The 54,365-nt window shown below is 75.4% G+C and carries 32 protein-coding genes and 2 pseudogenes; 15 read left to right on the top strand and 19 right to left on the bottom strand.

Features of this window, described 5'->3' with window-relative positions:
- Positions 1–5,939 (top strand): SDR family NAD(P)-dependent oxidoreductase (locus ACFXPX_RS23505; protein ID WP_380643058.1); only part of this gene is annotated, 5,939 nt, incomplete at its 5' end.
- Between the two features lie 48 nt (positions 5,940–5,987).
- Here ACFXPX_RS23505 and ACFXPX_RS23510 read toward each other — a convergent pair.
- Positions 5,988–6,974 (bottom strand): GlxA family transcriptional regulator, encoded by a 987-nt coding sequence (locus ACFXPX_RS23510; RefSeq protein ID WP_380643060.1) that lies wholly within the window; start codon positions 6,972–6,974, stop codon positions 5,988–5,990.
- 71 nt (positions 6,975–7,045) lie between these two features.
- Here ACFXPX_RS23510 and ACFXPX_RS23515 point away from each other — a divergent pair, with 71 nt between their 5' ends.
- Together ACFXPX_RS23515 and ACFXPX_RS23520 are read left to right on the top strand one after the other, a co-directional pair.
- Positions 7,046–7,720 carry an HD domain-containing protein gene (locus tag ACFXPX_RS23515; protein WP_380528032.1) on the top strand — a complete coding sequence of 225 codons (675 nt, stop codon included), beginning with the start codon at positions 7,046–7,048 and terminating at the stop codon, positions 7,718–7,720.
- Between the two features lie 48 nt (positions 7,721–7,768).
- Entirely contained in the window at positions 7,769–8,191 is a 423-nt protein-coding gene (locus tag ACFXPX_RS23520; RefSeq protein WP_380643062.1) for a Rid family hydrolase, read from the top strand.
- Positions 8,192–8,247: 56 nt separating this feature from the next.
- On the opposite strand, the gene ACFXPX_RS23525 is transcribed toward ACFXPX_RS23520, so the two are convergent.
- The 5 genes from ACFXPX_RS23525 to ACFXPX_RS23545 all read right to left on the bottom strand — a co-directional run bounded on the left by ACFXPX_RS23525 (position 8,248) and on the right by ACFXPX_RS23545 (position 12,924).
- Positions 8,248–9,033, bottom strand: a complete 786-nt coding sequence (locus ACFXPX_RS23525; protein WP_380643064.1) for a hypothetical protein — start codon at positions 9,031–9,033, stop codon at positions 8,248–8,250.
- A gap of 163 nt (positions 9,034–9,196) precedes the next feature.
- A complete protein-coding gene (locus ACFXPX_RS23530; RefSeq protein WP_380528045.1) occupies positions 9,197–10,009 on the bottom strand; it encodes a thioesterase II family protein in 813 nt (270 codons plus the stop codon).
- Positions 10,006–10,845 carry a BTAD domain-containing putative transcriptional regulator gene (locus tag ACFXPX_RS23535; RefSeq protein WP_380643066.1) on the bottom strand — a complete coding sequence of 280 codons (840 nt, stop codon included), beginning with the start codon at positions 10,843–10,845 and terminating at the stop codon, positions 10,006–10,008. The genes ACFXPX_RS23530 and ACFXPX_RS23535 overlap by 4 nt, the downstream gene beginning before the upstream one ends.
- A 127-nt stretch (positions 10,846–10,972) precedes the next feature.
- The gene (locus ACFXPX_RS23540) at positions 10,973–12,061 is read right to left on the bottom strand and encodes an alpha/beta hydrolase (RefSeq protein WP_380643068.1); all 1,089 of its coding nucleotides are present in this window, start codon (positions 12,059–12,061) and stop codon (positions 10,973–10,975) included.
- Positions 12,058–12,924: a 2-oxo acid dehydrogenase subunit E2 gene (locus ACFXPX_RS23545; protein WP_380528054.1), complete on the bottom strand. Its 867-nt coding sequence runs from the start codon at positions 12,922–12,924 to the stop codon at positions 12,058–12,060. The genes ACFXPX_RS23540 and ACFXPX_RS23545 overlap by 4 nt, the downstream gene beginning before the upstream one ends.
- A gap of 326 nt (positions 12,925–13,250) precedes the next feature.
- On the opposite strand from ACFXPX_RS23545, the gene ACFXPX_RS23550 reads away from it, so the two are divergent.
- The 3 genes from ACFXPX_RS23550 to ACFXPX_RS23560 all read left to right on the top strand — a co-directional run bounded on the left by ACFXPX_RS23550 (position 13,251) and on the right by ACFXPX_RS23560 (position 17,022).
- Positions 13,251–14,957: an AAA family ATPase gene (locus ACFXPX_RS23550; protein ID WP_380643070.1), complete on the top strand. Its 1,707-nt coding sequence runs from the start codon at positions 13,251–13,253 to the stop codon at positions 14,955–14,957.
- 155 nt (positions 14,958–15,112) lie between these two features.
- Positions 15,113–15,895: a BTAD domain-containing putative transcriptional regulator gene (locus ACFXPX_RS23555; RefSeq protein ID WP_380528064.1), complete on the top strand. Its 783-nt coding sequence runs from the start codon at positions 15,113–15,115 to the stop codon at positions 15,893–15,895.
- A 134-nt stretch (positions 15,896–16,029) separates the two neighbouring features.
- Positions 16,030–17,022: an aldo/keto reductase gene (locus ACFXPX_RS23560; RefSeq protein WP_380643072.1), complete on the top strand. Its 993-nt coding sequence runs from the start codon at positions 16,030–16,032 to the stop codon at positions 17,020–17,022.
- A 103-nt stretch (positions 17,023–17,125) separates the two neighbouring features.
- Here the strand turns inward: ACFXPX_RS23560 and ACFXPX_RS23565 are convergent, their stop codons facing one another.
- From ACFXPX_RS23565 to ACFXPX_RS23575, 3 genes are all read right to left on the bottom strand, one after another.
- On the bottom strand, positions 17,126–18,580 hold the full coding sequence (locus tag ACFXPX_RS23565) for a DHA2 family efflux MFS transporter permease subunit (protein ID WP_380593556.1): 1,455 nt from the start codon (positions 18,578–18,580) through the stop codon (positions 17,126–17,128).
- 425 nt (positions 18,581–19,005) lie between these two features.
- Positions 19,006–19,230, bottom strand: a complete 225-nt coding sequence (locus tag ACFXPX_RS23570) for a ferredoxin (protein ID WP_380643074.1) — start codon at positions 19,228–19,230, stop codon at positions 19,006–19,008.
- On the bottom strand, positions 19,227–20,426 hold the full coding sequence (locus ACFXPX_RS23575; protein WP_380643076.1) for a cytochrome P450: 1,200 nt from the start codon (positions 20,424–20,426) through the stop codon (positions 19,227–19,229). The genes ACFXPX_RS23570 and ACFXPX_RS23575 overlap by 4 nt, the downstream gene beginning before the upstream one ends.
- Before the next feature lie 276 nt (positions 20,427–20,702).
- Here ACFXPX_RS23575 and ACFXPX_RS23580 point away from each other — a divergent pair, with 276 nt between their 5' ends.
- From ACFXPX_RS23580 to ACFXPX_RS23600, 5 genes and pseudogenes are all read left to right on the top strand, one after another.
- Positions 20,703–21,239: a hypothetical protein gene (locus ACFXPX_RS23580; RefSeq protein WP_380643078.1), complete on the top strand. Its 537-nt coding sequence runs from the start codon at positions 20,703–20,705 to the stop codon at positions 21,237–21,239.
- Between the two features lie 88 nt (positions 21,240–21,327).
- Positions 21,328–22,359 carry a 3-oxoacyl-ACP synthase III family protein gene (locus tag ACFXPX_RS23585; RefSeq protein ID WP_380643079.1) on the top strand — a complete coding sequence of 344 codons (1,032 nt, stop codon included), beginning with the start codon at positions 21,328–21,330 and terminating at the stop codon, positions 22,357–22,359.
- Positions 22,360–22,463: 104 nt separating this feature from the next.
- Positions 22,464–32,945: pseudogene (locus tag ACFXPX_RS23590) on the top strand (SDR family NAD(P)-dependent oxidoreductase); the annotation flags it as partial.
- Positions 32,946–33,012: 67 nt separating this feature from the next.
- Positions 33,013–36,156 (top strand): annotated as a pseudogene (locus ACFXPX_RS23595) (type I polyketide synthase); the annotation flags it as partial.
- A 71-nt stretch (positions 36,157–36,227) separates the two neighbouring features.
- Positions 36,228–37,271 carry an LLM class flavin-dependent oxidoreductase gene (locus ACFXPX_RS23600; protein ID WP_380643081.1) on the top strand — a complete coding sequence of 348 codons (1,044 nt, stop codon included), beginning with the start codon at positions 36,228–36,230 and terminating at the stop codon, positions 37,269–37,271.
- Between the two features lie 98 nt (positions 37,272–37,369).
- Here ACFXPX_RS23600 and ACFXPX_RS23605 read toward each other — a convergent pair whose 3' ends face one another.
- The 7 genes from ACFXPX_RS23605 to ACFXPX_RS23635 form a co-directional block, all read right to left on the bottom strand.
- The gene (locus ACFXPX_RS23605) at positions 37,370–38,392 is read right to left on the bottom strand and encodes an LLM class flavin-dependent oxidoreductase (protein ID WP_380525724.1); all 1,023 of its coding nucleotides are present in this window, start codon (positions 38,390–38,392) and stop codon (positions 37,370–37,372) included.
- A 67-nt stretch (positions 38,393–38,459) separates the two neighbouring features.
- Positions 38,460–39,623: an NtaA/DmoA family FMN-dependent monooxygenase gene (locus ACFXPX_RS23610; protein ID WP_380643083.1), complete on the bottom strand. Its 1,164-nt coding sequence runs from the start codon at positions 39,621–39,623 to the stop codon at positions 38,460–38,462.
- Positions 39,620–41,305, bottom strand: coding sequence for a dipeptide ABC transporter ATP-binding protein (locus ACFXPX_RS23615; RefSeq protein ID WP_380643085.1), 1,686 nt, complete (start codon positions 41,303–41,305; stop codon positions 39,620–39,622). The genes ACFXPX_RS23610 and ACFXPX_RS23615 overlap by 4 nt, the downstream gene beginning before the upstream one ends.
- The gene (locus ACFXPX_RS23620; protein ID WP_380643087.1) at positions 41,302–42,120 is read right to left on the bottom strand and encodes an ABC transporter permease; all 819 of its coding nucleotides are present in this window, start codon (positions 42,118–42,120) and stop codon (positions 41,302–41,304) included. The genes ACFXPX_RS23615 and ACFXPX_RS23620 overlap by 4 nt, the downstream gene beginning before the upstream one ends.
- A gap of 12 nt (positions 42,121–42,132) precedes the next feature.
- Positions 42,133–43,110 carry an ABC transporter permease gene (locus ACFXPX_RS23625; RefSeq protein WP_380643089.1) on the bottom strand — a complete coding sequence of 326 codons (978 nt, stop codon included), beginning with the start codon at positions 43,108–43,110 and terminating at the stop codon, positions 42,133–42,135.
- On the bottom strand, positions 43,107–44,834 hold the full coding sequence (locus ACFXPX_RS23630) for an ABC transporter substrate-binding protein (RefSeq protein ID WP_380643091.1): 1,728 nt from the start codon (positions 44,832–44,834) through the stop codon (positions 43,107–43,109). The genes ACFXPX_RS23625 and ACFXPX_RS23630 overlap by 4 nt, the downstream gene beginning before the upstream one ends.
- A gap of 85 nt (positions 44,835–44,919) precedes the next feature.
- Positions 44,920–45,054: a hypothetical protein gene (locus ACFXPX_RS23635; protein WP_375893150.1), complete on the bottom strand. Its 135-nt coding sequence runs from the start codon at positions 45,052–45,054 to the stop codon at positions 44,920–44,922.
- A gap of 263 nt (positions 45,055–45,317) precedes the next feature.
- Between ACFXPX_RS23635 and ACFXPX_RS23640 the strand changes: the two genes are divergently transcribed.
- The 4 genes from ACFXPX_RS23640 (at position 45,318) to ACFXPX_RS23655 (ending at position 50,667) form a co-directional block, all read left to right on the top strand.
- Positions 45,318–45,980 (top strand): TetR/AcrR family transcriptional regulator C-terminal domain-containing protein, encoded by a 663-nt coding sequence (locus ACFXPX_RS23640; protein ID WP_375893149.1) that lies wholly within the window; start codon positions 45,318–45,320, stop codon positions 45,978–45,980.
- A gap of 135 nt (positions 45,981–46,115) precedes the next feature.
- Positions 46,116–46,790 carry a cutinase family protein gene (locus ACFXPX_RS23645; protein ID WP_380525737.1) on the top strand — a complete coding sequence of 225 codons (675 nt, stop codon included), beginning with the start codon at positions 46,116–46,118 and terminating at the stop codon, positions 46,788–46,790.
- A 270-nt stretch (positions 46,791–47,060) separates the two neighbouring features.
- Positions 47,061–49,490, top strand: a complete 2,430-nt coding sequence (locus tag ACFXPX_RS23650) for a penicillin acylase family protein (RefSeq protein ID WP_380525739.1) — start codon at positions 47,061–47,063, stop codon at positions 49,488–49,490.
- A gap of 52 nt (positions 49,491–49,542) precedes the next feature.
- Positions 49,543–50,667 carry an alpha/beta hydrolase gene (locus ACFXPX_RS23655; protein ID WP_380643093.1) on the top strand — a complete coding sequence of 375 codons (1,125 nt, stop codon included), beginning with the start codon at positions 49,543–49,545 and terminating at the stop codon, positions 50,665–50,667.
- A 106-nt stretch (positions 50,668–50,773) separates the two neighbouring features.
- Here ACFXPX_RS23655 and ACFXPX_RS23660 read toward each other — a convergent pair whose 3' ends face one another.
- From ACFXPX_RS23660 to ACFXPX_RS23670, 3 genes are all read right to left on the bottom strand, one after another.
- Positions 50,774–51,841: a BTAD domain-containing putative transcriptional regulator gene (locus ACFXPX_RS23660; RefSeq protein ID WP_380643095.1), complete on the bottom strand. Its 1,068-nt coding sequence runs from the start codon at positions 51,839–51,841 to the stop codon at positions 50,774–50,776.
- A 130-nt stretch (positions 51,842–51,971) separates the two neighbouring features.
- Positions 51,972–53,333, bottom strand: a complete 1,362-nt coding sequence (locus ACFXPX_RS23665; protein ID WP_380643097.1) for a serine/threonine-protein kinase — start codon at positions 53,331–53,333, stop codon at positions 51,972–51,974.
- A 14-nt stretch (positions 53,334–53,347) separates the two neighbouring features.
- A complete protein-coding gene (locus tag ACFXPX_RS23670) occupies positions 53,348–54,127 on the bottom strand; it encodes a serine/threonine protein kinase (RefSeq protein ID WP_380594776.1) in 780 nt (259 codons plus the stop codon).
- Positions 54,128–54,365: the final 238 nt, after the last annotated feature.

Raw genomic sequence — 54,365 nt, forward strand, 5'->3', positions numbered from 1 at the left:
GCCTGGCCCGCCCGGACCGCCCGGCCCCGCGCCGCGCGGCGCCCGCCCCGGCGGCAGCCGGGCCGGGCGCGACCCCGCTCGCGGACCGCCTCGCGGCCCTGCCGGAGTCCGAACGCGCCCTGCTGCTGGTCGAGTTGGTCCGCACCGCCACTGCCGCGGTGCTCGGGCACGGCGGACCGCAGGCCGTCGAGCAGGACCGCTCCTTCACCGAGCAGGGCTTCGACTCGCTGGCCGCCGTCGACCTGCGCAACCGGCTGAACGCGACCACCGGCCTGGCACTCTCCAGCACCCTGGTCTTCGACCACCCGAGCCCGGCGGCGCTGGCCGCCCACCTGGGCGACGCGCTGCTGCCGTCGGTCCCCGGCGTCGGGGAGGACCGGCCGGAGGACCAGGCGGCGAACCGGTCAGCGAACCGGTCGGCGGAGCCGCCGGTCGAGGCCGCCGACGACCCGATCGCCATCGTCGGCATCGGCTGCCGCTACCCCGGCGGGGTGCGCTCCGCCGAGGAGCTGTGGCAGCTGGTCGCCGACCGGGTCGACGCGGTCGGCCCGTTCCCCGAGGACCGGGGCTGGCGCCTGGACCGGCTCTTCCACCCGGACCAGGAGCGGCCCGGCACGTCCGCCGCCCGCGAGGGCGGGTTCCTCTACGACGCCGCCGACTTCGACCCCGCCTTCTTCGGCATGAGCCCGCGCGAGGCGCTGGCCACCGACCCGCAGCAGCGGATCCTGCTGGAAACCGCCTGGGAGGCCGTCGAACGGGCCGGCATCGACCCGGGCGCGCTGCGCGGCAGCCGGACCGGTGTCTTCGTCGGCGTGATGTACGACGACTACGGCTCCCGGCTCAGCCAGGCGCCCGAGGCGCCGGAGGGCTACGAGGGCTACCTGGTCAGCGGCAGCGCCGGCAGCGTCGCCTCCGGCCGGGTCTCCTACGCGCTCGGACTGGAGGGCCCGGCCGTCACGGTGGACACCGCCTGCTCCTCCTCGCTGGTCGCGCTGCACCTGGCCGCCCAGGCGCTGCGCAGCGGCGAGGCCACCCTCGCCCTGGCCGGCGGCGTCACCGTGATGGCCACCCCCGCCACCTTCGTCGAGTTCAGCCGCCAGCGCGGGCTGGCCCCGGACGGGCGCTGCAAGCCCTTCGCGGCCGGAGCCGACGGCACCGGCTGGGCCGAGGGCGCGGGCGTGCTCGTCCTGGAACGCCTCTCCGACGCCCGCCGCAACGGGCATCCGGTGCTGGCCCTGGTGCGGGGCACGGCCGTCAACCAGGACGGCGCGTCGAACGGCCTGACGGCGCCGAACGGCCCCGCCCAGCAGCGGGTGATCCGGGCCGCGCTGGCCGCCGCCCGGCTGACGGCGGACGGCGTGGACGCGGTCGAGGCGCACGGGACGGGCACCCGCCTCGGCGACCCGATCGAGGCCCAGGCCCTGCTGGCGACGTACGGGCAGGGGCGCCCGGCCGGGCACCCGCTGTGGCTGGGCTCGATCAAGTCGAACATCGGCCACAGCCAGGCGGCGGCGGGCGTAGCGGGCGTGATCAAGATGGTCGAGGCCATCCGGCACGGCCGGCTGCCCGCGACCCTGCACCTGGACGCGCCCTCGCCGCACGTGGACTGGACGGCCGGCGCGGTGGAACTGCTCGCCGAGGCACGGGAGTGGCCGGAGCTCGACCGGCCGCGCCGGGCGGGCGTGTCCTCCTTCGGGATCAGCGGCACCAACGCGCACGTGATCCTGGAGCAGGCGCCGGACACCACCGTGCCGGCTGGGACCACTGCTACCGCTGCGACCGAGCCCGCCGCGCCGGTGGCCTGGCCGGTGTCGGCGCGCACCGAACCGGCGCTGCGCGACCAGGCGCAGCGGCTGCTGGCCTTCGCCGCCGACCTGCCCGAGGAGCAACTCGCCGCTGCGGGCGCCGCCTTGGCCGCCACCCGGACGGCCTTCGAGCAGCGCGCGGCGGTGGTCGGCGGCTCCCGCGCCGAACTGCTCGACGGGCTGCGGTCGCTGGCCGCCGGGACGGACTCCCCGGGCCTGCTGCGCGCCGCCGCCCGGGACGGCCGGACGGCCTTCGTCTTCACCGGCCAGGGCAGCCAACGCGTCGGCATGGCCGCGGAGTTGTACGCGACCCACGCGGAGTTCGCGGCCGCCCTCGACGAGGTGTGCGCGGCCTTCACCCCGCACCTGGAACGGCCGCTGCGGGAGGTCCTGTTCGAGGACACCGGCCTGCTGGACCGCACCGCCTACACCCAACCCGCTCTGTTCGCGGTGGAGTTCGCCCTGGTGCGGCTGCTCGCCCACTGGGGGGTGCGGCCGGACGCCGTGCTCGGGCACTCGATCGGCGCCGTCGCCGCGGCCCACACCGCGGGGGTGCTCACCCTGGCGGACGCCGTCGCCCTGGTCGCCGCGCGCAGCCGGCTGATGGACGCGCTGCCCGCCGAGGGCGCCATGCTCTCCTTCCGGGCCTCCGAGCCGGAGGTCCTCGCCGCGCTGGAGGGGTACACCGACCGGGTCTCGGTGGCCGCCGTCAACGGTCCGCGGGCCACCGTCGTCTCCGGCGAGGAGGACGCCGTGCTCGCGGTCGCCGCCCGGCTCGCCGCGACGGGGGCCAAGGCTCGCCGGCTGACCGTCAGCCACGCCTTCCACTCCCCGCTGATGGACCCGATGCTGGACGACTTCCGGGCCGCCCTCGGCGGTCTCGCCTTCGGCCTTCCGACCGTCCCGTTCGTCTCCGACCTGACCGGCCGCCCGGCCGGTCCGGAGGAGACCGCCTCGCCCGACTACTGGGCCCGTCACGTGCGCGGGACCGTCCGGTTCGCCGACGGCGTCCGGGCGCTGCGCGGGCTCGGCACCGTGCGCTACCTGGAGATCGGGCCGGACACCCTGCTGACCGCCCTGGTCGAGGACGTGCTGGCCGAAGGGCCGCAGGACCCGGAGAGCCCTCGGGATCCGCAGCACCGGCAGGACCCGCAGGACCCGCCCGCCGTCACGGCGGCGGTGCTGCGGCGCGGGCGCGGCGAGGCGGCCACCCTGCTGCGGGCCGTCGCCGCCGTGCACACCGCGGGCGGCAGCGTCGACTGGCCCGCCGTGCTGGGCGCGGCCGGGGCCCCGCACCCCGGCCTGCCGACCTACCCCTTCCAGCGCACCCGGCACTGGCTCGACGCCCCGGCCCCCGCGGGCGACGTGCGGGCCGCCGGGCTCAGCACCGCCGGCCACCCCTTCCTCGGCGCCGCCGTCGACCTCGCCGACGGCACCGGGACGGTCCTCACCGGCCGCCTGGACCGGCGCGAGCACCCCTGGCTCGCCGGGCACACCGTGGCCGGCGCGACCGTGCTGCCCGCGACCGCCCTGCTCGACCTCGCCCTGCACGCGGGCCGCACCGCCGGGCTGCCCGTGGTCGCCGCCCTCGACCTGGAGGCCCCGCTGCTGCTCCCGGCCGACGGAGCGCTGCGGCTCCAGGTCGCGCTGGACCGGGCGGACGACGCCGGCGAGCGGGCCGTGCGCATCCACGCCCGGCCCGACGGCGCCGCCGAGGAGCCCTGGACCAGGTACGCCACCGGCGTGCTCGCGCCCGCTCCGACGGCGCCCGCCCCGACGGCGCCGGTTCCGCCCGCGGGCAGCTGGCCGCCGCCCGGCGCCCGGCCGGTCGGCGCCGAGGAGCTGTACGCCGCCCTCGACGCCCACGGCCTCGGCTACGGCGGCGCCTTCCGCACCGTCACCGCCGCCTGGCAGCAGCCCGACGGCACCCTGTGGGCCGCACTCGCGGGCCCCGCCGAAGGCGCCAGGGACGGCGACCGGCGCTTCGCCGTGCCGCCCGCCGCCCTGGACGCCGCCCTCCACCCCTGGGCCCACGCCGGACTGCCGTCCGACGGCCGCACCACCCTGCGACTGCCCGCCGCCTGGCGCGAGGTCCGTGCGTACCGGGCCGTCCCCGCCGGAGCGCTGCGGGCCCGGATTGCGCCGGACGGGGAGCACCGCGCCGCCGTGACCCTCTACGACGCCGACGGCGCCCCGCTGCTGCACGCGGCCGCCCTCGAACTCGCCGAGGTCCCGGCCGGGCGGTTCGGTGCCGCCCGCCCCGCCGACCCGCTGCTCGTCCCCGGCACCCGCCCGCTCGCCCTCCCGGCGGCCCCGCGCCCGGCGGCCCTGGTGGAGAGCCCGGCCGACCTGACCGGCCCGGTGCCGCCGGTCGTCCTGCTGCCCCTGCCACCGCTCCCGGCGGACCGTCCCGTGCCCGAGCAGGTGGCCCACGCCACCGGCTGGGCCCTGACCGCCCTGCGGACCTGGCTGACCGGGCGCCGGTACGAGGCCTCGCGCCTCGTCGTCGTCCTGCCCGCCGCGGTCGAGGACGGCCCGGCGGCGCTCGCCGCGGCGGCGGCCGGCGGGCTGGTCCGCTCCGCCGCGGCCGAACACCCCGGCCGCGTCCTGCTGGTGGACACCGACCTCCCGGCCGACCGCCTCGCGGACCTCCCCGCCGTGGCCTGGCCCGAGGACGAACCGCACCTCCTGCTGCGGGCCGGGCGGATCCTGGCCCCGCGCCTGACAGCGGCGGCTGCTGGAGCCGCACAGGCCGGCGCGACCGGCGCGACCCGGGCGACCGGGGCGTTCGGTCCCGGGAGCGTCCTGGTCACCGGCGCGTCCGGCGCGCTGGCGGCGGTCCTGGTGCGGCACCTGGTGGCGGCGCACGGGGTGCGCGGGCTGGTGCTGATGAGCCGGAGCGGGCGGGTGGCGCCCGGGCTGGCGGAGGAACTGGCGGCCCTGGGGGCCGTGGCGGTCCCGGTCGCGGGCGACGTGGCCGATCCGCAGGCCGTACGGGCCGCGCTGGCGCAGGCGCCGGACGGCCTTCCGGTCACCGGGCTGGTGCACGCCGCCGGCGTCCTGGACGACGGGCTGGTCGAGGGCCTGACGGCGGAGCGGGTCGCCGCCGTGCTGCGGCCGAAGGTCGACGGCGCCTGGGCGCTGCACGAGGCGACCGGGGAACTGCCGCTGCACGCCTTCGTGCTGTTCTCCTCGGTCGCCGGAGTGCTCGGGACGGCCGGGCAGGGCTCGTACGCCGCCGCGAACTCCTTCCTCGACGCCCTCGCCGGGCACCGCCACGAACTCGGCCTGCCCGCGCTGTCCCTCCCGTGGGGCCTGTGGGAGGGCGAAGGCATGGGGGAGGCCCTGAGCGCGGCCGACCGGGCCCGGATCGTCCGGACCGGGATCGCCCCGCTGCCCGCCGCGAGCGCCCTCGGGCTGCTGGACGAGGCCCTGGCGGCCGGCCGTCCGGTGGCGGTCGCGGCCCGGCTGGCGGCACCCGGGGCCGGCGGGCCCGGCACCGGACCGGCGGCCGCCCTGCGCGAGCTGCTCGGCTCCCGGCCGACGGGCGCCGCCCCGGCGGCGGCCCCCGCCCTTCTGGCCCCCGCCCTTCCGGCCCCCGCCCTTCCGGAAGGCCGGGACGCGCTCGCCGGGCTCCCCCCGCAGGAACGCGGCCGGGCCGTCCTGGACCTGGTGCGCCGTTCGGTCGGCGAGGTCCTGGGCCACGCCGACCCGGCCGCCGTACCGGTGGAGCGGGGGCTGCTGGACCTGGGCCTGGACTCGCTGACCGCGGTGGAACTGCGCGGCCGCCTGGGCACCCTGCTCGGGCTGCGACTGCCCAGCACGCTGCTGTTCGACCACCCCACCGCCGCCGCCCTGGCCCGCCACCTCACCGCTCTGGTGGCCCCGGCGGAGGACCGCACCGGGCCGGCCGGTCTCGACCAGGTCGAGGCGACCCTGGCCGAACTGACGGCCGGGGCGGCGGGAGCAGCCGGAGCGGGCGAACTGGACCAGCTGGCGGCCCGGCTCCAAGCAGCCCTCGACCAGGTCCGCGCCGCACGCGCGGCGAAGCCGGACGCCGACTTCACCGACCGACTGGAGGAGGCCGACGGCGACGCCCTGTTCGACCTGATTGACCGTCAACTCGGTTTGTAGTCAAGGGGGAAGGGCCTGACTCCGGCCGGCGCCGGGCCCTTCCCGCTCTCATCCCGCAGTCGCGCACGGGGCCGCCGGTGAACCGGCCGGACCGTGCGGGGTCGAGCGGGTGAAGGTGCGGCGGTAGGCGGTGGGGGTGGTGTCCAGGGTGCGTCGGAAGTGCAGCCGCAGGTTGGCCGCCGTGCCCAGCCCGCAGTCCCGCGCCACCTGGTCCACCGAGCGCTCCGTGGTCTCCAGCATTTCCCGTGCCCGGCCGATCCGGGCGTTGAGCAGCCACTGCAACGGGGTCGTGCCCGTCTCCTCGGTGAACCGGCGCATGAAGGTGCGCTGCGAGAGGCCCGCGTGCCGGGAGAGCACGCGCAGCGTGAGCGGCTCGCCGAGCCGGTGCAGGGCCCAGCCCCGGGTGCCGGAGAGCGAGGCCTCACCGGCCACCGCGACGGGAGCCGGCACGTACTGGGCCTGCCCGCCGTCCCGGTGGGGGGCGGCGACCAGAGCGCGGGCGATCCGGTTGGCCGCCTCCGCCCCCAGGTCGCGGCGCACGATGTGCAGGCACAGGTCGATGCCGCAGCACACCCCGGCCGAGGTGAGCACGTCGCCCTCGTCGACGTAGAGCACGTCGCGGTCGACCGTGACGGCCGGGAAGCCCCGCTCGAACTCGTCGATGTGCTTCCAGTGGGTGGTGGCGTGCAGCCCGTCCAGGACGCCCGCCGCGGCCAGTGCGAAGGCGCCCGTGCAGATCGACACCACGCGCCTGCCCCGGCCGCGGGCTTCGGCCAGGACGTCGAGCACGGCGTCCGGCAACGGGAGGAGCGGTTCGAATCCCGGCACGACCACGGTGTCGGCGGCCCGCACCTGCTCCAGACCCCCGTCGGCGACCAGGGCGAAGCCCGCACTGGTGGCCACCCGCGCGGTGGGCGCGCACAGGGTCATCTCGTAGGGGGTCTCCGGTCGGCTGGAGAAGATCTGCGCCGGGATCGCCAGGTCGAGCGGGGTGACCCCGTCCAGCGCCAGGACCGCGACTCGATGCACCGTCATGGCAGGATCCTAGCGAAGTATGGAAATTTTGCCTCTCACCAGGTCAGGGGCGTCGCGGCCAGGCTGAGTCCATGACCGGACCCACCCACGAGGCGACCGCCGACCTGATCACGCTGCCCGGCACACCGCTCGCCGATGCCGTCGTGAACCTCATCCGGCCGGTGGAAACGCCGTCCGTCTTCAACCACAGCATCCGCAGCTACCTGTTCGCCCGGCTGGTGGCCGACCGCCTCGGCCTGGCCGCCGGCCACGACTACCAGGACGACCTGTTGTTCGCCGCGTGCGCGATGCACGACCTCGGCGTGGCGGCGGACGGCCCGCACAGCCAGCGGTTCGAGGTCGAAGGCGCCGACCGGGCCGCCGCCTTCCTGACCGACCGCGGGGTCCCCGCCGCCGAAGCCGACCAGGTCTGGCAGGCCATCGCCCTGCACACCTCCCCGGGCATCGCGGAACGCCGCGGCACGCTGTGCCTGCTCGTCCGCGAGGGCGTCGCCCTCGACTTCGGCCGCTCACCGGGCACCGACCGCCTCGACGCCGTCACCGACGAGCAGGCCGACGCCGTGCACGCCGCCTACCCGCGGCTGGACATGATCCGCGCCCTCACCGACGCGATCGTCGCGCAGGCCGCGAAGGACCCCGGGAACGCACCCCGGTACACGATCCCCGGCGAACTCCTGCGCGAACGCGAGACCTTCGGCCGGACCCGGCTGGAGCACACCGGCCGTTCGTCCCGCTGGCGCGACTGAGTCCACCGAACCCACCACTCCCGTCACCGAGGAAGGGCAAGCACCGCCATGACCGTCCACACCGTCGAGGTCCCCGAGGACAACGCAGTCTTCGGGCAGACCACCAGCGCCTTCGCGAGCTTCGGCTACTCCGCCGCGGTCCGCGCCCACGGCCTCCTGTTCATCGCCGGAACGATCGGCCGCAGCGCCGACGGAACCATTCCGGACGGGATCGAGGAGCAGACCGGGATCGCCCTCCGGAAGATCGAGGAGATCCTCCGGCTGGAGGGCCTCGACATGTCCGCCCTCGTCGACGTCACCAGCTACCACGTCGACATCCACCAGCACCTGCCCGGCTTCGTCGAGGCCAAGCGGCGCCTCGTCGAAGCCCCCTACCCGACCTGGACGATCATCGGGGTCAGCGGCCTCGCCAGCCCGGGACTCCTCGTCGAGATCCGCGCGACCGCCGCGTACCCCGCCGCACCCCGGTAGCCCCGCACTCCTGGGCCCGCTCCCGGGCCCAGGAGCCCGCCACCGGCGGAGAGCCCCTATTCCTGGCGTGCTGCCTCCCCGGCCCCGCCCGCGGTCCGAGCGCGTCGTCGACGGTCGGGCCAGGGGTAGCCGAGCTGGTCGGCGAACGCCTTCGAACCTCCGCAAACCTCGGCGGCCTCGCGGGGATCCTCGGCCGTGAGGCGCGCCTCAAGGCGTTCGGCCTGGTCGGCCGGGTCGTCTCCGGAGATCGCAACGGTCATCCTGAACTGGAGCCAGGGGCGGCCCTCCCTGATCGCGGACCGGCCGGGATGGAACAGGAAGACGGTGATCCGGTCGGGTTCCCAGGGCCAGGCGGAGACGCCGTCCAGCTCGCAGTCCCACGCCGCCGGCCAGTCGGTGTGCTCCCGGAGCCGCTCTTCCAGCAGTCGGGCGACCGTTCGGGCCGGCCACTCCCAGCTGCGGTCCGTCGTGGCCCGGTGGATCTCCGCCTCGTACTGATCGGCGTCGAAGCGGAACTCCGGGAGATCGACCTCCTCGGTGACCGGGTTGCGCCAGCCGCTCCAGACCACGTGCTGCCCTTCGCGCCTGATCGTCACGTAGACCGCACCGCAGCACCCTTCGGTGCACCCGGCCTCGGCCAGCCGAACCTCACGAGGGACGTCGGTCGCATGCAGCGGCGCGCTCGGGCCCACCAGGTAGCGAGGATCCTCTGCGGGCCCCTCGTCGAACACGTCGGTCAGGACGTCCCGCCCGTCGACGACCGGTCGGCATTCGGCGCCGGCCCTGGTTCCGAGTGGTGGCACGACGATGCGGAGGGACAGCCGATGCGGTTCTGTGGTCATCGCCTGATGGTCGCGGAGTCATCAGCGGTTGTCAGCCGGGTTTCTGCTCGGGGAGAAGCCTCCGGCTCCCGGCTCCCGGCTCCCGGCTCTGGCGGGAACGGCGGAAGCCGGAGTGGGAAGTCGGCGGGGTCGACTTCCCACTCCGGCGGGGCGCGGTGGGCGGTCAGCGGCGGGCCGTGGTGAGGCGGTCGTCGAGGAGGGCGAGGAGTTCCTGCCGGCGTCCGTCGAGGTAGAAGTGGCCGCCGGGGTGGATCCCGAGCTCGAAGGCGGCCGTGGTGTGGCGCTGCCAGGCGGCGGCCTCGGTGGGGGTGACCCAGGGGTCGGCGTCGCCGATCAGGGCGAGGACCGGGGTTGCGACGGTGACCTCCGGGCCGGCGAAGTAGCCGCCCACGGCGGCGAGATCGGCGCGGACGGCCGGCAGGATCATCTGGAGGGCCTCCTCGTCCGCGAGCAGTCGCGGGTCGGTTCCGCTGAGGTCCCGCAGGTGGGCGGCGAGGGAGCGGTCGTCGGTGAGGTGGGCGTACTCGCCGTCGCGCCGGGTGGAGGGGGCACGGCGGCCGGAGACGGTGAGCAACTCCGGGGCGCGGCCGTCGCGTTCCAGTCGGCGGGTGAGTTCGAAGGCCAGCAGGGCGCCCATGCTGTGGCCGAACAGGGCGTAGCGGCCGTCGCCCACGGCGGCCCGGACGGCGGGCGCGGCCAGGTCGGCGAGCCGGGTGAGGTCCGCGACGGCGGGCTCCCGGTAGCGGTCCTGACGGCCCGGGTACTGCAGGGCCAGCACCTCGACGTCCGGCCCGGCCGCGGCGGCCCAGGGTCGGAAGACCGAGGCCGAGCCGCCGGCGTGCGGCAGGCAGAGCAGGCGCAACGGCGGGTCGGCCGAGCCGGCCGGGTCGGCCGGGTCGGGGATGCGAGGGGTGCCGGGGGCACTGAACCGGCGTACCCACAGGGAACTGTCGACGGAAGCGGCCGCGGCGCTCACGCCGCCGCCCGCCGTTCGGTCCGGTCGGCCTGGTCGCCCGACTCGGCGGGCCCGGAGCGCTCGCCCCACTGCGGGCGGAGCAGGTCGAGCCGCCGGTCGGACAGCAGGATCGCCCGCTGCACCTCGCGCAGCGCCCGTCCGGGCTCGATGCCGAGTTCGGCGGTGATGGTGCGGTGGGCCGCGCGGTACACCCGCAGGGCGTCCGCCTGCCGCTCGGAGCGGTAGAGGGCGATCATCAGCTGCCGGTGGAAGGCCTCGTGCAGCGGGTGCTCGGCGACCAAGGAGTAGAGCCGGCCGATGAGTTCGCGGTGGCGCCCGGTGGCCAGGCCGGTCTCGACGTGCATGCCGACGCACTCCAGCCGGGCCTCCTCGGCCCAGGTGGTGAAGCCCTCCAGGACCGGCCCGGAGCGCAGGTCGCCGAGCGCGGGGCCGCGCCACAGGGCGAGGGCCTCCTCGAAGGCGGCGGCGGCCTGCTCGGTGCGGCCGTCCCGGGCGGCGGCCCGTCCGGTCTGCATCAGGTGCTGGAAGTCGTCGGAGTCCAGCCGGTCCTCCGGGCCGAGGCGCAGCACGTACCCGGGGGACTGGGTGACGATGGCGCTCTCCGGGCGGCCGTCGGCGAGCAGCTTGCGCAGCCGCGAGATGTAGACGTGGATCGCCGCCAGGTGGCGTCGGGGCGGGGCGTCCCCCCAGATCTCGAAGCCGAGTTGCGGGACGGGCACCACCTCGTTGGCGCGGACCAGCAGGGTCGCGAGCAGCACCTCCATGTTCCGGGCCTTGACGGCCGAGGTGCCGTGCTCCGTGGTGACGTGCAGGCTTCCGAGCAACTGGTATCTCACCGTGGGCCTCCTGAGGGCGTGTCGTCCGGCTCAGGGTGTCCCACGGGGGCCGTCCGCGCATCAGCGGAACTACGTACGTACGTGCGGACGGCCCCGGTGCCGCTCCTCCGTTCCCTGCCGCCCGTCGCTAGCGCCGGTCCAGCGCGCGCAGTTCGGCGCCGAGGGCGAGCCGGCGGTCCAGCGGGCCGCCGCTCATCCGCAGCACCGTGAGCAGCGTCCACAGCCGGGTCTGCGGGAAGAACCGGGGCGAGCCGTGCACGTCGTCGTGCACCCGCAGGCGCAGGCTGCGCAGCGAGCGCCGCAGCCGGTCGGTGTCGGAGGGCGGGATGATCTCGTCCCGGGCGCTGGCGACCAGGGCGACCGGGACGTCGACGGCGCTCAGCCGGTCCGGGTCCAGGGCGAGCGGGGCGAGGGCGTCGAACACCGAGCCGGCGTCGGTGCGGGCGAGGTGGGCGAGGGTGTCCACGGTGACCCGGGGAACGGTGGCGTGCCACGCCCGGTCGGTGAAGAAGTCGTGCACCGGCAGGCCGGCGCCGACCACGCCGCGGATGCGCGGGTCGCCGAGCGCGGCGTGCAGCGCCAGGTTGCCGCTGAAACTGAGCGCCAGCGCGTACGTCCGCGCGGTGTCGGCGCGGTCGGCGACGGCGTCCAGGACGGCGGGCAGCAGGGCGGGCGCCGTCAGGTCGTACGGCAGCGGGTTCTCGCCGACGCCCGGCATCTCGGTGACCACCCCGGCCAGGCCGAACTCGGCCAGCTGGAGCAGGACCGGCGCCCACTGCTCCTTGAGGCTGATGATCCCGCCGGACATCAGCAGCAGCGGTCGCGGCTGCTCCGCCGACAGCCCGCCCGCCCAGGCGGCGACCGGGCCGGCCGGGGTGGGCACCTCGATCCGTTCGATGCCGGGGAAGTCGGCGGCCCAGCGGGCGAACACGTCCCGGGCGCGCTCCTCGGCCTCCCGGCGGGCCGAGCCGGACGGGTAGGGGAAGCGGGCCATCGTGTAGTAGCGGCCGGCCTCCAGCAGCCTGCCCTCGCGTTCCAGCCGGTCGCCCGCCTCGGTCCAGCGGCGCACCCAGGAGCCGGGGCCGCCGTCGCCGTCGTCCACGACACCGTCCAGCACGACCCCGTACCGGTCGGGGGTGATGCCCTGGGAGGTCGCCTGGGCCACCACGAACTGCTTGAGTTCGGCGAGGTCGTTCGCCGGGGGGCGGCCGGTCATGCCGTCGCCTCCGAAGGGACGGGCGTGCCGGCCTGACCGGTTGTCGCCTCGCCCGTCGCCCCGCCCGGCGCTCCGTCGTCCCCGGGAGCGGGCCACTCCTCCAGTGCGGCCCGGATCTCGGTCAGGACGTCCGCCGCCTCCGCGCCGTCGATGACCCGGTGGTCGAAGGCCAGGCTGAGCCGGAACACCGGCGCGGCGACGATCGCGCCGTCCCGGACCACGGGGCGCTCGACGATCCGGCCGACGCCCAGGGTGACGGTGGTGCCGCCCACCGAGTGGAAGCCGTCGACCGGCCGGTGGCCGAGCGAGGTGACCGCGAAGGTGCCGGTGATCAGCGGGCGCAGCCGCAGGTCGCGGGCCGCGCGGGCGAACCGCAGGCGGCCGCGCAGCCAGGACAGCCGGTGCAGGGCGCGGATGCCGGCGAACTCGGGGAGCTCGGCCGGATCGCCGTCCAGCACCCGGTCCAGCCGGCGCTGCACCTCGGCGAGGCCGGCGGTGTGCGGCTCGGGGACGACGGTGGACAGCACCACCCGGGTGCCGCCCAGGGTGCGGTCCAGGGTGACCTTGCCGGACACCGTCGGGAACGCGGCCACCCGGGGGCGCGGGCCGCCCCGGTAGGCGGAGTTGGCCGCCGGGTGGCGGGCCAGCACCCCGCCGGCGGCCACCAGCAGGTAGCCGACCACCGAGCGGCGCTGTCCGGCCGCGCGGGCCGCGGCCCGGTCGGCGAGCAGCCGGGTGGCGTCCACCTCGGTGTCCAGGAAGACCGGGGAGAAGTCCCGGATCGCCTCCAGGAAGTACAGGGTGTGCCGCCGTTCGCGCGGCGGCGGTGCGAGCCGCGGATCGGCTCCGGTCGGACTGGTCATGACGGGCCCCTCGGGTCGGATCGGTCCGGTCGGTCGGTGGTCACGGGCCGGACCGGTGGAGGGGCCGAGCCTGGCGCACGGCGCCAAACAGGTTCTGAAACGCGAGCTCCGCAGCGGTCGCCGGAGCGGTCGCGGGAATCGTGAAATCCTTGTTTCGTCCGGCCAGTTGATCGGTGTTCGAAGCTACGATCGACCGAGGTTGGGGGGATCCGCCAGTTCCGCCCGCCACGGGGGAGGGGGAAGGGGCAGCAACCGTGATCGCAGTCCAGCAGACCCGAGACATCCGCGAAGCCCGAGACGATCGAGAGGCCCGAGAGACCCGCGTCGTGACCCGTGACCGTGCCCGCACGGACACCGTCAGACGCGCCGAACTGAACCAACTCCAGTCCGTCCTCGACGAAGTGGCCAACGGCCGGCAGCAGGTGGTGGAGCTCGCCGGAGACCCGGGCAGCGGCAAGTCCCGCCTGCTCACCGCGCTCGCCGAGGAGGCCGCCGCCCGCGGCTTCACCGTGCTGCGCGCCCTGGCCGACCCGGCCGAACAGGGCATGGCCGGCAGCCTGTTCGTGCAGGTCCTGCGCGCCTGGATCGGCCTCGCCGACCGGGCCGGGCTGCGCGACGAACTGCTCGCGGTGATGCGCCGGATCGCCGGGTCGGTGGACCCGGCGGGCGGCTGCCCGGTCCCGGAGCGCCTCTGCGCGCTGCTCGAACAGCACACCTGCCGGGGCCTGTTGATCGTGCTGGACGACGTCCACGCGGCCGACCCCGGCTCGCTCGCGCTGCTCGACCGGCTGATCCGCTGGCCGGTGCGCGCCCCGCTCGCGCTGGTGGTCGCCCACCGGCCCCGGCAGGCCCCGCAGGGGCTGCTCGCGGGCCTGGCCCGCGGCAGCCAGCTCGGCACCACCCGCCGGATCGAGCTCGGCCGGCTCGACCTGGCCCGGGCCGCCGAACTGCTCGACCTGCCCGCCACCGACCCCCGGACGCGCGCCCTGCACCGGGACGCCCACGGGAACCCGCTCTACCTGCTGGCCCTCGCCAGGGTCTGCCCGGGCCGGCTCTCCGGCCGCCCCGAGGGCTCGCTCGCGGACCTGCGGGGCCTGCCGCCGGACGCCGCCCTGCCCGACCGGCTGGCCCGCCACCTGGTGACCGAACTCGCCGTCCTCGGCCCGCGCCAGCGGCTCGTCCTCGCGGCCGCCGCGGTGCTCGGCACCGAGCTGGACCCGCACGGGGTCGCCGCGGTCGCCGGCACCACTCAGGACGAGGCCTGCCGGATCCTCGACGAACTGCGCCGGCTCGACCTGCTGCGACCGCTCGCCGGCAGCCCGCACAGCGGGTTCCGGCACCCGCTGGTGCGCTGGCTGGTCTACGACGGCGCCGACAGCTGCTGGCGCGCCGACGCCCACCGCCGGGCCATCGAGCTCCTCACGGCCCGCGGCGCCCCCGCCGACCGGCTCGCCCCGCACATCGAACGGGCCACCCCCGGGCTGGACCCGCGGGACGCGGCCGTGCTCACCGCGGCCACCCGTACGGCGCTGCGCACCGGGGACACCGAACTGGCCGGGCACTGGCTCGGCGCGGCCCTCACCGCGCTCGGCCGCGGGGGCCCGGCCGACGACCGGGTGGCCGGCCAACTGCTGGCCGCGGCGGACGAGATGGCGGCCCGCACCGGATCGCGCGCCCTGCTCACCGAGGCCACCGTGCGGCTGGGCGGCGAGGACCGCCCCGACGGGGCCGACCGGGCCGGGTCCGGCCGTCCGCCGGGCGGCGCCCCGCCGCCCGCGACCGGCGGGCCGACCGGCGGGCCGACCGGGGCCGGTCCGTACGGCAGCCCGACCCTGGACCTGCTCACCGGGCGGGAACGGGAGATCGCCGAACTCGCCGGCACCGGGCTGCGCAGCCGCGAGATCGCCGACCGGCTCGGGCTGAGCGCCCGTACCGTCGAGGTGCACATCGCCCGTACCTACCGGAAGTTGGGCATCGGCTCCCGCGCGGCGCTGGTCCGCCTGGTGGTCGAGGAGCACCGCCGGGCGTCGTGACCGGGCCGGTCCGGGCCCGCCCGGGCCCGGACCGGCCTCCGGGAATAGCCGTCCACCAGGGGCTGTTGAGGCGCTGGACGGCCGCCGGCCACGGTCGCGCCGGTGCGCACGGCGCGGAGGGCGGTGGGCAGGGTGAGCGCGGAGGAGGAGCACCGGTGAGGTACGAGGTACTCGGCCCGCTCAGGGTCGGCGACACGGACGGCCAGGTCGTCATCACGTCCCGCAAGACCGAGACGGTGCTGGCCGTCCTGCTCGCCCGGATGGGCCAGGTGGTCTCGGTGGACGACCTGGTGCGCGAGCTGTGGCCCGCCGATCCGCCGCAGCGCGCCCGGGACGCCGTCTACGTGTACGTCTCGCAGCTGCGCAAGCTGCTGACCCGCCCCGGCGAGCCCGATCCGGTCATCACCCGGGCGCCCGGCTACGTCCTGTGGACGCCGCCGCGGGCCGTCGACTTCCAGGCCCTCCAGGAGCAGCTGCCGACCGCCAGGGCGATGATGCGCGAGCGGCGGTACGAGGAGGCCTGCGAGCTGCTGGAGCGGATCGTCGCCCTGTGGCGCGGCCCGGTGCTGGCCGGGCTGCAGGCCGGTCCGGTGGTCAACACCTTCGCGGCCTGGCTCCAGGAGCTCCAACTGGAGTGCAGCGAACTGCTGGTGGAGTCCAAGCTGATGCTCTCCCGGGACCGCGAGGTGGTCTCCCAGCTGCGCTGCCTGATCCGCGAGCACCCGTTGCAGGAGAGCTTCTACGCCCAGCTGATGCTGGCCCTGTGGCGCTCGGGCCGGCAGGCCGAGGCCCTGGGCGTCTACCACTCCGCCCGCGACACGCTCAACCGGGAGCTCGGCCTGGAGCCGGGCTGCTGGCTGCGCAACCTCCAGCGCACCATCCTGGAGGTGCGCGGCGAGGGCCCGGCCCGGCGGACGCCCGCGGCCGTACGGGCCTGACACCGCTCCGCCATCAGCACCGGCACCGCTCCGCCACCGGTACCGCCCCGCCGCCGTTTGGGTGCGGTTTAGCCCCCTTCGGCACGCTTGGGGGAGGCAGTACCGGAACCCCGAGCGATGACGGAGCGATTCGAGTGAACGATGTTCCCACCCGCCGCCTGGGCGGTCTGGAAGTCGGTGCCCAGGGGCTCGGCGCCCTCGGCCTGAGCGAGTTCTACGGCCCGACCGACCCCGAGCAGGCCGTCGCCACCATTCGTCGGGCGCTCGACCTGGGGGTCACCCTGATCGACACCGCCGACGTCTACGGGCACGGCCTGAGCGAGGAGTTGGTCGGCCGGGCGGTGGCCGGCCGGCGCGACGAGGCGGTGGTGGCCACCAAGTTCGGGGTGCTGCGCACCGGTGACGGGATCGGGCAGGCGGTGCGCGGCGACGCCGCCTACGTGCGGCAGGCCGCCGACGCCTCGCTGGAGCGGCTCGGGCTGGACCACATCGACCTCTTCTACCCGGCCCGGATCGACCCCTCGGTGCCGATCGAGGAGACGGTCGGCGCGCTGGCCGAGCTCGTCCGGGTCGGGAAGGTGCGGTACATCGGGCTCTCCGAGGCGGCCCCGGAGACCATCCGCCGCGCCCACGCCGTGCACCCGCTGGCCGCGGTGCAGACCGAGTGGTCGCTGTTCTCCCGCGAGCTGGAGACCGAAGTCGTGCCGCTGGCGCGTGAGTTGGGCATCGGCATCGTGCCGAACGCGCCGCTCGGCCGGGGCCTGCTCACCGGGCGCTACCGGGCCGCCGAGGTGTTCGGACCGACCGACTTCCGGACGGTCGCCCAGCCGAGGTTCACCCCGGAGAACTTCCCGGGCAACCTCGCGCTGGTCGACCGGCTGGAGCCGCTCTCCATCGAACTCGGCGTCTCCGTCGGTCAGTTGGCGCTGGCCTGGGTGCACCACCGGGGCGAGGACGTGGTCCCGATCCCGGGCACCCGACGGATCGACCACCTGGAGGAGAACCTCGCCGCCGCGACGCTCGCCCTCGGCGCGGAGGAACTGGCGGCGATCGAGGCCGCGGTGCCCGCCGGGCAGGTCGCCGGTGACCGGCTCACCGAGTTCAGCCGGCAGTTCGTCGACCGCTGACCGGCGGCCGACCGCACCTACGGCACCCACCGTACCCACCGCATGAACCCGCGCGCACCGGACGGACCCTCGGGCCCGTCCGGTGCGCGCCGCTGTCCGCCGGTCAGGAGGCCACCGGCTCGCCGCTGTCCTGCGGGCTGACCTCCTCCAGCACCGGGGCGGCCGCGAAGGCCTTGGGCCGGCCGGGCAGGAGCAGGCCGACGGCCACGATGACCGCGGTCATCGCCAGCTCCCACCAGAAGGCGGTGGAGTACGCGTCCCGGACCGAGTCGCCGTTCGCGACCCCGCGCTGGACCAGCAGCGCCACCAGGGCCACGCCGAAGGAGCCGCCGACCTGGTTCAGCGACAGCATGGTGCTGGTCGCCCCCGAGGTCTTCTCCAGCGGCACGGTCCGGTAGAGCGAGGCGAGCGTGGGCGCGCCGACGCAGCCCAGGCCGAGGCCCGAGACCAACGCGTAGACTCCGAGCACCAGTTGGCCGGTGGTCCCGGAGGACAACGCGTTGCCCAGGGTGCCGAGCACCACCAGCGCGGCGCCGACCGGCACCAGCAGGTTGGCGCCGACCTTGTCGCTGAGCCGCCCGGCCAGCGGCATCCCGAGGAAGGTGCCGACCCCGAAGGGTGCCAGCAGCAGCCCGCTGGCCATCAGGCTCTGCCCGTGCACCTGCTGCTGGTAGAGCGGCAGCAGGACGTACAGCGAGAACACCGCCGCTCCGGTGAGCGCCATCGCCACGACCGCGGCCGTGAAGCCCTTGTTGGCGAGCAGGCGCACGTCGATCAGCGGGGTGCGGCGGGTGGTGAGCGCGTGCACCACGAAGCCGGCCACCAGCGCCACCCCGACCAGCAGCGACACCAGCACGGTGGGGGAGCCGAAGCCCTCGTGGGCGGTCTGCGACAGCCCGTACACCAGGACGGCGAAGCCGGGGCTCAGCAGCACGGTGCCGAGCACGTCGAAGGTCGCGCGCTCGCCCTCGGCGGGGACGTCGGCGGGAACCACCTTGAACGAGAACACCAGCGCCGCCAGCACGATCGGCACGTTCACCAGGAACAGCCAACTCCAGTGCAGGTTGTCCGCGATGACCCCGCCGAGGATCGGGCCGATCACCGGGCCGAGGGTCATCGGCAGCGCCAGCAGGCCCATCACCTTGCCCAGCCGGGCCGGGCCGGCCGCGCGGGCGGTGAGCGTCATCATGACCGGCTCGATGATGCCGGCCGCCACGCCCTGGAGGATGCGGAAGGTCACCAGCGCGCCGATGTTCCAGGACAGCGCCGAGGCGACGGCCGTCACGGTGTAGAGCACCAGGCCGAACACCCAGACCTTCTTGCCACCGAAGTGGTCCACCGCCCAGCCGGTCACCGGGATGGTCGCGGCCACCGCCAGCAGGTAGCCGGTGATGACCCATTCGGCCGTGGTGAGCGTGGTGTGGAAGTTGTCGGCCAGCGGGCTCAGTCCGACGCCGACGATGGTCGCGTTCAGCGTCGCGGTGACCGATGCGAGCGCCATGACGACGATCAGCTTGACCAGCGGACCGTCCAACCGATTCTCGGCCGATTGCGTCATTTCAGTCCTTAGCGATAGCAGGGGAGGAGAAAACGGAGGCGGGGGCGGTCGCGATTTCGCGTGGCGCCCCGTGGCCGCGGAATGCGGCGGGTGGAATTCCGGCGGAGCGGCGAGTGGCCCCCGGCCCGGGAGGCCGTCACATGGGATGGGTCGGCGTACCGGAAGGGCCGGCGTTCTGAGCACCGGCGTCCCGGAACCGGCTTCCTGAGAACGGGCGTTCAGAGAACCGGCGTGCTGAAAGAGCGTATAAACAAGTCAGGGTCGGCGGCCATCACCCCTTAGACACCGTTAAGGCCGTCGGCCCGGAATGCGGGCCGACGGCCTTCGGCGGGGCGCCCGGCCGCCGGTCGGGCATCGGTGACCTGCGGAGACGCCCCGCCGGCCGGGAGTCGGGAGGGTTCCCGGCGGCTTTAGGTCCTGCCCGCTCAGGACGGTTCCGGTCGGGCGGCCTCCACGGTCAGGGCCCGGGCCGGGCAGAGCTGGTGGGCGAGCCGGACGTCCTGCTCCCGCTCGGCCGCGGGCTCGGGCTCCAGCAGGGTCACCAGCCCGTCGTCGTCGTGCTCGAAGACGTCCGGCGCGGTCAGCACGCACAGGCCCGCGCCGATGCAGCGGTCCCGGTCGGTGGAGATCCGCACCCCGGCCCCGCTCACCAGGCCACCGGCAGGCGCTCGACGCTCTGCATGGTGCCGGTGCGGCGCATCACCAGCTCCTCGGCCGGCACCGCCAGCCGCAGCCCGGGCAGCCGGCGGACCAGCGTCTCGAAGGCGATCTCCAGTTGCAGCCGGGCCAGGTTCTGCCCCAGGCACTGGTGGATGCCGTAGCCGAAGGTCAGGTGCTGGCGGCTGGCCCGGGCCAGGTCGACCTCGTACGGCTCGGCGTGCACCCGGTCGTCCCGGTTGGTCATGGTGGAGGAGACCACCAGGCCGTCCCCGGCCTTCAGCACCAGTCCGTCGATCTCGATGTCGTCGGTGATCCAGCGCACCCCGGCGAAGTCCGTCACCGCGGTGATCCGCAGCAGTTCCTCGATCGCGATGGCGGCCGGCACCACGCCGTCGCGCAGCGCCGCCAGTTGCTCCGGGTGCTCCAGCAGGGCCAGCACGCTGATCGGGATCATCGAGGAGGTGGTCTCCAGGCCCGCGATCAGCAGCACCATGGCCAGCTGCACCACCTCGTCGTGGGTCAGCTCGCCGCTCTCCACGTGGGCCACCAGCCGGCCGACCAGGTTCTCGTCCGGCTTGCGCTCCTGGGCCGTCACCAACCGGTCCAGGTAGCGGACGAGTTCGGCGGCGGAGGCCTCGGTGTGCTCCGGGTCCCGGCCCTGCATGACGCCGGCGGTGGCGGTCTGGAAGAAGGCGTGGTCCTCGTACGGGATGCCCAGCAGCGCCGACATGACGAGCGAGGGGATGGGCGCCGCGAAGTGCTCCACCAGGTCGGCGGGGGAGCCGAGTTCCTCGATCCGGTCGATCAGTCCGTTGACGATCCGCTCGATGTCGGGGCGCAGCGCCCGGGCGTGCTTGAGGCTGAACTCCGGGTTGAGCAGCCGTCGGTGGTGGTGGTGGACCGGCGGGTCCTCGCCCACCAGCACCAGTTTGCGGGCGGCCGGCGCGCCCAGGTGCGGGGCCATGGTGGGGTAGGCGTCGTAACTGCGGTCGGAGGACAGCCGCTCGTCGGCGAGCAGCCGGCGGGCCTCCGCGTAACCGGTGATCAGCCAGACGCGGCGGTCGTCCCACAGGGTGACCTGGTTGATCGGGCCCCGCGTGCTGATCTCCCGGTAGACGTCCGGTGGCTGGTAGGGGCAGGAGCGGCGCACCGGGAACGACGGTGCTTCGACGGAACTGGCGGACAACGCGGCCTCCCGGTCGGATTTCCCGGAACGGTTTTCCGGGGGAATTCTGGTTGCTCCGGCGCATGCTAGTTCCGCACCTCGGGCGCGGGCCACGGCAGTTCCGACCGGAATCAACGGCAATTCAATGGGCGTTTGTCGCCGGTTAAGCGGCGCATTCGCCGGGCGGCGGAGATCGGTTCAGCGGCCGCGCCGGGCCGGTTTAGCGCCGTTGCCTAGCGTGATCGGTGCGCCGTTCCGCCGGCGCCGTCCCGTCCCTGTGCTGAACGGAGTTGTGGCATGGCATCGATCTCCCTCCCCGGCCCGCTGGCCCCCGTCGCGGCGGCCCTGCGGGGCCGGCTGCTGGCCTGGCTGGCGGTGCCGCCGCTCGGCCCGACCGGGCCGAACCCGCCGGTCGGCGACCCCGCCAACCTGCTCCACCTCACCGACCTCGCCGAGACCCTGATCAGCTACGAGTCCACCAACTCCGACTTCAGCGGGGCCACCCCGACGCTGGACGACCTCGCCCACGTCCGCTACGAGCTGCGCGACCAGCAGGGCGCACTGGTCGGGACGACCAAGGGCATCGGGCGGATGCTGCGCAAGGGCCCGGAGGGCAACTTCCTGGGCTACTTCTCGGAGGAGATCCGGCTGATCGACGGCAACGTCATCCGCACCGGCGGCATCGTCGACGACGCCCGGCTGACCCTCGGCGAGCAGCAGACCATCAAGGCCGTCGCGGTGGCCGGCCCGCTGCGCGGGGCGACCGGGTTCCGCCAGTTCCGGCCGGTCGAGACCCACAAGGCGTACGCCTCGGCGATCGTCCTCTACCGCTGAGCACCTGCTGAGCACCTGCTGAACACCTCTGCGCCGGACCGCCGTTCGGCCCGACGCGCACTCCGACCCGGCTGGGAGCAGACCGCAGATGGACCCCGCAGAGATCCGCCTCCTGGCGGCCGGCACCGCGTTGCCGGGCCCGCCCATCGACAACGCCGCCCTGGGCCGCCGGTTCGGCATGGACGCGCTCTGGGAGCAGTGGGTGGACGCTTTCATCGGCACCCGCACCCGGTACCTCGCCCTCGACCTGGAGACCGGCGAGCAGCGCGACACCCTGGCCGACCTGGGCACCACCGCCGGCGGGCGCGCGCTCGCCGCGGCGGGCACCGACCCCGCCGACGTGGACCTCGTGGTGCTCGGCACCGCCACCCCGGACACCCTGATGCCCGCCACCGTCAACGTGATCGCCGACCGGCTCGGCATCGACGGCGTGGCCACCTACCAGCTGCAGTCCGGCTGCTCCGGCGCCGTCCAGGCGATCGACGTCGCCCGCCAACTGCTCTCCACCGGCCGGCACCGCACCGCCCTGGTGCTGGGCGGCGACGTCATCGCCAAGCACTACGACCTGACGGCCGACCTGCGCGCCGTCCCTCCGGCCGAACTGGTCAACTACGTGCTGTTCGGCGACGCCGCCGGGGCCGCCGTGCTGAGTGCCGACCCGGCCGCCGGGCCGACCGCCGTCCGGGCCTCCTTCGTCGAACTGGCCGGCCGGGGACGGGAACCGGGCCAGGTGCTGGAGTGGTTCGGCCCGGTCGACCGGCACAGCGGTCGGCCGACGGCCCGGGAGGACTACAAGGCTATCGAGGAGACCGTCCCGCTGTTCGCCGAGCAGATCCTGCACCGGCTGCTCGCCGAGGCCGGCTGGCAGGAGGGCGAGGTGACGCACCTGCTGCCGCCGCAGCTGTCCACCCGGATGACCAGCCGGATCGTCGAGCGCCTCGGGCTGAGCGGCGCCGAGGAGGTCAGCTGCGTCGGCGAGACCGCCAATACCGGGAACGCGCTGGTCTTCTTCCAGCTCGAACAGGTCCTGCCGAAGCTCTCCCCGGGTGACCGGGCCGCCGCGATCGCGGTCGAGTCCAGCAAGTGGATCAAGTCCGGGTTCGCCCTGGAACACGTCTGACCCCTCCCGGCCCCGCCCCGCCGCCGGGCCCGCCGTCACTCCGTCCGGCCCCGCCACACCTCGAACCATCGAAGGGCAGAGCACGCATGTCGAACGACGAGAAGCTCCGCGACTACCTCAAGCGGGTCAGCGCCAGCCTCCAGGACACCCGCCTGCGACTGGAAGAGGCCGAGGCCAGGTCCACGGAGCCGATCGCCGTCGTCGGGATGGCGTGCCGCTACCCGGGCGGGGTGGGCTCGCCGGAGGAGCTGTGGCGGCTGGTCGCCGAGGGCCGGGACGCGATCTCGGAGTTCCCGGCCGACCGGGGCTGGGACCTGGACGCGCTGTACGACCCGGACCCGGAGCGCACCGGCACCTCCTACACCCGGCACGGCGGCTTCCTGGCCGCGGCAGCCGGCTTCGACGGCGAGTTCTTCGGCATCAGCCCCCGCGAGAGCAGCACCATCGACCCCCAGCAGCGGCTGCTGCTGGAGACCACCTGGGAGGCGTTGGAGAGCGCTGGCCTGGACCCGGCCGCGCTGCGCGGGACCCCGGTCGGCGTCTTCACCGGGATCATGTACAACGACTACGGCTCGCGGCTCAACCCGCTGCCGGCCGCCGTCGAGGGACAGGTCGGCATCGGCAGTGCGCCGAGCGTGGCCTCGGGGCGGATCGCGTACACCTACGGCTTCGAGGGTCCGGCGGTGACGGTGGACACCGCGTGCTCCTCCTCCCTGGTCGCCCTGCACCTGGCCGCGCAGGCGCTGCGCTCGGGCGAGTGCACGCTGGCGCTCGCGGGCGGGGCCACCGTGATGGCCACCCCCAACACCTTCGTCGAGTTCAGCCGCCAGCGCGGGCTGTCGCCGGACGGCCGCTGCAAGGCGTTCTCGGCGGGCGCGGACGGCACCGGCTGGGGCGAGGGGGTGGCCCTGCTGCTCCTGGAACGGCTCTCCGACGCCCGGGCGAACGGCCACCCGGTGCTGGCGGTGGTGCGCGGCTCGGCCGTCAACCAGGACGGCACCAGCAGCCAGCTCTCCGCCCCGCACGGGCCTTCGCAGGAGCGGGTGATCCGGGCGGCGCTGGCGGCGGCCGGGCTGGGCGCCGCGGATGTGGACGCGGTGGAGGCGCACGGCACGGGGACGCGGCTCGGGGATCCGATCGAGGCGCAGGCGCTGCTGGCCACCTACGGTCAGGGTCGTGACGCCGAGCGGCCGTTGTGGCTGGGTTCGGTGAAGTCCAACATCGGGCACGCCCAGGCGGCGGCCGGGGTGGCGGGCGTGATCAAGATGGTGCAGGCGCTGCGGCACGGCGTGCTGCCCGCCACCCTGCACGTCGACGAGCCGACCGGGGAGGTGGACTGGTCCGTCGGCGGGGTGGAGCTGCTGCGCTCGCCGGTGGACTGGGCGCCGGGCGAGCGGCCGCGCCGGGCGGGGGTCTCCGCCTTCGGGATCAGCGGCACCAACGCGCACGTGATCCTGGAGGAGGCCCCGGCCGCCACCGGGCCTCAGGCGGAGCCGGTTCCTACGGTCGCCCCGGTGCTGCTCTCGGCGCGCTCGGAGACGGCGTTGGGCGCGGCGGCCGAGCGGCTCGCGGACTGGCTGGAGCACGGCGAGGGCGCGCAGGCCGGGCTCGCGGAGGTCGCGGCCTGGACGCTCACCCGCAGTGCCCGGCACCGCTTCGGGGCCGCCGTGGCCTCGCCGGACCGGGCTGAACTGATCGGCGGACTGCGGGCGTTGGCCGGGCGGTCGGCACACCCGGCGGTGGTGTCGGGTCGGGTGGCGTCCTCGCCGGGTCGGGTGGCGCTGGTGTTCCCAGGTCAGGGTTCGCAGTGGGTGGGGATGGGGGTGGCGCTGGCCGCGTCGTCTCCGGTGTTCGCCGCGTTGCTGGCCGACGCCGGCCGGGCGCTGGAGCCTTATGTGGATTGGGAGTTGGCGGAGGCGTTGCGGGATCCGGTCCTGTTGGAGCGGGTGGACGTGGTGCAGCCGGTGCTGTGGGCGGTGATGGTCTCGCTGGCGGGGCTGTGGCGCTCGTACGGGTTGCCGGTGGACGCGGTGGTGGGGCACTCGCAGGGCGAGATCGCGGCGGCGGCGGTGTCGGGGGCGTTGAGCCTGGAGGATGCTGCGGCCGTGGTGGCCCTGCGCAGCAAGGCGATTCGGGCGGTGGCGGGTGACGGTGGGATGGCATCGGTGCCGCTGCCGGTGGCGGAGGTGGAGTCCCTGATCGCCCGCTGGGAGGGTGCGTTGGAGGTCGCGGCGGTCAACGGGCCGTCCTCGACGGTGGTTTCCGGGACCGCGACGGCGATCGGCGAACTCGTGACCTGGGGTGAACAGCAGGAGGTACGGGTACGGCGCGTCCCGGTGGACTACGCCTCGCACTCCGCCCAGGTCGAACCCCTTGAGGCCGAACTCCTCGACCTGCTGGCACACATCAACCCCCAGCCCGCCGACATCCCGTTCTACTCCACCGTCACGGGAACCCTGTTGGACACCAGCGCCCTTGACGCCGGGTACTGGTTCCGCAACCTGCGCAGCCGGGTCCGCTTCGAGGACACCGTCCGCGCCCTGGCCGAGGACGGCTTCACCACCTTCGTGGAGGCCAGCGCCCACCCGGTGCTGACCGTCGGCATCCAGGAAACCCTGGCCGAACACCCGGACGCCCCGGACACCCTGGTCACCGGCAGCCTGCGCCGCAACCGCGAGGACGACCAACCGCTGCTCCAGGCCCTGGCCGCCGTCGAACTCCACGGCCACCGCCTCGACTGGCCCCTCACCACCCCCACCACCCCACCCGGCCTCCCCACCTACCCCTTCCAGCACCGTCGCCACTGGCTCGACGCCCCCACTCACGCGGGCGGCCCGGACGCGTCCGCCCACCCCCTGCTCGGCGCGAGTGTCGAACGCGCCGACGACGGCGGGCTGGTCCTCACCGGCCGCCTCTCCCCGCGCAGCCACCCCTGGTCGGCCGAGCACACCGTCGCCGGGACGGTCCTGTTCCCGGGGACGGGCTTCGCCGAACTCGCCCTGGCCGCCGCCGAGTCGGCAGGCTCCTCCGGGGTGGACGAACTCGTCCTGCTGGCGCCGCTGACCCTCGGCGGGGCGGTGCTCGACCTCCAGGTCCTCGTCCCGGCCGCCGACCGGGACGGCCGTCGGACCTTCGACGTCTACTCCCGCCCCGAGCACGGCGGCGCGGGCGACTGGACCCACCACGCGACCGGCACCCTGGCCGCCGAGCCGGCCGAACCGGCCACCCCCATCGAGGACTTCCCCACCGAGGACTTCCCCGCCGACTGGCCCCCGGCCGAGGCCGTCCCCCTCGAACTCGCCACCGCCGCAGCGCGGTTCGCCGCCGCCGAGGTCGGCTACGGCCCGACCTACCAGGGCCTGCGCGCCGCCTGGCAGCACGGCGACGTGCTCTACGCGACCGTCGAACTCCCCGAGCCCGCGCACCCCGACGCCGCCCGCTACGGCATCCACCCCGCCCTGCTGGACGCCGCCCTCCAGGCCGAGGCGGCGGCCGACGGCCCGGACCGCCCCGCCGAACTGCGGCTGCCGTTCGCCTGGAACGGCCTCGGCCTGCACGCGGTCGGCGCCACCGCGCTGCGGGTGCGGCTGGACCGCCTGGACCAGGACACCCTCCGCCTCCGGGCCGTCGACCCCGAGGGCGCCCCCGTCCTCACCGTCGACACCCTGGTGCTGCGCCCGGTCGCCGTCGACCGGCTGACCGCCCCCGCCCCCCGGGGCCCGGCCCGGCCCACCCGCACCCCGGCCCGCCGGGCCGCCGGGCGTACGGCGGGGGAGGGCGGTGCCGTCGAGCGCCTCCGCCGACTGTCCGGCGCCGAGCTGGAGCGGCAGCTGCGCGAGCTGGTGCGCGGAGAGGTCGCCGCCGTCCTCGGCTACGCCACCCCCGCCGAACTCGACCCCGACCGGGCCTTCCGCGACCTCGGCTTCGAGTCCCTCACGGCCGTCCAACTGCGTGACCGGATCGCCGCCGCCACCGGACTCAAGCTGCCGCCGACCCTGGTGTTCAACCACCCCAGCCCGCGCGCCCTCGCCGAGCACCTCGGCGACCTGCTGCGCCGCAGCGGCAGCGCACCGGTCACCGCGCCCGCCCGTACCCGGGCCGCCGCCGACGAACCGCTCGCGATCATCGGGATGGCGTGCCGCTACCCGGGCGGGGTGGGCTCGCCGGAGGAGCTGTGGCGGCTGGTCGCCGAGGGCCGGGAGACGGTCTCGGAGTTCCCGGCCGACCGGGGCTGGGACCTGGACGGGCTGTACGACCCGGACCCGGAGCGCACCGGCACCTCCTACACCCGGCACGGCGGCTTCCTGACCGGCGCGGCCGACTTCGACCCGGCGTTCTTCGGCATCAACCCGCGCGAGGCCGTCGCGATGGACCCGCAACAGCGCCTGCTGCTGGAGACCTCCTGGGAGGCGCTGGAGAGCGCCGGCCTGGACCCGGCGGCGCTGCGCGGGACCCCGGTCGGCGTCTTCACCGGCCTGATCTACACCGAGTACGGCGGCCGGGTGCGCGGCTCCGCCCCCGAGGCGGAGGGCTACCTCGGCACCGGCAGCGCGGGCAGCGTGGCCTCGGGGCGGATCGCGTACACCTACGGCTTCGAGGGTCCGGCGGTGACGGTGGACACCGCGTGCTCCTCCTCCCTGGTCGCCCTGCACCTCGCGGGCCAGGCGCTGCGCTCCGGCGAGTGCAGCCTCGCCCTGGTCGGCGGCGCCACCGTGATGTCCACCCCGGACACCCTGATCGAGTTCAGCCGCCAGCGCGGCCTGTCGCCGGACGGCCGCTGCCGGGCCTTCGCGGCCGCTGCCGACGGCACCGGCTTCTCCGAGGGCGTCGGGCTGCTGCTGGTCGAACGGCTCTCCGACGCCCGGGCGAACGGCCACCCGGTGCTGGCGGTGGTGCGCGGCACCGCCGTCAACCAGGACGGTGCCTCGAACGGCCTGACCGCCCCGCACGGGCCCTCGCAGGAGCGGGTGATCCGGGCGGCGCTGGCGGCGGCCGGGCTGGGCGCGGCGGATGTGGACGCGGTGGAGGCGCACGGCACGGGGACCCGGCTCGGGGATCCGATCGAGGCGCAGGCGCTGCTGGCCACCTACGGTCAGGACCGGCCCGCCGAGCGGCCCTTGTGGCTGGGGTCGGTGAAGTCCAACATCGGGCACGCCCAGGCGGCGGCCGGGGTGGCGGGCGTGATCAAGATGGTGCAGGCACTGCGGCACGGGGTGCTGCCGAGCACCTTGCACATCGACGAGCCGACCGGCGCCGTCGAATGGGGGAGCGGTGCGGTCGAGCTGCTGCGCTCGCCGGTGGACTGGGCGCCGGGCGAGCGGCCGCGCCGTGCGGGGGTCTCGGCCTTCGGGATGAGCGGCACCAATGCGCACGTGATCCTGGAGGAGGCCCCGGCCGCCACCGGGCCTCAGGTGGAGCCGGTTCCTACGGTCGCCCCGGTGCTGCTCTCGGCGCGCTCGGAGGCGGCGTTGGGTGCGGCGGCCGAGCGGCTGGCGGACTGGCTGGAGGGCCCGGGTGCCCGGGTCGGCCTGTCCGAGGTCGCGGCCTGGACGCTGACCCGCGGCGCCCGGCACGGGTACGGCGCCGCCGTCGCCTCGGGCGAGCGCGCCGAGGTGGTGGCCGCACTCCGTGCGCTGACCGACCATCCGGCGGTGGTGTCGGGTCGGGTGGCGTCCTCGCCGGGTCGAGTGGTGCTGGTGTTCCCGGGGCAGGGTTCGCAGTGGGTGGGAATGGGGGTGGCGCTGGCCGAGTCGTCTCCGGTGTTCGCCGCATTGCTGGCCGACGCCGGTCGGGCCCTGGAGCCCTATGTGGAGTGGGAGTTGGGGCAGGCGCTGCGGGATCCGGTCCTGTTGGAGCGGGTGGACGTGGTGCAGCCGGTGCTGTGGGCGGTGATGGTGTCGCTGGCGGGGCTGTGGCGTTCGTACGGGTTGCCGGTGGACGCGGTGGTGGGTCATTCGCAGGGCGAGATCGCGGCGGCGGCGGTGTCGGGGGCGTTGAGCCTGGAGGACGCTGCGGCCGTGGTGGCCTTGCGCAGCAAGGCGATTCGGGTGGTGGCGGGTGACGGCGGGATGGCGTCGGTGCCGCTGCCGGTGGCGGAGGTGGAGGCGCTGATCGCCCGCTGGGACGGTGCGTTGGAGGTCGCGGCGGTCAACGGGCCTTCCTCGACGGTGGTTTCCGGGACCGCGACGGCGATCGGCGAGCTGGTGACCTGGGGCGAGGAGCAGGACGTACGGGTGCGGCGGGTCCCGGTGGACTACGCCTCGCACTCCTCCCAGGTCGATCCCCTGCGCACCGAACTCTTCGACCTGCTGGCACACATCAACCCCCAGCCGTCGGAGATCCCGTTCTACTCGACCGTCACGGCCGGGCCGCTGGACACTGCGGAGCTGGACGCCGGGTACTGGTTCCGCAACCTGCGCAGCCGGGTCCGCTTCGAGGACACCGTCCGCACCCTGGCCGCCGAGGGCTTCACGACCTTCGTGGAGGCCAGCGCCCACCCCGTGCTGACCGTCGGCATCCAGGAGACCCTGACGGAACACCCGGACGCCCTGGAGACTCTGGTCACCGGCACCCTGCGCCGCAACCGCGAGGACGATCAGCCGCTGCTCCAGGCCCTGGCCGCCGTCGAACTCCACGGCCACCGCCTCAGCTGGCCCCTCACCACCCCCACCACCCCGCCCGGCCTCCCCACCTACCCCTTCCAGCACGAGCACTACTGGCTCGACCCCGCCCCGGACATCAGCGACCCGGGCCACCTCGGCCTCCAGAGCGCCGACCACCCACTGCTGGGCGCCACCACCGACCTGCCGGACGGCACCGCGCTCTACACCAGCCGGATCTCCACCGGCACCCACGCCTGGCTGCTCGACCACGCCGTCACCGGCACCCCGCTGCTGCCCGCGACCGCGCTGGTCGAACTCGCCCTGCACGCCGGCCACCGGGCCGCCGTCCCGGCCCTGGCCGAACTGACCCTGGAGGCACCGCTGTTGCTCGACGACGGCGCCGTGCACCTGCAGACCACCGTCCAACCGCCGGACACCGACGGCGCCCGTGCGCTCGCCGTCCACTCCCGCCCGGCGGCCGCCGGCCCGCAGGAGCCGTGGACCAGGCACGCCACCGCCCTGCTCCTCCCGGACCACCCGTCCGCCGCCGCCCCCGCGGACCGGCCCGAGGACCGGCCCGCGGCCTGGCCCCCGCCCGGCGCCACCCCCGTGAACCCGGCCGACCTCTACCCCGGCCTCGCCGACCGCGGCTACGACTACGGCCCGGCCTTCCAGGGCGTCCGCGCCCTGTGGCGCGCCGGTGATGCCGTCTACGCGGAGGTCCGACTCCCCGAGCCCGCGCACCCGGACGCCGCCCGCTACGGCATCCACCCCGCCCTGCTGGACGCCGCCCTGCACCCGCTCGCCGCCGGCCTCACCGCCCCCGCGAACGGCACTCGCGAGGAGAGCGACCCCGAGGACGCCGACCGGGGAACGGCACTCCCCTTCGCCTGGACCGGCGTCACCCTCGCCGCCACGGCCGCCACCACCCTGCGGGTCCGGCTGACCCGGCACGGCGCCGACTCGGTCGCGCTGACCGCCACCGACCCGCTCGGCGGGCCGGTGCTCACCGCCGAGCGGATCGCCCTGCGCCCGCTCGCCCCGGGCGCCCTCGCCGCCGCCCGGCCGGTCGGGCGGGCCGACGGCCTGTACCACCTGGACTGGACGCCCGTGCCCCCGTCGGCGGCCGTCCCCGCCGACCGGGCGGTGGTCGAACTGCCCGAGCACCACCTCTCCGCCGACCCCACCGACCCCACCGACCCGGCAGAACTCCCCGACCCCGCAAGCCTGTTCGCCACCGACCCGCCCGCCCTCGCCGTCCTCCCGCTCACCCTCCCCGAGCCGACGGCCCCGAACCCGAACCAGGACCAGGACCCCGCCGCCGCCACCGCCGCCCTGCTCGGCTTCGTCCAGCGCTGGCTCGCCCAGGACCACCTGGCCGACACCCGGCTCGCCGTGCTGACCCGCGACGCCCAGCACACCGGCCCCGCCGACCGCCCGGTCCGGCCGGTCGCGGCCGCCCTCTGGGGCCTGCTGCGCAGCGCCCAGACCGAGCACCCCGGCCGGTTCCGCCTGCTGGACACCGACGGGCACCCCGACTCCCGGGCGGCGCTGGGCACCGCCCTCGCCCGGGACGAGCCCCAACTCGCCCTGCGCCGGGGCGCGCTGCTCGCCCCGGCGGTCGTCCCGCTGCCCGCCCGGCCCGAGCTCACCGCCCCCGGGGACGGCCCCTGGCGGCTCGCCCCCACCGGGGACACCCTGGACGCGCTGGCCCTGCTCCCCGCCCCGGACGCCGCCCGCCCGCTCGCCCCCGGCGAGGTGCGGATCGCCGTACGGGCCGCCGGACTGAACTTCCGTGACGTGCTGATCACCCTCGGCGTCTACCCGGACCGCGCCCTGCTCGGCACCGAGGCGGCCGGCGTGGTCACCGAGGTCGGCCCGGGCGTGACCGGCCTGGCGCCCGGCGACCGGGTCACCGGCCTGGTGTCCGGGGGCATCGGCCCGGTCGCGGTCACCGACCACCGGCTGCTGGCCCGCGTCCCGGCCGGCTGGAGTTTCGCCCAGGCCGCCGCCGTCCCCGCCGCCTACCTGACCGCCCACTACGCCCTGGTCGACCTGGCCGGGCTCCGCGCGGGCGAGCGGCTGCTGGTGCACTCGGCGGCCGGCGGCGTCGGCATCGCCGCCGTCCAGCTCGCCGCCCACCTGGGCGCCGAGGTGTACGGGACAGCCGGGCCCGGCAAGTGGGACACCCTGGCGGCGCTGGGCGTCGACCCGGCCCGCACCGCCTCCTCCCGCACCCTCGACTTCGAGGGGCTCTTCCTCGCCGGGACGGACGGCGCCGGGGTGGACGTGGTGCTGAACTCCTTCACCGGGGACTTCGTCGACGCCTCGCTGCGGCTGCTGCCGCGCGGCGGCCGCTTCGTCGAGATGGGCAAGGCCGACCTGCGCGACGCCGACCGGATCGCCGAGCAGTACCCGGGCGTGCGCTACCGCTCCTTCGACCTGCTGGAGGCCGGTCCGCAGCGGATCGGCGAGCTGCTGACCGAGCTGCTGGCGCTGTTCGAGCGCGGGGTGCTGACCCTGCCGCCGATCACCGCCTGGCCGGTCGCCCGGGCCGGGGAGGCGCTGCGCCACCTCGGCCAGGCCCGGCACACCGGCAAGGTCGTGGTGACCGTCCCCGCGCCGCTCGACCCGGCCGGCACCGTGCTGGTCACCGGCGGCACCGGCACCCTCGGCGCGCTGACGGCCCGGCACCTGGTGACCGAGCACGGCGCCCGGCACCTGCTGCTGGCGGGCCGGCGCGGCCCCGAGGCGGCGGGCGCCGCTGAACTGGCCGCCGAACTCGGTGGCCTCGGCGCCGAGGTGACCGTCGCCGCGGTGGACGTCGCCGACCGGGCGGCGCTGGCCGCGCTGCTCGACTCCGTCCCCGCCGAGCACCCGCTGACGCTGGTGGTGCACGCCGCCGGCGCCCTCGCGGACGGCGTTCTGGAGGCCCTCGACCCGGCCGCGCTGGAGGCCGTGTTGGCCCCCAAGGCCCGGGCCGCCCGCCACCTGGACGAGCTGACCCGGCACGCCGACCTCGCCGACCTGGTGCTGTTCTCCTCCGTCTCCGGGGTGCTCGGGGGCGGCGGACAGGCCAACTACGCGGCGGCCAACGCCTACCTGGACGGCCTCGCGCACCGCCGCGCCGCCGAGGGCCTGCCCGCGACCTCGCTCGCCTGGGGCCTGTGGCAGCGGGCCAGCGGACTGACCGGCCGGCTCACCGACGGCGACCGGGCCCGACTGGCCCGGGGCGGCCTGGTGCCGCTCACCGACCGGGAGGGCCTCGCCCTGCTGGACGCGGCCCGCGCCACCGGCCGGGCGGCCGTCGTCACCACCCGCTTCGACCTGCGGGCGGGCCGGGCCGCCGGGACCGTACCCGCGCTGCTGCGCTCGCTGGCGGGCGCCCCCGCCCGGCGCAGCGCCGCCGGCGCGCCCGCCGCCGGAGGCCCGGCCCCGCTGTCGGACCGGCTCGCCGGCCTGGACCCGGCCGGGCGGGCCGAGGCCCTGCTCGACCTGGTGCTCGGCCAGGCCGCCGCCGTCCTGGGCCACGGCGGGGCCGGAACTGTCGCTGCCGGAACCGTCGCCGCCGACCAGGCCTTCAAGGAGATCGGCTTCGACTCGCTCACCGCCGTCGAACTGCGCAACCGCCTGGGGGCGGCCACCGGCCTGCGGCTGGCCCCGACCACGGTGTTCGACCATCCGACCCCGTCGGCGCTGGCCGCCCACCTGCACCGGGCCCTGGCCCCCGAGGACGAGGCCGCGCCGGACCCGTTCCTGCGCGAGCTCGACCGGCTGGAGTCCCTGCTGCCCGCGCTGGCCGCCGCGGACGGCGTCCGGGGAGCGGTCGGCCGGAGGCTGCGCGAGCTGCTCTGGCGCCTGGACGACACCCCGGCCGAAGGCGACGGCGAGGGCGAGCGCGCCGAGGACCTCGCGACGGCCAGCGACGAGGAACTGTTCGCCGCGCTCGACGACGAACTCAACCATCCCGGAACGGAGGTCTGAGATGCCCGGGACGACCGAACCCGCCGCCACCTCCGGCGGCGCCCCCACCGCCACCCCCGGCGGCACCGAGGAACGGCTGCGCGACTACCTGCGCCGCGCGACCGCCGACCTGCGCCAGGCCAGGCGCCGGATCGAGGCCCTGGAGGAGCGCGCGCACGAGCCGGTCGCGATCGTCGGCATGGCCTGCCGGCTGCCCGGCGGCGTGCGCACCCCCGAGGACCTGTGGCGGCTGCTCGCCGAACGCCGGGACGCCATCGGCGACTTCCCCGCCGACCGCGGCTGGGACCTCGACGCGCTGTTCGACGAGGACCCGGCCACCCCCGGCACCTCCTACGCCCGCCAGGGCGGCTTCCTGGACGGCGCCGGCGAGTTCGACGCCGCCTTCTTCGGCCTCGGCCCGCGCGAGGCGCTCGCCATGGACCCCCAGCAGCGGCTGCTGCTGGAGACCGCCTGGCGGACCTTCGAGTCCGCCGCCCTCGACCCGGCCGCCCTGCGCGGCAGCCGGACCGGCGTGTACGTCGGCATGATCGGCCAGGACTACGCCCCGCGCCCGCACGAGGTGGCCGGCGAACTCGACGGCCACTTCATGACCGGCAACGCCGGGTCCGTCGCCTCCGGCCGGCTCGCCTACCACTTCGGCCTGCACGGACCGGCCCTGACCGTCGACACCGCCTGCTCCTCCTCGCTGGTGGCGCTGCACCTGGCGGCCCGCTCGCTGCGCTCGCGCGAGAGCGACCTCGCCCTGGCCGGCGGGGCCTGCGTGCTGGCCCACCCGAGGGTGTTCCTGGAGTTCAGCCGCCAGCGCGGGCTGGCCCCGGACGGGCGGTGCAAGGCCTTCGCGGCGGGCGCCGACGGCACCGGGCTCGCCGAGGGCGTCGGCCTGCTGCTCCTGGAGCGCCTGTCCGACGCCCGCGCCAACGGCCACCGGGTGCTGGCCGTGCTGCGCGGTTCGGCCGTCAACCAGGACGGCCCGAGCAACGGGCTCACCGCTCCCAGCGGGCCGGCCCAGGAGGCCGTCGTCCGGGAGGCGCTGGCCGACGCCCGGCTCACCCCCGACCAGGTCGACGCGGTCGAGGCGCACGGCACCGGCACCACGCTCGGCGACCCGATCGAGGCCCGCGCCCTGCTCGCGGTGTACGGCCGCGCCGAGCGCGAACGCCCGCTGCGGCTCGGCTCGTTGAAGTCCAACATCGGTCACACCCAGGCCGCCGCCGGAGCCGCCGGGGTGATCAAGCTGATCCTCTCCCTGCGGCACGACACCCTGCCCGCCAGCCTCCACCTGGACACGCCCACCCCGCACGTCGACTGGTCGGAAGGCGCCGTCGAACTGCTCGCCGAGGCCGCGCCCTGGCCGCGCGGGGAGCGCCCGCGCCGGGCCGCCGTGTCCTCCTTCGGGATCAGCGGCACCAACGCCCACCTGATCCTGGAGGAGGCCCCCGAGCCGCCGCCCGCCGAACCCGGTCCCGAACCCGGCGCCGGCCCCGCCGACCGGCCCTGGCTGCTCACCGCCCGCACCCCCGAGGCGCTGCGCGACCACGCGCTGGCGCTGGCCGCGCACGCCGAGGCCGGCGCCGTGGACGGTATCGGGAACGGCGCCGCGGACCGTGCCCGGGACACCGCCCACTGGCTCGGCCACGGCCGGGCGCGGTTCCCGCACCGGGCCGCCGTGCTGACCGACCGCCCGGCGGAGATCGCCCCGGCCCTGCGCGCCCTGGCGGCCGGCGGCACCCACCCCGCCCTGGTGCGCGGCACCGCCGTCGCCGCCCCCAGGGCCGCCTGGACCTTCACCGGCCAGGGCTCCCAGCAGCCCGGCATGGGGCGTGAACTCCACGCCGAGCACCAGGAGTTCGCCAAGGCGCTGGACGAGGTGTGCGACGCCCTCGACCCCCACCTGGACCGCCCGCTGCGGGACGTGATGTTCGCCGAACCGGGCTCCGCCGCCTCCGCACTGCTGGACCGCACCCGGTACACCCAGCCGGCCCTGTTCGCCCACCAGACCGCGCTGGCCCGACTGCTGGGCACCCGGCTGCCCCCACCGGTCGCGGTGCTCGGCCACTCGATCGGCGAACTGTCCGCCGCCCACCTGGCCGGGGTGTTCGACCTGGAGTCGGCGGCCGCGCTGGTCGCCGCCCGGGCCCGGCTGATGGACGAACTGCCCGCCGGCGCGGGCGCGATGCTCTCCGTCCAGGCCCCCGAGGAGCGGCTCACCGCACTGCTCGCACCGTACGGGCAGGCGCTCGGCCTGGCCGCCGTCAACGGACCGGCCTCCACGGTGGTCTCCGGCGACGCCGACGCGATCGCCCGGCTCGACCGCGAGCTCACCGGCCTCGGCCTGCGCACCCGCCGGCTGCGGGTCTCGCACGCCTTCCACTCCGCCCAGCTGGACCCGGTGCTGGAACGCTTCCACGCCGAGGCGCGGCGGATCGGCTACCGCGCCCCGAGCCTGCCGGTGATCAGCAACCTCACCGGCGAGACCGCCGACCCCGAGCGGATCGCGAGCCCCCGCTACTGGACCGAGCAGATCCGCGCCACCGTCCGCTTCGAGCAGGGCGTGCGCACCCTGCGCGAGCGGTACGGCGTCACCGCCTACCTGGAACTCGGCCCGCACAGCACGCTCGCCGCGCTGACCGCCGCGATCCACCCGGAGGCCGTCCAACTGCCCGTGCAGCTGCGCGAACGGCCCCCGTCGAGGGCGCTCGCCGCCGCGCTGGCCGGGGCCGAGGTGCACGGGCTGCCGGTCGGCGGGCCGAGCGGGCCGGCGCCCGCCGCCGACCCTGACACCGTGCCCGGCCACCCCTTCGCCCCGACGGTCCACTGGCTGGCCACCCCCGGCCCCTCCGGCGCCGGCCGCGAACCCGCGCCGCTGCCCGGGGCCACCACCGCGGAACGGGAGCCCGCCGAGGACCCGGCCGCCCTGCTGCGGCGCTGGGCGGACGCCGGGCCCGGGCACCGCACCGCCCTGCTGCTCGCCCTGGTCAGGGAACAGGTCGCCGAGGCCCTCGGCTACGCCGACCCGGCCCGGATCGGCGAGCGGGAGCGCTTCCAGGACCTCGGCTTCTCCTCCTTCACCGTCCTGGACCTGCGCAACCGGCTCGTCGCCGCGACCGGGCTCGCGCTCCCCCCGGTGGTCGCCTTCGACCACCCCACGCCGGTCGAACTGACCGCCCACCTCGACCACCTGCTGGCCGAGTCCGTCCTGCCCGCCGCCTGAGGCACCGAGCCCGTCCACCCCCCACCGAACGACCAAGCCCGCCGAACCTTCCAGAGGAGCGAACCCCGGTCATGCGCGTCGGAATCACCTACCTCAGCATCTCCCCGTCGGTCGACCGGTCGTCCGCCCGGCAGAAGTACCTGGACTTCGCCCGGCAGGTCGAATGGGCCAACGACCGGGGCTTCTCCGGCATCTGGATCACCGAGCACCACTTCTCCGGCTACAGCCTCAGCTCCTCCCCGCTGCTGCTGCTCGGCCAGGCCGCCGCGCTCGCCCCCGACCTGCGGATCGGCACCGGCATCCTGGTGCTGCCGCTGTGGGACCCGGTCCGCCTGGTCGCCGACGTCAACACCCTGGACCAGCTGTCCGGCGGCCGCCTGGACCTCGGCATCGGCCGCGGCTACCAGCCGCACGAGTTCCTCGGCTTCGGCCGCGACCTCGACCGGAGCCGGGCCGCCTTCGAGGAGTCCGCCGACCTGGTGCTGCGGCTGCTCACCGAGACCGAGGTCACCCACAAGGGCGAGTTCCACCGCATCGACGCCCCGGTGACCGTCCTGCCGCCCTCCCACCAGGCCCCGCACCCGCCGGTGTGGGCCGCCGCGGTGTCGCCCGAGTCCACCCGCTTCGCCGTCCGGCGCGGCTTCCACCTGCTCGGCCTCGCCCTGTCGACCCCGGCCGAACTCGCGGCCCAGTGGCGGACGGTGGCCACCCTGGCGGCCGAGGAGGGGGTCGCGGCGGAGGGCCTGGAGTACGCCGTCAACCGCTTCGTCCACGTCGGCACCGACCCGGCCGGGCGCCGGGCCGCGGCCCGCGAGGTCGCCCGGCAGATCCAGACCTCCCGCGCCCTGGCCGAGGGCGCCTACCCGACCGGGGGCCGGCCACCGGTCCCGGCCGCCGTCGACCCGGCCGACGAGGAACTCGCCTACCAGCGGCTGTTGGCCGGCTCGCCCGAGCAGATCGTCGAGCAGATCGCCGAACTCGCCGCCGCCGGCGTCACCCGGGTCAACGCCGCCTTCGAGTACGGCACCCTGCCCGCAGAGACGGCCTTCGCCGCGCTGCGCACCTTCGCCGCCGAGGTGCTCCCGGCCCTGCGGGAGCTGCCCGTACGGCTCTGAACCCCCGCCCCGCAGCCCCACCCCCCAGCCCCCACACGCCGCAGGGGTGGGACACCGGCCGGTGTCCCACCCCTGCGGCACGTCCGGCGGTCAGGAGCTCAGGAGGCCAGGCCCGCGAGCTCGGCCAGCCGGGTGTAGGACTCCCGGCGGTCCGCCGGGTCGTAGGTGTTCGCCACCACCATCACCTCGTCCGCGCCCGACTCGGCCACGAAGGCCTTCAACTTCGCCGCCACCGTGTCCGGCCCGCCGACCACCTCCGAGCGCAGGTCGTTCAGCGGCGGGGTGCGCTGCGCGGCCTGCTCGGCCGGGGACGGCCGGTGGCCCAGGGCCTCCTCGACGGACAGCAGCGGCGCGGAGCGGCCCACCGCGTGCTGGGCCAGCGCGAGCCGCCACGGGGTGGCCAGCTCCTCGGCGTGCCGGTCGTCCCGGCCCACCACCACGGTCAGGGTCAGGACGGCCCACGGCCGCGCGCCCTCGCGGGCCGGCCGGAACTGCTCCCGGTAGCGGCGCAGCGCCGTGAAGGCGTTGGCGGGGTCCTGGTAGGCCGCCAGGTACGCGTAGCCCAGGCCCAGCCGGGCCGCGGTGCCCGCCGAGGCGGGGCTGCCGCCGAGCAGGAACACCTCGGGCAGCGGCGCGTCGGTCGGCACGGCCCGGACGGCGGCGAGCTCGTGCCCGTCCGGCAGGGCGGTGTGCCCGCCGAAGGCCAGCAGCTGCGCCAGCTGGCCGTTGAAGACGTCCGGGGCGAGCGAGGAGCGCTGCAGCAGGGCGGCGGTCGGCCCGTGCCCGGTGCCGGTGGAGCGGCCGATGCCGAGGTCGATCCGGCCCGGGTGCAGCGCCTCCAGGGTGCGGAACTGCTCGGCGACGTGCAGCGGCGAGTGGTTGGGCAGCAGCATCCCGCCGGCGCCGATCCGCAGCCGGGTGGTGCGGGCGGCCAGGTGGGCGATGACGATCTCGGGCGCCGAGATGCCCACCGCCGCCTCGGCGTGGTGCTCGGCGACCCAGTACCGGCTGAATCCCAACGCCTCGACGTGCCGGGCGAGTCGGACGGCCTCGTCGAGCAGCTCGGAGGTGCCGGTGCCGGCCCGTCGGGGGCCCTGGTCGAGGACGGAGAACGCGGTCATGCCTGTTTCCTCAGGAGTCGGCCCCCGGTGCGCCGGGGGCGGGTGGACCGGGTCCGGGCGGCGGTGGTCACACGCCGGCCGGGGCGGGGGTCGGGTACGGGTGCGGCAGTCCGTAGTGCTCGCGCAGCGTGCTGCCCCGGTAGGAGGAGCGGTAGACGCCGCGCTTCTGCAGGATCGGCACCACCAGGTCGACGAAGGCCGGCAGTCCGTCGGCGAAGACGTCCGGCATCAGGGTGAAGCCGTCCGCGGCGCCCGAGACGAACCACTCCTCGGCGACGTCGGCGACCTGCTCGGGCGTGCCGATCGCCTCGATGTGCGCCCCGCGCCAGGGGGCGTGGCCGGCCAGCTCGTCGAGCCGGCGCAGCCGGGCCAGCGCCTCGCGCCGGCTGTCGGCGACGGTGGTCATCAGCCCGGGCAGGATCTTGACCGACCGGGGGTCGCGGCCGTGCCGTTCGGCCCGGGCCCGGACGTCGGCGGCGTAGGCGTGCGCGACGTCCGGGGTCTTGGCCCCGGAGAACACCACGTCGGCCGTCCGCCCGGCCAGTTCGCGCCCCGGCTCGGAGGCGCCCGCCTGCACCACCAGCGGGTGGCCCTGGGCGGAGGGCGGCAGCGGCAGCGGCCCGCGGACGCTGAAGTGCTCGCCCTGGTGGGAGATCGGCCGCAGCCGCCCCGGGTCGGTGAACCGCCCGGTGCGCACGTCCGCGACCAGCGCCTCCGGCTCCCAGCTGCGCCACAGCGCCTTGACGATGTCCACGAACTCCTCGGCGCGCGCGTACCGGTCGGTGCGCGGGGCCAGGCCGCTGCCGCCGAAGTTGGCCGCCACCTGGGGGATGTAGGTGGTGACGGCGTTCCAGCCGGCCCGCCCGCCGCTGAGCACGTCCAGCGACTTGAACCGGCGGGCGATATTGTAGGGCTCGTTGGAGGTGGTGGAGGCGGTGGCGATCAGTCCGATCCGGGAGGTGGCGGCGGCGATCGCGGTGAGGATCAGCGTCGGCTCGTGGTAGTACGCGCCGTGCGGGCTGGTCTGGATGTCGGAGAAGACCCCGGGGGTGTCGGAGAGGAAGACCGCGTCCATCAGCCCGCGTTCGGCGGTCCGGGCGGCGTCCACCCAGGTCTCCACCCGGGCGAAGCCGTACGGGTCGGAGCCGGGTTCGCGCCAGGCGGCGGGGTGCACGCCCATGGCGCCGCCGACCATGTGCAGGTTGAGGTGGAGCTCGCGTTCGGTGCTCATCGGGCCTTCCCGGGGTTCGGGCCGTCCAGGTGGGGGACGGCGTCCAGCAGTTGGCGGGTGTAGGGGTGGCGCGGCGCGGTCAGGACCTCGGCGACGTCCCCGGACTCGACGACCTCGCCGTCCTTCATCACCAGCACTTCGTCGGCGACGTGGCGCACCACGCCGAGGTCGTGCGAGACGAACACGTAGGCCACGCCGAGTTCGGCCCGCAGCTCGGCCAGCAGGTCGAGGACCTGGGCCTGGACGGAGACGTCCAGCGCCGCCACCGGCTCGTCGAGCACGACGATCCGCGGGCGCGGTGCCAGCGCCCGGGCGATCGCGACCCGTTGGCGCTGTCCGCCGGACAGTTCGCGCGGACGGCGGTGCAGCAGTTCCGGGCCCAGCCCGACCTGGGCCATCAGCTCGGCGACCCGGCCGGCCCGGGCCCGCCGGGGCACCCCGGTGGCGGCCAGCGGCTCGGCGATGATCCGGGCGACGGGGTAGCGCGGGTCGAAGCTGCTGAGCGGGTCCTGGTGGACGACCTGGATCCGCCGGTGCAGGGCGCGCCGCCGGGCGCCGCGCAGGCCCTGCCAGGACTGCCCGTCCACCTCGACGCTCCCGGTGTCCGGCGCGGCCAGGCCCAGCAGCAGGCGCCCGGTGGTGCTCTTGCCGGAGCCGGACTCGCCGACGATGCCGAGCGTGTGGCCCTCCCGCAGGGTCAGCGAGACGTCCCGGACGGCGGCCACCGGGGCGTGCCCCGGGACGGCGAAGGACTTGCCGAGGCCCTCGGCGCGCAGCACCACCCGCTTCCCGGTGCGCGGCCGGGGCAGTTCGGCGCCCGCCCGCGGCCCGGACAGCCGGGTGCCGCGCGCCCCCGGCCGGGGCACGGCCGCGAGCAGCTGCCGGGTGTACGGGTGCCGGGGCTCGGCCAGCACCTCGGCGGTGGGGCCCTGTTCGACCACCTCGCCGTCCTTCATCACCAGCACCCGGTCGGCGACCCGCGCCACCACCGCCAGGTCGTGGCTGATCAGCAGCAGCGCCCGGCCGGCCCGGCGCCGCTCGGCGAGCAGTTCGAGGATCTGCGCCTGGACGGTGACGTCCAGGGCGGTGGTGGGCTCGTCGGCGATCAGCAGCGCCGGGTCGGCGGCGAGCGCGGAGGCGATCAGGGCGCGCTGGCGCAGCCCGCCGGACAGCTGGTGCGGGAACTGCCGGGCCCGCAGCCGCGGTTCGGGCACCCCCGCCTCGGCGAGCAGGGCCAGGACCCGCGCGGGCACCTCGGCGCGCGGCACGGTGCGGTGGGCGCGCAGCGCCTCGGCGATCTCGTCGCCGACCCGGCGCAGCGGGTCGAGCGAGACCAGCGCGTCCTGGAGCACGAAGCCGATCCGGCGTCCGCGCAGCGGCCGCCACTGCCGGTCGGTCAGCGCGCCCGCGTCGCGCCCGTCGATCCGGAACAGCTCGGCGGTGGTGCGCGCCCCCGGCCCGGTCAGCCCGACCAGGGCGCGCGCGGTGACGCTCTTGCCGGAGCCGGACTCGCCGACCAGGGCGACGCTCTCGCCGGCGCCGACGGTCAGCGACAGGCCGCGTACGGCGGTGACCGGGCCGCGCCGGCCGGGGAAGGCGACCTGGAGGCCGCGCACCTCGACCACCGGCGGCGCGGGCTCGGTCCGCGGGTGCGCGGGCTCGGACCGGGTCTCGGTGCTCATCGCGCCACCCGCCCCTCGGCCCGGTCCTGGAGCCACTGCCCGACGGCCGAGACGGCCAGCACCGTGAGGGTGATCGCCGCCCCGGGGAAGACCGCCGTCCACCAGGCGACCTGGACGTAGTCGCCGCTGCCCGCGAGCATCGCGCCCCACTCGGCGGTGGGCGGCTGCGGGCCCAGCCCGAGGAAGCTGAGCGCCGAGCCGGTGACGATCATGCCGCCGACGCCGACGGTGGCCAGCGCCAGCAGCGGCCCGACGGCGTTCGGCACGACGTGCCGCAGGACCACCTGGAGCCGCGACCAGCCGAGCACGGTGGCCGCCTCGACGTAGCCGGTGCCGCGCACCCGCAGCACCTCGGCGCGCACCAGCCGGGCGTACCCGGGCAGGGTGACCAGGGCGAGCCCGGCCACCAGGTTCCCGGTGCCGGTGCCCAGCACCGCGACGACCAGCAGCACCAGCAGCACGCCCGGGACGGACAGCAGCACGTCCAGCAGCAGGCCGGCGATCCGGTCGACGGCCCGTCCGCCCTGGGCGGCCAGCACGCCCACCAGGGTGCCGGCCGCCAGCGCCAGGGCGGAGGCGGCCAGGCCGATCAGCAGCGAGGGCCGGGCGCCGTGCACGACGCGGGAGTAGACGTCGCGTCCGTTCTCGTCGGTGCCCATCCAGTGCGCGGACCCGGGCGGCAGCAGGGTGTCGGCGGGGTTGGCGGCGTCCGGCCCGGCGCCGCCGAACAGGCCCGGCGCGAGCGCGGCCAGCAGCAGGAGGACGCAGACCGCGAGCCCCAGCGCGACGCCGGGGCGGATGCGGGGGATGACCACGGGGTTTCCTCCTCAGCTCTCGCTGGTGCGCAGCCGCGGGTCGACCAGCCGGTAGGACAGGTCGACGGCGGTGTTGACGACGGTGTAGACCAGCCCCGCGACCAGCACGATGCCGATGACCAGCGGCAGGTCCTTGTTGCGGACGGCGGTGACGGCGAGCGTGCCCAGCCCCTGCCGGGAGAAGACCGACTCGACCACCACCGCGCCGCCGATCAGCGAGCCGGTCAGCCAGCCGACCAGGGTGGTGACCGGCAGCAGGCCGTGCCGCAGCGCGTGCCGCAGCCGGACGGCGGCCTCGCCGAGGCCCCGGGCCCGGGCGGTGGTGACGAAGGGTTCGTCCAGGGTCCGTTCCAGGCCGCGGCGCAGCACCCGGGTGATCACGGCGGCGGGTCCGGCGGCCAGTGCCAGGGCGGGCAGCACGAGCCCGTCCAGCCCCGGCGCGCCCAGCGCGGGGAACCAGCGCAGCCGGAAGGAGAACAGGGCGAGCAGCAGGGTGCCGAGCCAGAACGCGGGCACGGCCACGCCCAGGCCCTCCAGCAGGGCGACGGGGGTGCGCACCCAGCGCGGCCGGCCGGCCGTCAGCAGGGCCGCCGGGACGGCCAGCGCGATGGTCACCAGCACGGTGGCGCCGAGCAGTTGGAGGGTCGGGCCGAGTTGCTGGCCGATCGCGGTGCGCACCGGCAGGTGGAGTACGTAGGAGTCGCCGAGGTCGCCGCGCAGCACATGGCCGAGGAAGGTCAGGTACTGCACCGGCAGCGGCCGGTCGAGCCCGTACTCCCGGGTGATCTCCTCGCGCAGCCCGTCGCCGGTGCCGCGCAGGCCGGTGAGCAGGTCGACCGGGTCGCCGGAGGTGAGGTGCAGGGCGAGGAAGGCGAGCGTCACCGCGCCCCAGAGCACCAGGACGGCGCTGCCGAGTCGGCGCAGGGCTGCGCCGCCGAGGCGGTTCAGCGCGGCGCCGCCGGGGCGGCGGTCCGCCACGGCGCCGGTCACCGGGCGAGCCAGGCGTCGGCGAAGTTCGGGAAGCTCTGCTGCTCGAAGACGACGCCCCGCACCCGGGCGGAGGTGCCCAGCACGTAGGCGTTGCTGAACACCGGCAGGATCGCCGCGTCCTGGCTCACCTTCTGCTGGACGGCGGCGTAGAGGGTCTTCTGCCGCTGCACGTCGGTGGTCGCGAGCGCGTCGGCGAGCTGGGCGTCGACCTGGTCGTCGTGGTAGCGGGCGGCGTTGTTGTCGATCTTGGCGGTGGGGATGTGGGCGCTGCCGAAGACCAGCCGCAGCGCGTCCGGGGAGGAGTTGTTGGCGCTGCTGTTGAGCAGGTCGTAGTCCCCGGCCAGGACGCGCTTGACGTAGGTGCCGGTGTCCAGGTTCTGGTTGCGGATCTCGATCCCGAGGTCCTTCGCGGCGGCCTGGATCTGGGTGGCCAGGGCGGTGTACTGGCCGAAGTACTCGCCGATGTACAGGAAGTCCAGGCTCAGCCGCTTCCCGTCCCTGGTGCGGTAGCCCTCGCCGTCGCGCGCCGTCCAGCCGGCCTCGTCCAGCAGCTTCCCGGCGGCCGCCGCGTCGTACCGGTACTGGTCGGCGACGCCCGCCGCGTACTGGGGGGTGGACGGGGAGAGCGGTCCGGTGGCGGCCGGGAAGACGCCGAAGTAGAGCTTCTGGACGATCAGGTGCCAGTCGATGCCGTTGCGCAGCGCCCGGCGCAGCCGGACGTCGGCGAGCGGGCCCTTCTCGGTGTTGGGGTTCAGGCTCCACGGCACGCCGGGGGAGACGGCGCTCTGCACGGTGAACTTCGGGTCGGCCTTGAGCCTGGCGACGTTGACAGGGGCGATCGCGGCGGCGGCGTCGGCCTGACCGCTGGTCAGCGCGCCCTGGCGGGAGGAGCTGTCGGGGACGATCCGTACGGTGAGCCGGTCCAGGTGGGCGGCGCCCCGGTTGGCGGCGCCCTCGGGGGCCCAGGCGTAGTCGGCGCGGCGCTGGTAGGTGATGCCCTGCTGCGGGGTGAACCCCTCGGCGCTGGTGAAGGGGCCGGTGCCGACGATCTTCGAGCAGAGCGCCTTGGGGTCGCCGGCCAGGGTGGCGGGCGACTCGATGCCGAGGCTCGGGGAGGCCAGGCCGGTGAGGAACGAGGAGGCGGGCGCGGCGAGGGTGACCTCCACGGTCTGCGGGTCGACCACCCTGGCCGAGCGGTAGTTCTCGATCAGCTGGGCGGCGCCGGCGGACTTGGTGGCGGGGGCGACCACGTGGTCCAGGTTGGCCTTCACGGCGGCGGCGTCGAAGGCGGTGCCGTCGCTGAAGGTGACGCCGGTGCGCAGGGTGAAGGTGTAGGTCTTCTGGTCCTCGGAGATCTTCCAGGACTTCGCCAGCCAGGGCTGGACGGTGCCGCTGTCGTCCTGCCACACCAGGGAGTCCAGCGCAGCCCGGGAGAACAGGGCGTCGGCCTGGCCCTGGTGCGGGTCGAGGCAGGTCGGGCCGTAGGGGACGGCGAGGGTGAGGGTGCCGCCGGCCACCGGCCGGTCGCCGCCGGCGGCGTCGGCGCCGCCCGGTGTGGTCGCGGAGCCGGCGCAGGCGGCGGTCAGCGGGAGCACGGTGAGGGCGGCGACGAGGCCGAGTCTGGAGCGGAACCCCCTGCTGTGCACGGCGGTTCGGTGCCGGGTCGCGGTCCTGGCGGCGGCGGGGGCGGCGGCGGGGGCGAGGGTGTCGGGGTGCGGTCGCATGGCGGGGCTTCTCTCCGAGGCGCGGACGGCGGCGGGGCCGCCGGGGACGGGTCGGGGTCGCCGCGAGGGCCGTCGCGCCGGCCGGTCAGTGGCTGCCGGGCCGCGCGGGGGCACAACGCGGCCGGGTACAGAGCGCGCTGTCGGTACGGGAGAGGTCGATCGCCCGGCGGGTGGCGGCGAGCAGCGGGCGCATGCCCGGCAGGCCACGCGTGGCGGACACCCCGTACTCCTAGGAGACCGGCTCCGGAACCGGAGCGCCGATGAATGGTCAGTTCTCGCCCAGGGACTGGCGCGAAACGATTCCCACTGACCCGGGTAGTTAATCAGACTGAACTGGGTTGTTCAATTGCCGTCCGCTCCATGGGAGGCGGCACCCGAGACGGCACCTGCCCCAGCAAGGCTCCTGGTACGCAGCCTCCCCTGAAACTGAACTCATGAGTTCAGATCCGATTTAGCAAGCACCTGTGCGCTACTGTGAGGAACGTGAACGAACGTGAACTCCCGGGTACGGGCCGTGGCCGGATCGACAAGCGCAGCGCCATCCTGGACGCCGCGGTCAAGGTGTTCACGCGCGAGGGCTACGCCCAGGCGGGCATCGACGCCATCGCCGCGGCGGCCGGAGTGGCCAAGCCGACGCTCTACAACCACTTCGGGGACAAGGAGAACCTCTTCCGGGTGGTGATGCGGGACGGCGCCGAACGCACCGCCAACCGCATCGTCGCCGCCCTCGCCAGCCTCCCCGACGACGGACAGGACCTCGCGGCCGAACTGGAACGGGTGGCCCACCGCGTGGTCGAGTGCCAGCTCAGCGACGAGGGCTGGGCCCTGCAACGGCTGCTCTACGCCGAGGCCTCCCGGCTGCCCGACCTCTACGACCAGGTCGTGGCCCGCGGCTCCCAGCCCGTCCAGGACGTCCTGGCCGGCCGCCTCTCCAGCCTGGCCAACCGCGGCCACCTGGACCTCGACGACCCGGCCGTGGCGGCGGCCCAGTTCATCGCCCTGGTCTCCGGCAACCTCCCCGGCCTCTCCGCCCTCGGCACCAGGCCCGTCGCCCCCGCCGACCTCGCCACCGCCGTCCGCACCGGCGTCGACACCTTCCTGCGCGCCTTCGGCACCCCGCGCCGCCGTCCGGCCCGCCGCTCCTGACCGGCGGCGGCGCCCCCCGGACGATCGGCTTCATCGCTCTGTCATCGCCCGCTGCGATGGTCCTCCGGTGACCTGGGCCCACCACGCACCGCAACGGAGCGGGCGGGCGGGCCGACCTCGTGGGGAGGAAACGCCATGCAAGCACGAAAGATCGCCGCCGCGTCCGCCGGGCTCCTGCTGACGGTGGGGCTGACGGCGGCCCAAGGCGCCACGGCACAGGCGGCGACCACGCGCGTGGCCGCCCCGTGCGAGGGCACCTACACGATCGTCGTCGGGGGCACCGGCAGCTCCTGGAACAACGACGGCTTCTACGGCAACATCCAGCAGCACGTCGGCTACCCGACGCAGATCCCCAACGGGGCGAGCACCCGGGCGGGCGTCAGCGAGCTGAACCGGCTGGTCCGCGACCAGCGCGCGGCCTGTCCCGACCAGCACGTCAAGATGGCCGGGTACTCGCTGGGCGCCGGCGTGGTGCACGTGTGGGTGACCGAGAACTGGCAGACCTTCGGCAACGTCAACGCCATCCTGGTCGCCGACCCCAAGCGCCAGGGCCCGCCCGGGGCCAACGGCGGGGCCGTGCCGTTCGGCGGCATCATCGGCGCCCCGCTGGCGGGGGCCGACCGGTTCTTCGGCAACGTGCCGGTCAAGACGATCTGCCACTGGGACTACGTCTGTGACGAGTCCGCCGGCATCTGGACCTACCCGAACAACCACGTCAAGAACTACCCCGAAGACTTCAACATGGACCACCACAACGACGGCGCCAACGAGCAGTGGTACAACGGCGCCTGGTACCCGGCGAGCTGGTAGCCGCCCGTAGTCACCCGTAGCCGCCGGGCCCGCAACCGGCCCCCTCACCACCTGTCAGTGCCCGGGCGCCGCCCGGCCGCCGGCAGGTGGTGAGTCGTCTGCGGGGGGCGGTGGCGGGGGCGGGGGCCTGCGTCATCGGTCTGTCATCGCCCCTCCCTAGCGTGGCCGCGTACGGACAAAACCCTCGGATGACAGGGAAGGGACGGCCCGATGGCGCGGAGGGGACTCACAGCGAGGCTGCCGGTGGCGGTCTTGGCCGCGGTGGCACTGATGGGCACGACGGTGGCCGCCGGAGCACCGGCCGCCGGACCGGCGGCCACCGCCGGCGCACCGGACAAACCGACGATCCGCTACACCGAGTACGGCATCCCGCACATCATCGCCGCCGACCTGGCCGGGCTGGGGGAGGGCTACGGGTACGCCGCCGCCAAGGACAACATCTGCACCCTGGCCGACACCTACCTGATGGTCAACGCCCAGCGCTCCCGCTACCTGGGCCCGGACGGCAAGGCCAGCCCCGGCCAGAACCAGAACGTCACCACCAACCTCAACAGCGACCTCTACTTCCAGCGGATCAACGACAACCGGGTGGTGGAGGGGCTGATCGACCAGCCCGCGCCCAGGGGCCCGGAGCCGGAGGTCAAGGAGGCCATCCGCGGCTACGTCCAGGGCTACAACCGGTACCTGGCCGAGACCGGGGTCGGCAACATCACCGACCCGGCCTGCCGCGGCGCCGCCTGGGTGCGGCCGATCACCGAACTGGACGTCTACCGGCACGCCCACGCCGAGATCATCATGGGCAGCGCCGACCCGCTGGTGGACGGCGAGGTCAACGCCGCACCCCCGGGCGCCTCGGTCGCCGCCCAGCCCGGTGCCGCCCAGCCGGCCGCAGCCGCGCCGCAGCTCTCGCCGGAGGAGACCGGCAACCGGATCCGCGAGGCGATGGCCGCCGCCCGGCAGCAGGGCAGCATGGGCAGCAACGCCCTGGCGGTGGGCGCCCAGGGGGTGTCCGGGGGCACCAGCATGCTGCTGGCCAACCCGCACTTCCCCTGGCAGGGCAAGAACCGGATGTGGCAGGCCCAACTGACCATCCCGGGCCGCTTCAACGTCTCCGGGGCCAGCCTGCTCGGCCTGCCCGCCGTGAACATCGGGCACAACGACGACGTCGCCTGGAGCCACACCGTCGCCACGGTGGCCCCGTTCGGCCTGTTCGATGTCCAGGTGGACCCGCTGCACCCCACCAACTACCTGGTGGACGGCGTCTGGACGCCGATGACCTCGCAGCAGGTCGGGGTCGACGTGCTGAACCCGGACGGCTCGGTGGGCCGGGTCACCAGGACCCTCTGGGCCACCCGCTACGGCCCGATCACCACCTCGGTCCAGGGCATCCCGCTGCCCTGGGTCGTGAGCGCGCACGCGGTGCGGGACGCCAACATGGACAACCTGCGGGCGCTGAACACCTGGTTCCACCTCGACCAGGCCAAGGACGTCAACGAGGTGGTGAACGTCCTGGAGACCACCGAGGGCGTCCCCTTCTTCAACACCGTCGCCTCGGACCGCAAGGGCAACGCGCTCTACGCGGACATCCAGGCCACCCCGAACATCACCGACGCCCACGCGCAGTCCTGCCTCACCCTGACCGGCCAGATCCTGTTCAACCAGTCGCTGCGGCAGCCCAACGTGCCACCGGTGTCGATCTTCGACGGCAAACGCAGCGAGTGCGACTGGCCGAACGACCCGAACGCCGTCGCGCCGGGGCTGATGGACCCGCACCGGCAACCGCGGCTGATCCGCTCCGACTTCGTGGGCAACGCCAACGACAGCGCCTGGCTGGCCAACCCCGAGCAGCCGCTGTCCTTCCCCCGGGTGATGGGCGACAGCGCGGCGCCCCGGACGCTGCGCACCCAGCAGCTGATCCTCACCGCCCAGAACCGGATCAACGGCACCGACGGCCTGCCGGGCCGGGGCTTCACCCCGGAGACCATGCGGCAACTGCTGTTCTCCGACCACAGCAGGGCGGCCGACCTGGCCCTCAACGCCACCGTGAGCGCCTGCCAGGGCGCGCCGTTCGGGCTCGTGCTGGTGGACGGCAACCTGGTCAACATCAGCGAGGCGTGTCCGATCCTGGCCGCCTGGAACCACGACTTCACGCCGGACAGCCGGGGTTCCTGGCTGTTCGAGAACGTCTGGTTCCTCCTGGGCGGCGGGCAGGCGATCGAGAAGCTGCCCTGGCGGGTGCCCTTCGACCCCAAGGACCCGGTGCACACGCCCAATTCGCTGGACGCCGGCAACGACGTCGTCCGCAACTCGGTCGCCCGGGCCGTGCTCTCCCTGCGCAACGCCGGCATCGCGCTGGACGCGCGGCTGTCGGACGTCCAGAAGGTCACCCGCAACGGCGAGCAGATCCCGGTCCCCGGCGCGATCCACGAAACGGGCGTGCTGAACGTGGTCACGCCCGGCACGGTCGACGGCAAGTTCGACATCACCTTCGGTTCCAGCTTCATCCAGGAGACCCGGTTCACCGCCGACGGGCCGCCGCAGGCCTCCTCGGTGCTGGCCTACTCCCAGTCCGCCAACCCGAACTCGCCGCACTACGCCGACCAGACCAAGCTGTTCTCGACCGGCCAGTGGGCGCCCGAGCGCTACACCGAGGAGCAGATCGCGGCCTCACCGGCCCTGGAGGTCAAGGTCCTTGACTGAGCCCCCGGCCGAGACCGCGCCGCACCCGACCACACCCACGAGGGGGACCACCATGACGAGGACACCGCACCGCCGGCGAAGGCTGGTGGCCCTGCTGGCCGCCGTCGCCGGCATCCTCGGGACGGCCACCACGGCCGCCCCGGCCGCTCCTGCCCAGGCCACCGCTCCGGCCCGGGCCACCGCCGCCGTCGGCACCGGGCTACCGCCGCGGATGACGGACGGGTACGGCCTGACCCAGGTCGACACGAGTGTGGGCGGCCCCACCAACTTCTACCTCACCGTCACCACCCCCGAGGTCACCGGCAAGCACCACATCAAGATCATCCTGCCGAGCGGCTACGGCGACGACCCGACCCGGCGCTACCCGGTGCTGTACTTCCTGCACGGTTCGCCCGACGACCCGATCCAGCAGAACTACCCGGCCCTGACCACGTCCAACGCGATGATCACCGTCATCCCGGACGGCGGCGCCTGCGGCTGGTACGCGAACTGGCTCAACCAGAACACCCAGCTCGGCGCCCAGAACTGGGAGAACTTCCACCTCAACCAGGTGATCCCGTTCATCGACGCCAACCTGCGCACCGTCGCCACCAAGAAGGGCCGCGCCGTCGCCGGGGTCTCCATGGGCGGGTTCGGCGCCCTCCACTACGCCCAGGACCGCCCCGACCTGTTCAGCCAGACCGCGTCCCTGTCCGGGGACATCGACCTGTCGGCCGACTCCATGGACCTGCGACTGGCCGTCGTCGCCTCCCTCATCGACGCCCAGGGCGCGCTCTGCGGCTCGGCCACCGGGTCCTGCGGTGACCCGAACAACGACCCCTACAAGCCGGGCGTGGACAGCGACGCCCTGTTCGGCACCCCCTACCCGGTGTTCAACGCGGACTGGCGGTGGAACGCGGCCGACCCCTCCCAGCACATGGACCGGCTCGCCGGCGTCGGGGTCTCCATCTACGTCGGCAACGGACACGGCTCGCCCACCGACCTGGAGTTCTGGCTCGAAGGCGCGTCCAAGCACGTCAAGGAGCACATGGACGCCCTGGGCATGCCCTACTACTACGTCGACTACGGCGACGGCTCCGCCTGGGGGAGCCAGTGCAACGGCGGCCACAACGCCTACTGCTGGGAACAGGACCTCCGGGACCTGATCCCCCGGCTGGAGCGGGCCTTCGCCTCCTGAGCCTTCCCGGCCGTGCCGGCCGTGCCGGCCGTGCCGGGTAGTCCGGCTACGGGCCCCACCGGGAACCTCTCCGGTGGGGCCTCGCCGTACCGTTCGCCGGGCGGGCTCAGGCCCCGCGCAGGATCAGCCGCTGCGTCCGCCGCAGCACGGGGCTCGGCGGGACCCCCAGCTCGTCGGCGAGCCTGCGGCGGGTGCGGTCGAACACGGCCAGCGCGTCCGCCTGGCGCCCGCCGCGGAACAGCGCACCCATCAGCATCGCCGCCACCGGCTCGTTCAGCGGGTGCTCCCCGGACAGCGCCATCAGCTCCGCGATCGCCCCGGCGTACTGCCCCAGCCGGAGCCGCCACTCCGAACGCCGCTGGGCGACGGTGATCCGACGCTCGGTCAGCCGCAGCCGCTCCAGTTCGGCGAGCGGGCCCGGCAGCCCGGCCAGCGGCTCCCCGCGGAACAGGTCCAGCGCCCGGGAACAGAGCCGGACCGCCTCCGACAGGTCGCCCGCCCGGTGGGCCGCCCCGGCGGCGGTGACCAGCTCCTCCATCCGGGCCAGGTCCACCTCGGTCGCCCCGGCGACCAGGCGGTAGCCGTACCGGTCGTGCTCGATCACCGAGCCCGGACAGTCCCCGAGGCGCAGGGCCTTGCGCAGCCGGTACACATGGACCGGCACCACATTGGTGACCGGCGGCTCCGACCCCCACACGCCGTCCAGCAGCTCCTGCTGGCTGACGGTCCGTCCCCGGTGCAGCGCCAGCGCCGCCAGCACGGCCTGCTGACGCAGGTGCCCCAGGTCCAGGTCCCTCCCGCCGTGCTGCGCCCGGAGCGGGCCGAGCACCGAGATCCGCACCTTCGCGGCGGCCGTCCGGACCGTGGCGCCGTTGGGCACCGACGCCGACCCGGGTGCCGAAGCCGGAGCCGACCCCGACCCCGGCGTACGGGGGCCGCGGCCGGGCGCCACCAGTCCGCAGTCGAAGGCGTGCACGATGGCGGCGGCCCGGTCGCGCAGCCCGAGCTTCCCGAGGACCCGCGCCAGGGCTCCGGCCACCGCCTCCTCGGTGACGGCGAGGGCGGCCGCGATCTCGTCGTCTCTCAGACCGCAGCCGACCGCCCGGAGCACCGCGCGCTCCTGGTCCCCGAGTTCGGCGCTGCTCGGCCGGGTGGTGGTGGCGGTCGTCGACATCGCTGCTCCCTGCACTCCGCGCCGCCCGGTCCGGCCGGCGCCGTCGACAAGGTAGTGGCGGCCCCGCCGGGCCCGGAATCCGGAACGATCCGGAGTGGCACGCGGGACGCCCCCCGGTGCGCCGCGGCGCTCAGGGGCAGTCGACGAGGGCCGGGCGGTCCTTGGTGCGGACGGCCGGGAGCCAGGCGGCGGCGGTGTCGGGGAGGTGGACCCGGTACCAGAGGGTGGAGGTGCGGTCCTCCTCGTCCACGATGGGCAGGCCGGTGGTGAGCCGGCAGTCGGCGTCGAGGGTGTCGCCGTGCCAGACCCGGGTGGGCACCACGTTGTCGGCCGTGTACGGGCGGTGCGGGTCGACGGCCAGGCCCAGGCTGCACGCGGGGTCGCGGTCGGCGCGGTCCTGGCAGCTGCGCTCGGCGTTGAAGACCCGGATCCGGCCGGGGTGCCCGGGCGACTCGGCGCGCGGCCAGAGCGCCGCGGCGGAACCGGCGGCCGTCGCGGCGGCGACCAGCGCGAGCAGGGCCAGGCGCAGCCGCGGGCGGCTGCGGCGGCGCGGCCGCCGTCCGGACCGGTGGTCACGGATCCGGGCCAGCAGGCTCTCCGCGGTGTGCGGGGCGCGGGCGGCGTGGCTCGGGGCGAGGCAGTCGGCGGCCAGCTCGCGCCAGAACGGCGGGACGTCGGAGGCCAGGCGCAGCGCGGCGCGGCCCTCGGCGTACTGCTGGGCGGCGGCGCTGCGCGCGGTCGGGGTGGCGCCGGGGAAGGGCGGGACGCCCGCGGCGAACACCTCGTGGATCACGATGCCCAGCGCCCAGATGTCGGCGGTGGTCCGGATCTTGACGCCCTGCTCGCCGAGCGGCTCCTTCCACCGCTCCGGCGGGAGGTAGTCGGGGGTGCCCATCGGGGCGCAGTGGCCGTGGGTGCCGGTGAGTTCGATGGCGAGGCCGAAGTCGGAGAGGCGGACCTCGCCGTCCCGGCCGATCAGGACGTTCTCGGGCTTGAGGTCGGTGTGCACCCAGCCGGAGCGGTGCAGGTGGGCCAGGCCCTCGCAGATGCCGGCCACGATCCGGCCGCCCCGGTCCTCGTCGACGCCGGTGGCGAGCAGTTCGCGCAGGGTGCACCGGGCGCGCTCCATGACCAGGACGATCGCGCCGTCCAGCGCGGGGTGGTCGGGGGCGGCCAGGGTGAGGGTGTCGAGCAGCGGGACCAGCCGGGGGTGCGGCGCCGTCCGGGCCAACTCGACCTCGCGGCGGGCGGCTTCGGCGACGCTGCGGGCCTGGCGGGGGGCGAGCCCGGCGGTCGGCAGCACCTTGAGTGCGACCGTGCCGTCCGCGTCCCCTCCGTCCCCTCCCGCGTTGCCGCCCGTCCCGCTTCGGCGCGCGGCGTAGACGGTCGCCCAGCCGCCCTCGCCGATGAGCCCCGTCACGGTCCACTCGCCGACCCGGTGGCCGGGTGGCAGCAGGTCCTCGCCGTCCCCGTAGAAGGCCGGATCGTGCATGCTCGCTGCCCTCCCTACCGTTCCCTAGCCCTACCGTCCGGGCCCGGCGTCTCGGGGCGCGGCAGCAGCGCGAGGTGCTCCTCGCGGACGATGCCGAACTTCAACGCCAGCCCGACGACGGCCTCGCGCTTGCCGCTGCGGCGGTCCGGGCGCCCCGCGCCGTCGGGCAGCTCGACGCGGAGCTTCTCGTCGGCGAGGTAGTCGAGGTGGGAGCTGACCGCACGCGCGGTCAGCCGGGCGCAGGCGGGGTGGCTGCGCAGCCGCGCGACCACCTGGGGGGTGGTGGGCACGGCGGCGGGGGAGAGGTCGCGCAGCCACGGCTCGCAGAGCGCGACCAGCACCAGGAAGTAGGTGGCCGTCTCGTCCAGCGAGTACGCCGTCATGGTGCGGCTCTCCCAGGAGCCGCCGCGGGCGTGCGGGTCGAGGTAGACGTGGTCGGGCGCGAACACCTGGAAGGACAGCGGGGTTTCGCGCCGCGAGGGCAGCACCACCCGGGCGAACTCGAAGGGGATCGGCGCGCCGATCCGGCGCGGCGGCACCCGGAGGTACTCGCCGGCGCCCTCCGGGTTCTCCACCAGGTAGGCGTGGGTGTTGCTGAGGTTGCTCAACTGCCAGTGGTCGTCCGTCGCGTGGATCTCCCCGGCCAGCCGGGACACCGACTCGTCGCCGAGCCGGAGCTCCACCGGCGTACCGGCCGAGCCCCGCCCGAAGCGCGCCCGCTCCCCGGGCCCGAGCCGCAGCGTCACCGCTTCGTCGCCGTTCCCCTCCGGCAGGTGGACGAGAATCCCACTCACCGTTCCCCCGTCCCGCGCACTGCTGTCCTGTGCCGCACCCCGACCGTTGCCCTGACGGACGGAACGTTACCTCCTTGAGCATGACAATAAACAGAATGGTGGTGCAGGCCACGTGACGGCGCGGACCGGCAGGCCGTGCCTGCCGATCCGCGCCGCCGGGGACTGCCGGGGGTGTCAGCCCACGGCGGGGCCGGCGGTGGTGTTGAGCCAGGCCCAGTCGGACCAGGTGGAGAAGCCC

The organism is Kitasatospora sp. NPDC059146, assembly GCF_042786665.1.
GTDB lineage: Bacteria > Actinomycetota > Actinomycetes > Streptomycetales > Streptomycetaceae > Kitasatospora.

Excerpts from the sequence above, each read along its gene's own strand:
- ACFXPX_RS23510 (WP_380643060.1), bottom strand. The coding sequence starts at position 6,974 with ATGACGGTGCATCGAGTCGCGGTCCTGGCGCTGGACGGGGTCACCCCG.
- ACFXPX_RS23515 (WP_380528032.1), top strand. The coding sequence starts at position 7,046 with ATGACCGGACCCACCCACGAGGCGACCGCCGACCTGATCACGCTGCCC.
- ACFXPX_RS23520 (WP_380643062.1), top strand. The coding sequence starts at position 7,769 with ATGACCGTCCACACCGTCGAGGTCCCCGAGGACAACGCAGTCTTCGGG.
- ACFXPX_RS23525 (WP_380643064.1), bottom strand. The coding sequence starts at position 9,033 with ATGACCACAGAACCGCATCGGCTGTCCCTCCGCATCGTCGTGCCACCA.
- ACFXPX_RS23540 (WP_380643068.1), bottom strand. The coding sequence starts at position 12,061 with ATGACCGGCCGCCCCCCGGCGAACGACCTCGCCGAACTCAAGCAGTTC.
- ACFXPX_RS23545 (WP_380528054.1), bottom strand. The coding sequence starts at position 12,924 with ATGACCAGTCCGACCGGAGCCGATCCGCGGCTCGCACCGCCGCCGCGC.
- ACFXPX_RS23565 (WP_380593556.1), bottom strand. The coding sequence starts at position 18,580 with ATGACGCAATCGGCCGAGAATCGGTTGGACGGTCCGCTGGTCAAGCTG.
- ACFXPX_RS23580 (WP_380643078.1), top strand. The coding sequence starts at position 20,703 with ATGGCATCGATCTCCCTCCCCGGCCCGCTGGCCCCCGTCGCGGCGGCC.
- ACFXPX_RS23585 (WP_380643079.1), top strand. The coding sequence starts at position 21,328 with ATGGACCCCGCAGAGATCCGCCTCCTGGCGGCCGGCACCGCGTTGCCG.
- ACFXPX_RS23600 (WP_380643081.1), top strand. The coding sequence starts at position 36,228 with ATGCGCGTCGGAATCACCTACCTCAGCATCTCCCCGTCGGTCGACCGG.
- ACFXPX_RS23605 (WP_380525724.1), bottom strand. The coding sequence starts at position 38,392 with ATGACCGCGTTCTCCGTCCTCGACCAGGGCCCCCGACGGGCCGGCACC.
- ACFXPX_RS23610 (WP_380643083.1), bottom strand. The coding sequence starts at position 39,623 with ATGAGCACCGAACGCGAGCTCCACCTCAACCTGCACATGGTCGGCGGC.
- ACFXPX_RS23615 (WP_380643085.1), bottom strand. The coding sequence starts at position 41,305 with ATGAGCACCGAGACCCGGTCCGAGCCCGCGCACCCGCGGACCGAGCCC.
- ACFXPX_RS23630 (WP_380643091.1), bottom strand. The coding sequence starts at position 44,834 with ATGCGACCGCACCCCGACACCCTCGCCCCCGCCGCCGCCCCCGCCGCC.
- ACFXPX_RS23645 (WP_380525737.1), top strand. The coding sequence starts at position 46,116 with ATGCAAGCACGAAAGATCGCCGCCGCGTCCGCCGGGCTCCTGCTGACG.
- ACFXPX_RS23650 (WP_380525739.1), top strand. The coding sequence starts at position 47,061 with ATGGGCACGACGGTGGCCGCCGGAGCACCGGCCGCCGGACCGGCGGCC.
- ACFXPX_RS23655 (WP_380643093.1), top strand. The coding sequence starts at position 49,543 with ATGACGAGGACACCGCACCGCCGGCGAAGGCTGGTGGCCCTGCTGGCC.
- ACFXPX_RS23660 (WP_380643095.1), bottom strand. The coding sequence starts at position 51,841 with ATGTCGACGACCGCCACCACCACCCGGCCGAGCAGCGCCGAACTCGGG.
- ACFXPX_RS23665 (WP_380643097.1), bottom strand. The coding sequence starts at position 53,333 with ATGCACGATCCGGCCTTCTACGGGGACGGCGAGGACCTGCTGCCACCC.